Annotated in this window: 45 protein-coding genes (2 of these 45 running past the window's edge); 41 read left to right on the top strand and 4 right to left on the bottom strand. The window is 43.3% G+C overall.

Annotation, left to right across the window (positions count from 1 at the left end; genetic code table 11):
- The 5 genes in view from D1151_RS00945 to D1151_RS00925 are tightly spaced (at most 10 nt apart) and all read left to right on the top strand, a layout consistent with a single transcriptional unit that may run on beyond the window.
- Nucleotides 1–16 carry the 3' end of a DUF6680 family protein gene (locus D1151_RS00945; protein WP_161907607.1) on the top strand. Its footprint begins 488 nt before the window's first position, so the window shows 16 of its 504 coding nt (coding positions 489–504); its start codon lies beyond the left edge, outside the window; the stop codon is at nucleotides 14–16.
- Nucleotides 13–1653: a site-specific DNA-methyltransferase gene (locus D1151_RS00940; RefSeq protein WP_202620358.1), complete on the top strand. Its 1641-nt coding sequence runs from the start codon at nucleotides 13–15 to the stop codon at nucleotides 1651–1653. Before D1151_RS00945 ends, D1151_RS00940 begins: the two co-directional genes overlap by 4 nt.
- A gap of 2 nt (nucleotides 1654–1655) precedes the next feature.
- Nucleotides 1656–3842: a DEAD/DEAH box helicase family protein gene (locus D1151_RS00935; protein WP_161907606.1), complete on the top strand. Its 2187-nt coding sequence runs from the start codon at nucleotides 1656–1658 to the stop codon at nucleotides 3840–3842.
- A gap of 10 nt (nucleotides 3843–3852) precedes the next feature.
- Nucleotides 3853–4542 carry a hypothetical protein gene (locus D1151_RS00930; protein WP_160260014.1) on the top strand — a complete coding sequence of 230 codons (690 nt, stop codon included), beginning with the start codon at nucleotides 3853–3855 and terminating at the stop codon, nucleotides 4540–4542.
- Nucleotides 4539–6860, top strand: a complete 2322-nt coding sequence (locus tag D1151_RS00925; RefSeq protein ID WP_161907605.1) for a DEAD/DEAH box helicase — start codon at nucleotides 4539–4541, stop codon at nucleotides 6858–6860. Before D1151_RS00930 ends, D1151_RS00925 begins: the two co-directional genes overlap by 4 nt.
- 87 nt (nucleotides 6861–6947) lie before the next feature.
- Here D1151_RS00925 and D1151_RS00920 read toward each other — a convergent pair whose 3' ends face one another.
- The 3 genes from D1151_RS00920 to D1151_RS00910 all read right to left on the bottom strand — a co-directional run bounded on the left by D1151_RS00920 (nucleotide 6948) and on the right by D1151_RS00910 (nucleotide 8945).
- Nucleotides 6948–7325, bottom strand: a complete 378-nt coding sequence (locus D1151_RS00920) for a TnpV protein (protein ID WP_161907663.1) — start codon at nucleotides 7323–7325, stop codon at nucleotides 6948–6950.
- A 4-nt stretch (nucleotides 7326–7329) separates the two neighbouring features.
- Nucleotides 7330–7455, bottom strand: coding sequence for a hypothetical protein (locus D1151_RS16975; protein WP_306770820.1), 126 nt, complete (start codon nucleotides 7453–7455; stop codon nucleotides 7330–7332).
- A gap of 251 nt (nucleotides 7456–7706) precedes the next feature.
- Nucleotides 7707–8945, bottom strand: coding sequence for an amidohydrolase family protein (locus tag D1151_RS00910; protein ID WP_161907604.1), 1239 nt, complete (start codon nucleotides 8943–8945; stop codon nucleotides 7707–7709).
- 71 nt (nucleotides 8946–9016) lie between these two features.
- Here D1151_RS00910 and D1151_RS00905 point away from each other — a divergent pair, with 71 nt between their 5' ends.
- From D1151_RS00905 to D1151_RS00890, 4 genes are all read left to right on the top strand, one after another.
- Complete coding sequence (locus tag D1151_RS00905; protein ID WP_161907603.1) at nucleotides 9017–10486, top strand: hypothetical protein; 1470 nt, start codon at nucleotides 9017–9019, stop codon at nucleotides 10484–10486.
- Entirely contained in the window at nucleotides 10487–11683 is a 1197-nt protein-coding gene (locus D1151_RS00900; RefSeq protein ID WP_161907602.1) for a MalY/PatB family protein, read from the top strand.
- A 55-nt stretch (nucleotides 11684–11738) separates the two neighbouring features.
- Nucleotides 11739–13118 (top strand): MFS transporter, encoded by a 1380-nt coding sequence (locus D1151_RS00895; RefSeq protein ID WP_161907601.1) that lies wholly within the window; start codon nucleotides 11739–11741, stop codon nucleotides 13116–13118.
- Between the two features lie 82 nt (nucleotides 13119–13200).
- Nucleotides 13201–13464 carry a hypothetical protein gene (locus D1151_RS00890; protein ID WP_161907600.1) on the top strand — a complete coding sequence of 88 codons (264 nt, stop codon included), beginning with the start codon at nucleotides 13201–13203 and terminating at the stop codon, nucleotides 13462–13464.
- A gap of 1 nt (nucleotide 13465) precedes the next feature.
- On the opposite strand, the gene D1151_RS00885 is transcribed toward D1151_RS00890, so the two are convergent.
- Complete coding sequence (locus D1151_RS00885) at nucleotides 13466–14182, bottom strand: transcriptional regulator (RefSeq protein ID WP_161907599.1); 717 nt, start codon at nucleotides 14180–14182, stop codon at nucleotides 13466–13468.
- Nucleotides 14183–14423: 241 nt separating this feature from the next.
- On the opposite strand from D1151_RS00885, the gene D1151_RS00880 reads away from it, so the two are divergent.
- The 32 genes from D1151_RS00880 to D1151_RS00725 form a co-directional block, all read left to right on the top strand.
- Nucleotides 14424–14879, top strand: a complete 456-nt coding sequence (locus D1151_RS00880; protein WP_160200787.1) for a RidA family protein — start codon at nucleotides 14424–14426, stop codon at nucleotides 14877–14879.
- A gap of 302 nt (nucleotides 14880–15181) precedes the next feature.
- Nucleotides 15182–16432: a DNA polymerase IV gene (locus tag D1151_RS00875; RefSeq protein ID WP_161907598.1), complete on the top strand. Its 1251-nt coding sequence runs from the start codon at nucleotides 15182–15184 to the stop codon at nucleotides 16430–16432.
- Nucleotides 16429–16692 (top strand): hypothetical protein, encoded by a 264-nt coding sequence (locus D1151_RS00870; RefSeq protein ID WP_161907597.1) that lies wholly within the window; start codon nucleotides 16429–16431, stop codon nucleotides 16690–16692. Before D1151_RS00875 ends, D1151_RS00870 begins: the two co-directional genes overlap by 4 nt.
- A gap of 302 nt (nucleotides 16693–16994) precedes the next feature.
- Nucleotides 16995–17699, top strand: coding sequence for a UMP kinase (gene pyrH / locus D1151_RS00865; RefSeq protein WP_161907596.1), 705 nt, complete (start codon nucleotides 16995–16997; stop codon nucleotides 17697–17699).
- A gap of 10 nt (nucleotides 17700–17709) precedes the next feature.
- Nucleotides 17710–18255 carry a ribosome recycling factor gene (gene frr, locus D1151_RS00860; protein WP_160200791.1) on the top strand — a complete coding sequence of 182 codons (546 nt, stop codon included), beginning with the start codon at nucleotides 17710–17712 and terminating at the stop codon, nucleotides 18253–18255.
- A gap of 72 nt (nucleotides 18256–18327) precedes the next feature.
- Nucleotides 18328–19056, top strand: a complete 729-nt coding sequence (locus tag D1151_RS00855; RefSeq protein ID WP_161907595.1) for an isoprenyl transferase — start codon at nucleotides 18328–18330, stop codon at nucleotides 19054–19056.
- Nucleotides 19057–19062: 6 nt separating this feature from the next.
- Complete coding sequence (locus D1151_RS00850) at nucleotides 19063–19851, top strand: phosphatidate cytidylyltransferase (RefSeq protein WP_161907594.1); 789 nt, start codon at nucleotides 19063–19065, stop codon at nucleotides 19849–19851.
- A 44-nt stretch (nucleotides 19852–19895) separates the two neighbouring features.
- Nucleotides 19896–21026 (top strand): 1-deoxy-D-xylulose-5-phosphate reductoisomerase, encoded by a 1131-nt coding sequence (locus D1151_RS00845; protein ID WP_161907593.1) that lies wholly within the window; start codon nucleotides 19896–19898, stop codon nucleotides 21024–21026.
- A complete protein-coding gene (gene rseP / locus D1151_RS00840; RefSeq protein WP_161907592.1) occupies nucleotides 21026–22024 on the top strand; it encodes an RIP metalloprotease RseP in 999 nt (332 codons plus the stop codon). Before D1151_RS00845 ends, rseP begins: the two co-directional genes overlap by 1 nt.
- Nucleotides 22021–23073 carry a flavodoxin-dependent (E)-4-hydroxy-3-methylbut-2-enyl-diphosphate synthase gene (ispG, locus tag D1151_RS00835; RefSeq protein ID WP_161907591.1) on the top strand — a complete coding sequence of 351 codons (1053 nt, stop codon included), beginning with the start codon at nucleotides 22021–22023 and terminating at the stop codon, nucleotides 23071–23073. The genes rseP and ispG overlap by 4 nt, the downstream gene beginning before the upstream one ends.
- A complete protein-coding gene (locus D1151_RS00830; RefSeq protein WP_161907590.1) occupies nucleotides 23074–26907 on the top strand; it encodes a PolC-type DNA polymerase III in 3834 nt (1277 codons plus the stop codon).
- A 147-nt stretch (nucleotides 26908–27054) separates the two neighbouring features.
- Nucleotides 27055–29088, top strand: coding sequence for a DNRLRE domain-containing protein (locus D1151_RS00825; protein WP_161907589.1), 2034 nt, complete (start codon nucleotides 27055–27057; stop codon nucleotides 29086–29088).
- A 78-nt stretch (nucleotides 29089–29166) separates the two neighbouring features.
- On the top strand, nucleotides 29167–35676 hold the full coding sequence (locus D1151_RS00820; protein WP_161907588.1) for an RHS repeat-associated core domain-containing protein: 6510 nt from the start codon (nucleotides 29167–29169) through the stop codon (nucleotides 35674–35676).
- A gap of 11 nt (nucleotides 35677–35687) precedes the next feature.
- Nucleotides 35688–36794, top strand: coding sequence for a DUF4303 domain-containing protein (locus tag D1151_RS00815; RefSeq protein WP_161907587.1), 1107 nt, complete (start codon nucleotides 35688–35690; stop codon nucleotides 36792–36794).
- Nucleotides 36795–37130: 336 nt separating this feature from the next.
- Nucleotides 37131–38387: a nitrate/nitrite transporter gene (locus D1151_RS00810; protein ID WP_160202873.1), complete on the top strand. Its 1257-nt coding sequence runs from the start codon at nucleotides 37131–37133 to the stop codon at nucleotides 38385–38387.
- Nucleotides 38388–38522: 135 nt separating this feature from the next.
- Nucleotides 38523–40004 carry a PLP-dependent aminotransferase family protein gene (locus D1151_RS00805; RefSeq protein ID WP_161907586.1) on the top strand — a complete coding sequence of 494 codons (1482 nt, stop codon included), beginning with the start codon at nucleotides 38523–38525 and terminating at the stop codon, nucleotides 40002–40004.
- Nucleotides 40001–41278: an amidohydrolase gene (locus D1151_RS00800; RefSeq protein WP_161907585.1), complete on the top strand. Its 1278-nt coding sequence runs from the start codon at nucleotides 40001–40003 to the stop codon at nucleotides 41276–41278. The genes D1151_RS00805 and D1151_RS00800 overlap by 4 nt, the downstream gene beginning before the upstream one ends.
- A gap of 150 nt (nucleotides 41279–41428) precedes the next feature.
- Nucleotides 41429–42202 (top strand): class I SAM-dependent methyltransferase, encoded by a 774-nt coding sequence (locus D1151_RS00795; protein WP_160202870.1) that lies wholly within the window; start codon nucleotides 41429–41431, stop codon nucleotides 42200–42202.
- 193 nt (nucleotides 42203–42395) lie between these two features.
- A complete protein-coding gene (locus D1151_RS00790; protein ID WP_160202869.1) occupies nucleotides 42396–43178 on the top strand; it encodes a helix-turn-helix transcriptional regulator in 783 nt (260 codons plus the stop codon).
- A gap of 206 nt (nucleotides 43179–43384) precedes the next feature.
- Complete coding sequence (locus tag D1151_RS00785) at nucleotides 43385–44017, top strand: bifunctional 4-hydroxy-2-oxoglutarate aldolase/2-dehydro-3-deoxy-phosphogluconate aldolase (protein WP_243151101.1); 633 nt, start codon at nucleotides 43385–43387, stop codon at nucleotides 44015–44017.
- Between the two features lie 31 nt (nucleotides 44018–44048).
- Nucleotides 44049–45071 (top strand): sugar kinase, encoded by a 1023-nt coding sequence (locus D1151_RS00780; protein ID WP_160202868.1) that lies wholly within the window; start codon nucleotides 44049–44051, stop codon nucleotides 45069–45071.
- A 23-nt stretch (nucleotides 45072–45094) separates the two neighbouring features.
- Entirely contained in the window at nucleotides 45095–46276 is a 1182-nt protein-coding gene (locus D1151_RS00775) for a pyridoxal phosphate-dependent aminotransferase (protein ID WP_160202867.1), read from the top strand.
- A complete protein-coding gene (locus tag D1151_RS00770) occupies nucleotides 46273–47466 on the top strand; it encodes a M20 family metallo-hydrolase (RefSeq protein ID WP_160202866.1) in 1194 nt (397 codons plus the stop codon). The genes D1151_RS00775 and D1151_RS00770 overlap by 4 nt, the downstream gene beginning before the upstream one ends.
- Nucleotides 47463–48197 carry an aspartate/glutamate racemase family protein gene (locus D1151_RS00765; RefSeq protein ID WP_243151100.1) on the top strand — a complete coding sequence of 245 codons (735 nt, stop codon included), beginning with the start codon at nucleotides 47463–47465 and terminating at the stop codon, nucleotides 48195–48197. Before D1151_RS00770 ends, D1151_RS00765 begins: the two co-directional genes overlap by 4 nt.
- A 23-nt stretch (nucleotides 48198–48220) precedes the next feature.
- Nucleotides 48221–49624, top strand: coding sequence for a dihydropyrimidinase (hydA, locus tag D1151_RS00760; protein WP_160202865.1), 1404 nt, complete (start codon nucleotides 48221–48223; stop codon nucleotides 49622–49624).
- 72 nt (nucleotides 49625–49696) lie between these two features.
- Complete coding sequence (locus tag D1151_RS00755) at nucleotides 49697–51079, top strand: sigma-54-dependent Fis family transcriptional regulator (protein ID WP_161907584.1); 1383 nt, start codon at nucleotides 49697–49699, stop codon at nucleotides 51077–51079.
- A gap of 279 nt (nucleotides 51080–51358) precedes the next feature.
- The gene (locus tag D1151_RS00750) at nucleotides 51359–52297 is read left to right on the top strand and encodes an ABC transporter permease (protein ID WP_160202863.1); all 939 of its coding nucleotides are present in this window, start codon (nucleotides 51359–51361) and stop codon (nucleotides 52295–52297) included.
- A gap of 19 nt (nucleotides 52298–52316) precedes the next feature.
- A complete protein-coding gene (locus D1151_RS00745) occupies nucleotides 52317–53156 on the top strand; it encodes an ABC transporter permease (protein WP_160202862.1) in 840 nt (279 codons plus the stop codon).
- Nucleotides 53157–53175: 19 nt separating this feature from the next.
- Nucleotides 53176–54168, top strand: coding sequence for an ABC transporter ATP-binding protein (locus D1151_RS00740; RefSeq protein WP_160202861.1), 993 nt, complete (start codon nucleotides 53176–53178; stop codon nucleotides 54166–54168).
- On the top strand, nucleotides 54168–55136 hold the full coding sequence (locus D1151_RS00735; RefSeq protein WP_160202860.1) for an ABC transporter ATP-binding protein: 969 nt from the start codon (nucleotides 54168–54170) through the stop codon (nucleotides 55134–55136). The genes D1151_RS00740 and D1151_RS00735 overlap by 1 nt, the downstream gene beginning before the upstream one ends.
- Before the next feature lie 24 nt (nucleotides 55137–55160).
- The gene (locus D1151_RS00730; RefSeq protein WP_160202859.1) at nucleotides 55161–56618 is read left to right on the top strand and encodes an amidohydrolase family protein; all 1458 of its coding nucleotides are present in this window, start codon (nucleotides 55161–55163) and stop codon (nucleotides 56616–56618) included.
- Nucleotides 56619–56643: 25 nt separating this feature from the next.
- On the top strand, nucleotides 56644–57671 hold the 5' portion of the coding sequence (locus tag D1151_RS00725; protein WP_160202858.1) for an amidohydrolase family protein. 403 nt of this gene lie beyond the right edge of the window; the window shows 1028 of its 1431 coding nt (coding positions 1–1028); its start codon is at nucleotides 56644–56646; its stop codon lies beyond the right edge, outside the window.

Below are 57671 nucleotides of genomic sequence, written 5' to 3'. Positions count from 1 at the left end.
GGAGGGGCAGAAATGAGTACGAATATATCAAAACAAAAGCGTGAAAATTTGCTTGCTAAAATCAAAGAAATCCGAACATTTATTTCTGCTGCACCACAGGACGAGAATACGGGCAATCTTCTGTCCTACCTTTCCGACCTTGAAAAAGATGTGAAAGGCAAGAAATACGGTCTTGTATTTGAGGAACACCGTGAAGAAATTGACGAGGTGTTGGATACACATACGCCGGTACTAACCGAGGATAAAGATTTTTTCATTGACAATGGCGGACAGATGAATTTTCTCATTGAGGGAGATAATCTTGCCTCATTGCATCTACTGGAAAAGACACATAAAGGTCAAATTGATCTTATCTACATAGATCCGCCGTATAACACATTAAAGGAAGGATTTACTTATTCTGATACCTTAGTAGATAAAAATGATACTTTCAGACACTCCAAATGGCTGTCCTTTATGAAACCACGAATGACTATCGCTCGTAGTTTGCTCTGTAAAAATGGCGTTGTCTTTATCTCTTTGGATGACAACGAAGTAGCAACATTACGTATATTGTGCGATGAGATTTTTGGCTACCAAAATTTTGTTGCTAACGTAGTATGGGAAAAGAAATTTTCGCCTCAAAATGATGCAAAATGGCTTTCTGATAGCCATGACCATATTCTTGTATATGCAAAAAACAAAGAAGAATGGCATCCCAAATTACTGACTAGAACAGAAGAAATGGATAGCAGATATTCAAACCCTGATAATGATCCAAGAGGGCCGTGGACATCCAGTGATTTTACAGTCAAAACTGCTTCTGAAGCATATATGTACCCTATTGAAACGCCATCAGGTCGCATAGTTATGCCTGCTGCTAGTAGGAGTTGGGTTACTTCTGAAGAAAACTATATAAAACTTAAAAACGATAATCGTATTTGGTTCGGAAAAAAAGGAAACAATGTACCACGAATTAAAACTTTTTTGTCTGAAGTTCAACAAGGAACAGTATGTAAAACACTTTGGTATCGTACGGAAGTCGGTGATACACAAGAAGGCACCAGAGATTTGAAAACTGTATTTGGTAAAGCAGGCGTATTTACCAATCCCAAACCTATTCGATTAATTGAACGAGTTTTAGATATTGCTTCTTCTGGCGACAGTATAATTCTTGATTTCTTTGCGGGTAGTGGCACAACGGGACATGCTGTTTTAAAATACAATGAAGAACATGAAAACAGCAATCGCCGTTTTATTCTCTGTACGAGTAACGAGAGTAATATTTGCCGAGATGTCACTTATGAACGTATTAAGCGTGTGATTGACAAAGAGGGGTACGCTACAAGTCTTAAATATTATAAAGTTGACTATGTTCCGATTTCAGACCGCTTGTACTATGAATACGCAGATGTGCTTTTAAAGCATATCCGTGAGCTGGTGGAATTGGAAAACGGTGTGAATTTCACGGGAAATGCTGAAATTGGTATTGTACTAACCGAAGAAGAACTTGACGAGTTTATGGCGAATATCGAAGCCTATGGCAAGTGTTGTAAACTGTATATGGGGCATGATCTACTACCTGATGAGGAGCAGGAACAGTCCCTTGCTGATCACGGCATTGAGATCAATATTATTCCCGACTACTATTATCGGGATTTGCAGGAGGTGTAACTGTGCAACTAAAAAAATATCAGTTATCGGCTGTAAAATCGCTGTTTGAGGCGATAGATAAGCCTGTACGTGACATTATCCTGAAAAGCCCTACGGGCAGCGGTAAAACCATTATTCTCACCTATTTTATGCACCAATATGTGCAGTCCTATCGCAATACCGTGTTTGTATGGCTCACTCCCGGCAAGGGCAATTTAGAGGAACAGAGCAAGGAAAAGATGGATAAGTATATCCACGCTGCTCAGACAAAGCTGCTTTCCGATGTCATGACGGGCGGCTTTGAAGAAAACGATAACTGTTTCATCAACTGGGAAAAGCTGACGAAAAAGGGCAACAACGCCCTGAAAGACAGCGAACGCACCAGCTTCTTGGAGCATATCGAGCACGCTCTGAACGCCGGTTTGCATTTTATCGTCATTGTGGACGAAAGCCATCAGAACAACACGGTAAAGGCGGATGAAATCATTCAGTATTTTCATACGGACAAGATTATCCGTTGTTCCGCTACGCCGAAAGGCATCAAAAATGCGGAAATCATAGAAATTCCTGAAGCGGATGTTATTGCCGAGGGACTTATCAAGAAAATGCTCATCATTAATGAGGATTTTCCACAGCGTGTGGAAATGGAGAACGCCACCAACTATCTGTTGGAACAGGCGTATGCCAAGCAGCGTAAAATCCGTGCGGAGTTTCTTTCCGCCGGAAAGGACATCAATCCTTTGATCGTGGTGCAGATTCCAAACAAATCGGAGAAATTGCAGGACGATGTGGAACGATGGTTTGAAACGCAAGGCGTAACCTATGAAAACGGTCAGCTTGCGGTGTGGCTCTCTGATATGCACGAAAACTTGGAGGGCATTGAAGAAATCAATGCTCCCTCTGTTGCTGTTATTATCAAGCAGGCTGTTGCCACGGGCTGGGACTGTCCGAGAGCCTCCATCTTGGTAAAGCTTCGTGACAATATGGATGAAACCTTTGAAATTCAGACCATTGGGCGTATTCGCCGTATGCCGGAGGCACACTACTACGGTAAAGATTTGCTGGATAATTGTTATCTTTACACTTTCGATGAAAAATTCACCGCCGGTGTCAAGCTGAGCCTTGGCAAAGGAGCTTTGGAAGCAACTACCCTGTTCCTTAAAAATGAGTATAAAGGCATCACCCTGACCTCCGAACAGAGAACGATGGTGACAGATCACCGCAATCCGAAAAAGGCTCTGCTCTCTGTAGCAAAGTATTTTGAGGAAAACATCAAGACCGGCTCGAATAAGGCGGAGAACAAGACACGCTTGCAGGCGGCGGGTTTTGAATTTAGCGCCGATATTCTGCGTCACACCCTTTCGGGTGAAACTGCAACCTTGGATTTTGCTTCGGCAGATATGAATACGGTCGTCATTACCGAAAAGCTGAATACCCACGATCACGGTCATATGTACCATCAGAAGGTGGGTAAAATCGGTATGGAGATCGGAATGGAATACAGCTATATGAATACGATCATTCGTAAGCTGTTTGATCGCAATTTTACATACAGCCGTAAAATCCTCGCAATGGAGCCGAGAGAGGTCTACGCATTTGTTATCAACAATGCCGATCTGCTACGCCATACGGTGCGTGAAGCGATGGCGGCGGAACTTGAACAGCTTACTCTTGATATTAACCAAGTATCAAAGGTGTCGTTCCATATTCCGCAATCTTGCCTGTTTACCTACGACGGTACAGCAAAAACGCAGTTGGAAATGAAGAAAAATGTATATCAGGGCTACCTTTCCTCTGCGGAAGTCCGCTCTTCCTCGGAACGCAAATTCGAGAAATTCTGCGAAAAGTGCGATGCCGTGGAATGGGTATATAAAAATGGTGATAAAGGCAATGAGTATTTGTCCATCGTATATGCGGATAATTCGGACAAGCAGAAGAATTTCTATCCTGACTATATAATCAGCGTAAACGATGAAGTTTGGATTGTGGAGACCAAGGGCGGCTTTGACCGTAGCGGCAATAGCCAAGATATTGACATTTTCACGCCGAAAAAATTCGCTGTGCTGAAAGATTATTTGGAACGCTACGGCTTAAAGGGTGGCATTGTCCGCTATGATGAAAAAAGTGAAGAACTGTGCATTTGTATGGACAGCTATTCCGAGGATATTAACAGCGATAGCTGGGTTGTGCTGAGTGATATTTTGAAGTGAGGTGAAAGTCTTGAAGATAACTGACCACAAGGTGCTAACTGAGTTTTCTCCTGCAAAAGTTCAATTTTTCAGAATAGATCCTGAAGATATTTCAGCAACATTATCAGATATTTTGCGTACTCTCATGGACTTGTCTTGGCTCAGTAAATTCGATCAAGACTTTGAACAGAAAGCCTTTGCCTCCCGTGCAAAGAAAACTATTGATGATATTAAAGAAAAGTTTGACAAATGCGTTGATGACAGTATCAGCAAAGACGCCGGCGAGTATGTGGTGTCTGAATTAGCTAGAGAAACTATGGTTTCTGAACTGGACTATTTAGATATTCCTCTTGATGAGCTTGTTGGTAAGAAGCGCTCTGGAAATCCTGGGTTTGATTTTCATTCGCAGAATAAAATTACGGATACGGTTATTTTCGGTGAAGCGAAATATGTTGCTACTACAACAGCGTATTCGTCAGCATTGCCGCAAATTGTCAATTTTGTCAGAGATGGAAAAGATGTTGAGGATCTTCCTGAATTAAAACCGTTTTGCACAACATCAGCTTTGCAAAGAGCAGCCGATGGAAGAAAGGGATTTTCTGCCGCTTTTTCAGCAAAAACCACCAGTACAGACAGAATAATCGCTAATATTAAGAAACGTTCAGACTTTCAATCGTTACTTCAATACGAAGAAATCATTTTAGTGGCGGTGGACTTATGAATACTGTTTTAGAAAAGGGCAATATCATTGCCAAAATCCGAAGAGGGGAAGATTTGGAGCAGATTATCGACTATGTCAAATCTGAGATTTATCAAAACGGTCCCAATAGCTCTGTGGTTTTAGAAATAGTTTCATATTTTAAATTGTTCCAACCAGAGTTTTTCAAGAAGGACGAGCAAGAAATAATTGCCACGATGGGGCTGTTTTTCAAACAACCCAAAATTGAAAGCCTTACAGGATCAGTCTTTAAGATGTATCATCAGCAACTCAAAGACGAATTTGGCAATGACTATACGCCAATGCAGGCAGATATTCTTAAGAAGATACGAGATTTACAGTATTTCAGCTTTTCAGCACCAACAAGTACAGGGAAATCATTTGTATTTCGACATCTTATTACTGATTGTTCCAATGATGTGGTTGTCATTGTCCCTTCAAGAGCACTCATTAACGAGTACTATGACCGATTGAACAGTCTTGTAGACAGAAAGACTGTAAATGTCCTGACTTTTGTTGATAAGATTAATGCAAAACACATTCACAGAAATATTTTCATACTGACACCTGAGCGTGCAAAAGAGTTGTTCAAAAATAAAGATTGGCTAAATATTGATTTGATTCTGTTTGATGAAGCCCAGCTCAGTGATGAACACTCGGTGCGAGGTCTCTATTTTGATAGTATAGTGAGGCGAGCACTAAAGTATTTTCCTGACGCAAAATTCGTTTTTGCACATCCGTTCGTCGAAAATCCCGAAGCACAATTGCAGAAAAATGGAATTGAAATCATTGATACAACGGCAACATACAGCAATTATGAATTAAAAAATGTAGGACAGATTTTTTATACTCATGACACAACAAGCCAAAAATTCTATCATTTTGGTAGTGACCCTACAACGCTTGGAAAACGCAAGCTAGAAGCAAACTTTGATCCTATTGAGTCCGCACTGAAAAAGGGTGGTAGTGTACTGATCTATGTGCCAAAGTCGCACATTTACAATAAGCAGATATATGGTCAATTTCAGAAGTATATTTCTATGTGCCAACCAATTAATGATCCTATTGCAATAAAAATGATAGATGAGCTAAAGGAGTATATTGGTGCTTCAACAACGGATAAGTTATTTTATAACTCTGATATGCTGGAAAAACTGAGATGCGGGATTGTTGTTCATCACGGTTCAATGCCATTGACAGCCCGTTTGATATTAGAGCATTTTACGCAGCAGGGCTTCTGTAAAATCTGTTTTGCTACTTCTACTCTGGAGCAAGGAATCAATATGCCATTCGATGTGGTTTATCTTGACCGCTTCGAGGAAAGTAAAACACTTTCTGTTAAAAATCTGATTGGTAGAGCCGGTCGCTCTACTAACAAACCTGTATTTGATTTTGGTAGCGTCATTTTGCGACCAAATGCAATGAGTAGATTCCGAAAGGTGTACCGCAAGAAAAATATTCTTTCGTCAAAATCTCGATTAGATACCACAGACGATAAAATGGACAAGAAATATGAGGAGTACAAAGAAGCAATCAAAACAGGGGAATTCTCTGACGAGTATAATCTTACAAATAAAGATCTTGAGAAATTAAAGTCAGATAGTGTTACTACGGTAGTCCCTACATTGTTGGATATGATGTTTACTGATGCAGGCTTTGTGTTGCCTAATACAGTAGCAAAAGAGGTGTATGAGGATTTTCAGTGTTTATACAAGCAGTATTTAGGTCGAGAACTAACCGCAGCAGAAAAATTCGTTTTTGATTCCGCCATCAAAATAATGATCTGGAAAGTGCATGGCAAAACATTTAGTAAAATTTGTCAAGAGAGATATGCTTATGTTTCCAATGTTGCCCAACGGCGATTATGGTCACGAGCAGGTCAACAAGATCGTGCTGACAGCCTGACAGTTCGCTACATTGCAGGTTATAGTGATATCCCGAATAAAGAATTGCGTACTTTCCCCTTATTCCGTGCTGAAACAAAGGGTAAAGATGTCGATTACGACCGTATTGTCTATGATACATATGATTTCCTCGATAAACTTATAGGATTTAAGCTGAGTGATTTGTTCTATGCGATTTTTCATCAGTATTATCTTGCGTATCAAGACAATCGTGCTGAGAGGTTGGCAAAGTACATCAAATATGGAACGGAAGACTCGACTGAGATATGGATGTTACGATATGGGTTTTCTTTCGAAGAAATTGAATGGTTGAAGCCTTGTGTTGAAAGCATTGATCAAATGGAAATTAAATTTAACGAAAAAATTGAAAATCTCAGCGATGCTCAGAAAAGTAGTATTTCAAGATTTATTTTTTAAAATTGCATGGGTTTTGAGAACTTCTCACAATGTGTATTTGAACTTAACACAACGGCGGCAAGGATTTCTTCTTGCCGCCGTTCTAAGTTAGTTGTAAATTATATCGTGATTCACGATTTCTGTTGCTCTGCTTTGGATGTTATTCATTCGTGCAACCCACTTCATTTGATTATCCGAGTTGAGCCGTTCGATCACACCTTGACATTCTACCATCTGATTTATCAGTCGAAGAAACATATCTTCTGCTTGCTCGTTAATATCGGCAAGATAACTGTTCAGCTTGTCGTTTGTGAGCAAATTCATATATATTACTCTATGATTTTGCTTTAGGTAGTGGCAGTTCCGTTGTTCCCATAAACTGACAGGTCTATTTTCTTCTTCGGATGGTAAGGTAAGGCAGGGAATAAGATAATCACCTTGCTGTTCGTATGTACCGCCCATCTGTTCAAATATTGTCTTTTCTATAAACTTAAACCTCCGTTATCTTAATTCTAAATTTCTTAATCGGTGCGTGAGCAAATTTGATAATGAGTTTACTTCTCAAATTGTTCAGATTGTCGATAATAATACTGTACTCATAATCATCAATCGCCAAGTGGTATTTTGCTTTTGTATACGCTCGACCTCCTTTACACCTACGTTGTAACAGGAGGTTATCGAGATGACGAATGTGCGATTTATTTTTTGGCATAAAAAAGACAGCGTGAAAAACATTTCTGCCTTCTACGCTGTCTTTTCTCTTTTGTAACGCCCATAAAACTGTATTTCAATGGTATTTTCAAATTACTTCCCTATATGGCGTTAGCATTTGAGACGCTCCTTTTCCATTACATAGTAGTGAAGTTTTTATAAATTGTCTTTTTTCATTTCTCCATCTACCATAACCATTTTTACGTGGTCGGCATGAGTCAGACAGCTGATATCGGAAAGAGGATTGCCATCTACGATGACGATATCAGCCAGTTTTCCAGGCGTTAGACAACCGGTGCTGGCATCTTCGCAAAGGAGATGTGCGGCATTTGATGTACCTGCTTTGATGGCTTCCATCGGTGTCATGCCAGCTCTGCACATGGCAGCGAATTCTTTACCGTTCTCCAGATAAGGGCTGTTTGGGCTGTTGGAAAAATCAGTTCCCAGTGCAATACGAATTCCAGCTTTGCGTGCCATTTCAATAGTTTTGACATTTGCAGCTGCACAGGTTTTGACCTTTTTCTCCATCCATTCAGGAAGCCCGGGAATATTGGCAACACCCAAAGACACAGCGAGGGTGGTGACTAAAGTGGCATCCATTTCTTTCATCAAATCAATTTCACGCTGCGTTAAGTACACGCCGTGTTCTATGCAGGTGATACCGGAAAGCAGCGCTTGATAAGTGCCTTCATATCCGGTGCAGTGGGCACAGACATAGCTGTGATGGCGTTTTGCTTCGTCAGCAATTGCCTTTAGTTCTTCCGGGGAAAACTGAACGTCATCCAGACGGTCTGTAGGAGAAGAAACGCCTCCAGTAGCGCAGATTTTAATGAATTTTGCCCCGGCGCGGAATTGTTCTCTGACTCCCTGTACACAGTCCCACGGACCATCGACGAGTCTGGAGGTATGATCCAGGCGATTCAATTCTTCTTTTGATAAGGATGGATTCATATCCACGTGACCGGAAGTAATTCCCAGGATTTTTCCGCCGGGCATGATTTTAGGACCGCGAAGAATGCCGCGTTCCACCGCACGGGAAAGATACAGACCATTTTCGGACATATCCCGCAGAGAAGTAAAACCGGCATCCAGAAGCAGACCGCATTGATAAGCGGCGCCCAGCAATTGATCGCCAAAGATTTTGCCATCTGCAAAGTTTCCGGCGTTTTCATCGCCGAAAAGGTGAGCATGACAGTCGATAAAGCCGGGCAGGATGGTTCCAGTTCCGGCATCAAGCAAAGTTGTGCTGTTATCTGTATCAAAAGCTGCAGCATCAAAATCGGTTTCCGCACCGGCATAGACGATGCGGCTTCCTTCAACGGCAACGAGTCCGTTTTCTATAGGGGTATCGGATATACCGTCGATAAGGCGGCCTTTTAAAATGTATGAAATCATAATAATCTCCCTTCTTTATATGACTTCATCATAGCAATAAATAAACATTTTGTCAATATAGAGTTGACGAAATGAAATTCATTCTATATAATAAAGATGATACAAGAAACAATTTGATGGAGGACATGATGGACACTATAAAACAGCTATGGATAACGCTTAGACCGTATATGAGTGAAGAATATGATTTTCAGTATGCGGATGTTGAGATGACCTTGGAAAGTCCGCAGTTTGCTGCAGGCGATAAGCTGGCGGATTTATGGAAGATGGTCGCGGGGGTGCCGGGGGCACAGTTTACAGAGGAAGGTCTTTGTGCCTTTGACGATGAGGGAGCGCTTTCTCTTAGCGAAACCGTGGAAAAGGATGTTACTGGTTTTGACAAGCGAGTATGGCGCGTGAAAAGGGAAACTGCAGGTAATGTACGGTTTTCTTACCGTTTTCTGCCTAGAGATTTGACTGGCGTGGACAGATGTCATCCATATTTTGATACGATTCAGGAGAAAAATGGCGCATTGATTTCCGGTGTAACATCTCTTGCAGCAGTGGAGGAAGGAAAGTACCACATTCATTTTATCTGGGATAAATCGAAAATGCCGGAGGATGCTGATGTTGCAGCGATAAAAGGCTGCGGAAATTTTGATTATATCGGAACGCCGCAGGACTATACTTTCTCACTGTATTTGACAGGGAAAATCAAAAGAGTCAGTGATGAAAGCGGAAAGCGGAATATCTACTGGCTGGATGAAAATTTACCGGATCAGGAAAAAGTTACTAGGCAGCTGCCAACACTTCTTTCTGCAATGTGCGAGTTTTTCGGCGATGAAGACTTAGCGTACAGTGTATTTTTCCGCAAAGAGCCGTTTTCTATTTCTAATGGAGGAACCGCTTTTGACGGCGGATTCGTGTTTGGTTACAGTGATACAATGCCGCTGATTATGGAAGAGGCTCTTAACACCCTTGCCCATGAAATTGTGCATAATTGGCCGGCTCTTGACGAACCGGCAGGGAAGGGACCGTGGTATAGTGAGGGTACCGCAGAGTTTTACAGTGTAATGATTCCTCTTCGCCGTGGAATTGCAGGCTATGAGCAGGCGGCAGGCTGGATTACGGAAAAGTGTACCAATTATTACAATAACCCACATCAGTCAATGACCTGTGAAGAGGCTTACGAGAAAGCGTGGGAAGATAGCGGGATTCAGCGTGTTCCTTATGGGAGAGGTTTTATCTATCTGGCGGAGACGGATTATCTGCTCAGAAAGAAATCCGGCGGCAAGAGAAGTTTAGACGATTTGGTTTTACTAATTGTGGAACGAAGAAGAGCAGGAGAGAAGGTAACTGTTTCAGACTGGGAAGCTTTGATTGGAGAAGAACTGGGTGAAGAGGCAGTTGAACACTTTAGAAGGGTGATGGCAGGAACTGAAGTAATCGCTGCTGATGATCAGTGGTTTGACGGCAGATTTTCTTTTGAAAAAGGACGCTATGAGGATATAAAGAAAGGCGCTATTGAGGGGGCACTGATTTGGCGCAAGAAAGAGGATTAAATGATGTACGATTTTGATAGAGCAGGAGCCTATGAGGGAACGGAAAATTTGAAAGCACGCTTTAGACCGGAAGTGCTGCGTAAGCAGGGTGTTACCAGCTTTTCGGCAGCCGAAATGGATTTTTCGACAGCGCCCAGCATTAGGGAGGCAGTAAAAGCAACGGCGGAACGAGGCATTTATGGCTTTACGATTCCAACACAGCAGTATCTGGATGCGGTAAAGTGGTGGCATAAAGAGATGCGCAGCTGGGAAATTGCGGATGAATGGATTGTGCCTGCGCTGGGAACGATTTTTTCAGTTGCCACGGCTATCCGCATGACAACGAAAGAAGGCGACGGGATTATTGTACAGACGCCGGTCTATTATCGCTATGAGCAGGCGGCGACCCGAATGAAACGGAAAACGGTACATAATCCGTTGAAAATTGTAGATGGGCAGTATCAGATGGATTTTAAGGATTTAGAATCTAAAATGCAGGCACCCGAAAATAAGCTTTTGGTGCTTTGTAATGCACATAATCCTATAGGCAAGGTCTGGCCACTAGAGGACCTTCGGAAAGTAGCGGCACTGTCAGCAAAGTATCAGATGCCGGTTATCTGTGATGAGATTTTTGGTGAGATGACCTTTGAAGGACATCAGGCTAAGCCTTATGCTTCCATTGAAGAAGGACAGGCGTATGCGATTACTGTCACATCACTGGGAAAGGCTTTTAACTTCACCGGCGTCAATCATGCTCATGCGATTATTCCTGATGCAAAGCTTCGTGCACGTTACGAAGAGCAGAAATATGCGGATCATTACGGAAGTCTGGGACCTTTTGAATATGCTTCCGTTTTGGGTGCCTACTGTCCGGAAGGAAAGGCCTGGTTTACGGCTGTAAGAGATTATATTTACAAAAACGGTGTTTGGGTAAAAGAATTTTTACGAGAGCATCTGCCGCAGGCATACGTATTTCCTGTGGAGGGAACAACCGTCTGCTGGATTGACTGGTCGTTTCTTGGTATTTCAGGAAAAGAGCTCCACGATTTCTTTGAGAGAGAGGCTCTTTTTGAGGTGGAAACAGGAGAAGTTTACGGAGAAGGCTGTGAGAGGATGACAAGAATGAATCTATCCAGTTCGAGAGTGCAGATTGGGGAAGCCTTAGAAAGAGTGGCAGAAGCTTGTAGCGAATTGACAAAATGTTTTAAAAATTATTGACAATTTGTCGCAAAATGGTATAATATAGACATAAAATTGAAAGGAGATTGGCAAAATGTCAACAAACAACAACGACCGTAAATTGCCTATGAGAGTACTGATGGGGTATCCGCTTCTCAACGTGTCAGCAACATTGCAGATGCTGCTCCAGATGTACTTTCTGCTGATGTTTTTCACAAACTTTCTTGGTATCAGTGGAACAGCAGCCGGACTTATTATCATGATTGCCCGTATTTGGGACTTTATCAATGACCCTATGGTGGGAATTATTGTAGAAAAGAGCAGGAGACCGAATAAGTGCATTTTCTTCATGCGTTGTGCGCTGATTCCGGTAGGAATTTTCATGGTGCTCTGCTATTCAGCGCCGGATTTATCTTATACTATGAAGGTCGTATGGGCTGCAGTATCCTTTATAGGATTGGGAATGTCTCAGACTGTTTTCAGTATTTCTAAGGATTCTCTCAGACCAAAACTGACATCTAATGGTGCAGAACGTGCAAAGCTGAATGTCTATGACAACGTGTATAATACCATCCTTAACGCTGTTGTACCGGCAGTAACAATGCCCCTTGTCGGCTGGCTGGCAGGCTACGGCGAAGCGACAGCCTTTGCAAAACTTGCTGCAATTTATGCGGTTGTGTATGCAATTATTGGTTATGTCGGCACTTGCACAGTAAAGGGCTATGAGTATGAAGACTATGAAGAGGAGGGCAACGTCAAATCAGCTGCGCCGAGTGCGGGACAGATGATAAAAGCACTGGCAGAAAACAGACCTGCTTTGGCGGTTCTGACAATGCAGGTGGTGAAAATGCTGATTTCCTCCATTGGAGGTGCTGTCATGGTCTACTACTGTACTTACAATTTGGGAGATGTTAACGCCATGTCCTATGCTTCTGTACCGAGCACGATTGTCGGACTAGTACCGGTTCTGCTTCTGGTGCCGCTGTATAAGCGATTCGGAAATGCAGGTACAGGTTTAATTGGATGTACGCTGGCAGCTCTCAGCTTGCTTGCAGCAGTTATTACAGGTGTGCCTAGCGTCACTTTTTATATAGTCATCACCACCGTGCAGTCTCTCGGGCCTGTAATGGTAAGCGCAGTGGTACCGCAGTGTATTATGGACTGTGTTGACTATGGCGAATGGAAGACAGGGCACAAGAATACCAGCGTCATTATGAGCGCATATGGTATTGGAACAAAAATTGGATTGGCATTTGGTACTACGGTTGCCGGATTTGTACTGGATGCAGTCGGCTTTGATCCAACTGCTGCAACCCAGCCGGCAAATGTGCTTAGCGCCTTTTTCCATCTGCAGTTCACTGCACAGCTTGCAGTATATGTAGTCATGGGGCTGCTTCTGCTGTATATCTACAAAATTGAAAAGAAGCTGCCGGAGCTGAAAAAAGAGATTGAGGCTAGAAAAGCAGCACAGTAATGTGTACATAAAATGAGATTATCGTATGAATAAAAGCGGCAGCAATGTCGCTTTTATTTTTCGGATAGGAGGTTTGGAAAAGATGAATGATGCAATACGGTGGCAGGAGGCTGCTCCACAGCTGATTGCTATAGAGGAGCGTGCAGGACAGGCTCAGGCAGCGGTTACAGGAATAAGCGCGATGGAAGCGGCTGAAATTATAAAAAAGACCGCTATTGGAAGCGGACTTTCGATTCTGGTTTTTAATTCTGCCAGAGGTGTTGAGATTGTTGTTCGCGGCAGGGATGCGTATGAGTATCTTTTGCGGTTTTTAAGGGAACTGTCAGTTAGTGAATGTGTTAAGTGAACTATTTAAGAGTTTCTTCCACTTCGTGACAGTATTTATAGATTGTATAACGGGATACGTTCAGCTGCTCTGCAACGTATGTAATTGACTTCTGAAAGCTGAAAGCATTGCGCTGTATTAAAAGGGCAATGAGCTGCAGACGGTCATTTTTTTTCATAGCCTGCGGCGTTTTTCCAACGATGGACAGGCAGTCTTTGAAGATTTCTTCCAGTTGATTGTTGCTGGAGTCTTTGATGGCATCATTGAGATCGCTGCCGATGGCAACGAGACCTTCCAAGGTAGCCATAGCGCTGCCTAAAGATGTGTAGTCAAAATTAATACCCAGTGCATAGTGATAGTCTTCCCCCACATAGTTAAAAGTCGTAGACTTGATATATCTCCCATTTTTGGTAATCGCGAGGGAGTTGATGATATCAGTTTCCGGCTTAAAATGATAAGGCGCAGTATCTGTATCTTCTGCTTGAGCAGTGCGTGTTCCTACTGTCTGCAGGTGTCCTTCTGCCATGATATCATCACCGAAAATATCGGCAGTAGAGCCTACAGATCTTCCGCTGACATGACCGTTATAAATAGCGATAATAGGGTGACCCGGTATACTCATGTCGTGAATCAGTGTTTCGCAGGAGTGACCAAACATCTGTGCAAGGCCTTCTGCGGTACGGGTCATAAAATCTAAAATTTGTTCTTTGGTCTGTTTATTTTCTTTGTTTTGACTCATTGGCGATAATCCTCCCTGAAGCTAGCTTGTCTTTGACAAAACCAGTATTATTCTACCATGGTTTGTGGCAATCAGCAAGACAAATTGTAAGCAAAACCGATAGGGGAATCCTATCGATGACGTATGCAGCAGAGGATGACATGAAATTAATTGACTGTTTGTCAACTGAATATTGACAAACAAACTCCTGCGGAGTATAATCAAATTAGTAAAGACAATGATGAAAGATGAGGTGATTTTAATGATTGCAGAAAAAAGAATTGAAGAACTCGGAATAGAATTACCCTTAGCGTCTCCTCCAGGTGCAATGTACATTCCGGTAAAACAACTGGGAAATGCTCTATTTGTTGCAGGACAGGTACCTTTTGTTGATGGAAAGCTTTTAGTAAGCGGCAAGGTAGGAGATACTGTTTCTATGGAACAGGCTGAGGAGGCAGCGAGAAGATGCATTATCAATTTAATGGCAGCGCTGAAGGACTATTTGGGAGATTTGGATAAGGTGAAAAACATTACGAAAATCCAGGTGTTTGTCAATAGCAAGACAGGCTTTATGCAGCAGCATCTTGTAGCAAACGCTGCTTCGCAGCTTCTTTATGATGTTTTTGGTGAAAAGGGAAGACACGCACGAACTGCTGTGGGAACCAATCAGCTTCCTATGGATGCACCGGTAGAAATTGAGGCGATTGTAGAAGTTTAAAGAGCAAACCATGATTTTGAGGAATTGCAGACTGGGGGGAGAATTGCTGAATGTGAACTGAGGTACAAAGGCGGCAAAGGATTTCTGCAATACTAGAAATGGCAAATTTATAAGGCAGGATGTTGGTTTGACGGCAAATAACCGTTAGAGCGCATCCTGCTTTTGTTTGCGTAAAGTACAGTAGTAGGCGGGGTCTCATGAAAGCAGATTTTGGGAAAAGTTTCCTGTTGCATGGAGTCAAGGAACGTGATATAGTGAAATCACATAAAAGAACATGCGTTCTTAATAAGGAGGCGCAAGGGATGACCATTTTACATGTGGATGCCAATTCAGCATATCTCAGCTGGAGCGCTGTGAAGCTTTTGGAGCAAGGATACGGACAGGATATCAGACAGATTCCTTCTGTCATCGCAGGAGACCCGAAAGATCGTCACGGCATTATTTTAGCGAAGTCTATGGCAGCGAAAAAATACCAGATTAAAACTGGCGAGAGCCTTTTTGAGGCGTTCCGCAAATGTCCGAATCTGCAGGTATTTCCTCCGGACTATGACCTTTATCTGGCGTGCAGTGAGGCCATGTACAGTATTTTGCAGGAATATTCACCAGTGATACAGCGTTTCAGCGTAGATGAGTGCTTTGTGGAACTGGACAGGGGCAATCGGAATTGTGCACAAGCGATAGAGACCGCTTTTATCATAAGGGATCGGATTCGGACAGAATTGGGATTCACCGTCAATGTCGGAGTGGGTACTAATAAATTACTGGCGAAGATGGCAGGGGAATTAGAGAAGCCAGACAAGGTGCACACGCTTTTAAATCGCAAAGAAATTGAAGAGAAGTTATGGCCTCTTCCTGTAGGTGAACTGTTTATGGTAGGCAGGGCATCAGTGCGGAAACTCAGAAAGATTAATATCAATACTATAGGAGACCTGGCACATAGCGATAAGGCACTTTTGCGCAGCCTTTTGAAAAGCCATGGACAGCTGATCTGGGAATACGCCAATGGAATTGATCATGATAGAGTAGTGCCCAATGATCAGGTTTTGCAGAAAGGTCTCAGCAACAGCATGACACTGCCCTATGATGTGACGGATAAAGAGGAGGCGCAGCACTATATTCTGGCACTGACCGACAGAGTAACAAGCAGGCTGCGAAGGCATCGGTGCAAGGCGTCGCTGATCGGAATCAGCGTTAAGACCAATGGATTTATTCGTTATAGCCATCAGATGCAGCTGTCTTTTTTTCTGGACGACACCACTGGCATTTACGATTACTTGTGTCAGCTGTTTTCTGCGTGCTGGAAAGGAGAACCTATCCGCCAGATAGGCATTCATTTGTCTGCTTTTGTTCGCAAAGATGAGTATCAGCTGTCTATCTATGATTTGCAGCGGATTGTAGAAGATGAGAACTTAAATGCAGTGGTGGATCAGATTAGAGATCGATTTGGGCAAACAGCCATTTATCGAGGGACTTTTGTCAATACGGATATGAAGCCTTTGGAGGGCGGCGTCAATGATGGAAATTATGTGATGATGGGAGGATATAAGCTATGAAGATCGTGGCAAAACCTATAGACGTAGTCGCAGTCTTTGCAGACCACAAGAAGCCGGTTCCGTACAAATTCAAGTATTATGAGGATTCCGGCGAGCGAATCGCAGTGTCTGTGGATCGGATTCAGTGTGTGGAGGAAAGCAGGCTGGCGGGGATTCATGCTTTTATTTACACCTGTCAGTCAGAAATCTGCGGAATCGAAAAAATTTATCAGCTGAAATATATTATTGAACAATGCAGGTGGGAACTCTATAAAGTATGACGACAGAAATTTAATGGGAAAAGTCGGCAATAAAAGCGAAAAATCTGTTCACCCTTAGGGAAAGATATGTTATAATGATTCCATAATCTCAAAGCGGCGTTGCCGCAAGGAAGGAATCATTGAAGCATGACTAACGATTTTATTCTTAAAGGAGTCGTCATGCTATAATAACCTCACAGCGCAAACAAAATCGAAGATTTTGGCGCTTGAGAGAACATTGAAGCATGACTTGCGATTCTATTTTTAGAGGAGTCGTCATGTTAGAATAACCTCACAGAGCAAACAAATCAAAGGAGCATAGAATGGAACCAAAATATAAACGTGTTCTTCTGAAGATTAGTGGAGAAGCGCTTGCCGGCAGTGACAAATTCGGAATCAATGAGGCGATGACGCAGAAAGTCGCAAGACAAGTCAAGGAAATCCATGATCTCGGCGTGGAAGTTGCCATCGTTGTGGGCGGAGGCAATTTCTGGAGAGGAAGAACCAGCAAAGATATGGATCGTGCAACAGCAGATTATATGGGTATGCTGGCGACGGTAATGAACTCTTTAGCACTGCAGGATGCACTTCTTGCAGTAGGCGTCAAGGCTAAGGTGCAGACTGCAATTGAGATGAGAGAGATTGCTGAACCATATGCCAGAAGAAAAGCAATCAGTCAGCTGGAACACAAGGATATTGTTATTTTCGGTGCAGGAACAGGAAACCCGTTCTTTTCCACCGATACAGCCGCAGCTCTTCGAGCTGTGGAAATAGATGCGGATGTAATTTTACTGGCAAAGAATGTGGACGCAGTGTATTCGGACGATCCGAACACCAATCCGGATGCGGTTAAATACGATGAACTGACCCACATGGAAGTTTTGGAGAAGGACCTGAAAGTCATGGATTTGACAGCCGCAACTTTGTGCAAAGACAATCACATTGCCATTCATGTGTTCGGCATTTCTGAAGAGGGAAATGTCCTGCGCGCAGTTTATGGCGAAAAAATCGGCACGATTATCAAATAGGAGGAACCAAATGAGTAAAAGTTTAGAAGAAAGAATTGCAAAGAGTATTGCAGTTCTAAAAGAGGATTTGAACACAGTCAGAGCAGGCAGAGCAAACCCTGCATTATTAGATAAGGTATCAGTGGATTATTACGGAAGCCCGACACCGCTTAAGAATCTTTCCAATATCTCTGTACCGGATCCAAGAACCCTGATGATTGCACCTTTTGATCCAAAGTCCATCGGTGACATTGAAAAGGCAATCAATATGGCAGAAATCGGTATTACGCCGTCTAACGATGGAAAATGTATCAGACTGACCATTCCGCAGCTGACAGAAGAAAGAAGAAAAGAACTGACTAAGACTACCAAGAAAATGGGAGAAGATGCTAAAGTTGCAGTTAGAAATCTGAGAAGAGAAGCTAACGACAGCCTGAAGAAACAGCAAAAAGACGGAGAACTGACAGAGGACGATCTGAAGAAAGAACTGGACATTGTGCAGAAGACCATCGAAAAGGCTGTAAAAGACATCGATGAGGTTGTGGCAGCAAAGGACAAAGAAATTTTAGAGATCTAAAATATGAAAGAGATTTTATAAAATGCGGGGCTGTTTCATACATTGAGATAGCCCCCAAGTTATGAGGGAAACATGATAGATCAGAACAGAATTCCGGCTCACGTTGCTATCATTATGGATGGAAACGGCAGATGGGCAAAGAAGAAAGGGCTGCCTCGTTTGGCAGGACACAACGCAGGCATGCTGGCAATGAAAGAAATTGTCAAAGCATCTTCTGTACTGGGAGTAAAATATTTGACGGTTTATGCTTTTTCCACAGAAAACTGGAAGCGCTCTAAAGAAGAAGTGGGTGGTATTTTCAAACTTCTAGTTAAATACGTGGACAGTGAACTTTCCGAACTTCACGAAAATAATGTGAAAGTCAAGGTTTTGGGAGACTACAGTGTTATTCCGAAAATTGCAGTAGAAAGACTTGAAAAATCACTGGAGACGACGGCAAACAATACAGGTCTTCAGTTTAATATAGCCCTCAACTATGGAAGCAGGGCAGAAATTGTCAGAGCGGTAAGACGTATTTATGAGGACATACGCAAAGGCGCTTTAGACGAAGAAACAGAAATTACAGAGGAACTAATCAGCAGATATCTTTATACCGGTGACGAAAACGGCAATATCCCTGATCCGGATTTGATTATAAGGACTAGCGGAGAAGAGAGGCTTTCCAATTTCATGCTGTGGCAAAGCGCCTACAGCGAATTTGCCTTTACCGATGTATTCTGGCCGGATTTTTCGCCAGCAGAATACGAGAGGCTTATCGAAGCATACCAGAATCGCGATAGGAGATTCGGAGGAAGGAAGTAAGTATTTATGAAGACAAGAGTGATTTCAGGGCTCTGTATGGTGCCACTTTTAGCTGTAGTATATTTGGGGGGCTATTGGCTTGCTGCCGCATGTATTCTGGTGGGCTTGATTGGTGTCAGAGAGTTTTTTAACGGTTTTAAAGCCATGGATATTCATCCCTCAGAAAAAATTGCTTACTGTGCGATGGTGGTGCTGTATCTGATTCATGGACTGACACCCGAGCCGCAAATGTACTTGACCGGCTGGCTGGCAGCGTGCATTATGGCAAGCTCCATTTATATCTTTAAGATCGATCAGAGGAAAATTGAAGATGGAATGGCAACTATGCTTGGGATCATCTACGTAGTATTTTTCTCTTATCATGTGGTATTGGTAGACAGAAGCGGCGAATATTCTATTTTGATTTGGCTGGTGCTTTTATCAGCTTTTTGTACGGATATCTTCGCCTATTTCAGCGGATATCTCTTTGGCAAGCATAAACTCTGTCCGGTGCTGAGTCCGAAAAAAACCATCGAGGGTGCAATCGGAGGAACCTTGGGCAGTGTAATTTGCTGCGGTCTATTCGGCTATTTTGTTATACCGAGAATCTGGCTTCACTGTCTTGTAATCGGTTTGATCGGAGCCGTACTGTCACAGTGCGGTGATTTGACCGCCTCAGCATATAAGAGAAAAATGGGGATCAAGGATTATGGGAATCTAATTCCGGGACACGGTGGTATTATGGATCGCTTTGACAGCGTGCTGTTTACCGCACCGGTAGTTTATTACTACATTCAATTTATCCTTTTAGGCTAAATGAAATGCAAGGTTTCTAACCTTTTTGGGGAGTTATAGTATAGATGAAAAAAGTTACAATTTTGGGAAGTACCGGTTCTATCGGCACGCAGGCGCTGGATGTCATCGGAAGGAACCGGGAACAATTTCAAATAGAAACACTAGCCTGCGGTCAGAATACAGAGCTTCTTGAACAGCAGATTCAAAAGTTTTCTCCAAAACAGGCGGTGACTGAACTGGAACAAGATGCATGCCGTTTGGCGAAAGCCTATCCAAAGGTGGACTTTCTTTGGGGAGAAAAGGGATTGCTGGCTGCAGCGGAGGACGACAGCCAGATTCTCCTAAATTCTCTGGTGGGGATTCGCGGTCTGGTACCTACTTATCACGCCATTCAATCAGGCAAGGAAATCGCCCTTGCCAATAAAGAAACTCTGGTTGCAGGCGGTGAACTGATAATGAAAGCAGTACAGGAAAAAGGCGCTAGAATGCTTCCTGTAGACAGCGAACACAGCGCAATTTTTCAGTGTTTACAGGGCAACCAGGGAAAGAAAATCAGAAAGATTCTGCTGACTGCCTCAGGCGGACCTTTTCGCGGCTTTAGCCGTCAGCAATTGGCAGATGTTACACTAGCGCAGGCGCTTCATCATCCCAAGTGGAGTATGGGGAAAAAGATTACCATAGATTCTGCAACCATGATGAACAAAGGTCTTGAGGTCATCGAGGCAAAATGGCTCTTTGATGTGCCGCTTTCTGATATTCAGATTCTGGTTCATCCCCAGAGCATTATGCATTCGGCGGTAGAGTTTGAAGATGGTTCTGTCATTGCCCAGATGGGCTCTGCCGATATGAGGATTCCTATCAGCGTGGCGCTGGGATATCCGCAGAGGATTCCCGATGCGGGTAAACGCATTAACTTTTTCGAAGAAGGCGCAAACCTTTCCTTTGAAGAGCCAGATACAGAAGTGTTTGGCTGTATTAATCTGGCTTATGAAGCCTCAAAAGCAGGCGGCAGCTATCCAGTAGTACTCAATGCTGCCAACGAGGTTATGGTGGACAGGTTCCTGAAAGGACAGATTGCTTTTTTGGACATCGAAAAAAACATACAAAAAATACTAGATGATCACACGCCTACATATAATTTAGGGTTAAATGAGATTATAAATATTGATAAAGAAATTCGTAAAGAGGTTTTGTGATGACAGTGATTTATGCAGTGATATTGTTTGTTATGTTGATTTTCCCACACGAGCTGGGGCATTTTACTGTGGCGAAAGCAGTAGGTGTAAAAGTCAACGAGTTTGCATTTGGTATGGGACCTGCGATTTTTCAGCGGCAAAAGGGTGAGACGCTTTATTCTATCAGACTGATTCCGATCGGCGGATACTGCGCGATGGAAGGCGAGAATGAGGAATCTGAAAGCAGCAGAGCGTTTAACAACAAGCCGGTCTGGGCAAAGATTTCGGTACTCCTTGCAGGCTCTGCTATGAATGTGCTTATTGCAATTCTGGCAATGACTCTTGTGATGGGATATATTGGAACAGCAACTACTACTATCGATGAAGTTCAAACTGGTACGCCTGCCTATGAAGCAGGTCTTCTTTCCGAAGACAAGGTTTTATCGGTAAACGGTACGCCTATTGAAAAATGGAATGACATTGCTGCAGCAATCGGCAGCGGTGAAGACAGGCTTTCCATCACGGTGGAGCGGAATGGAGAAGAAAAGACTTTTGAGATGACACCGGAGAAAACGGAAGATGGCAGGTATATCATTGGCGTTACTTCCAAGGTGAGTCATAATGCGTTGGCTGCGGTATCAAACGGTGCAAAGGGAACCTGGAGTATGACAAAGGGGATGTTCTCGGCGCTGGCACAGCTGGTTTCCGGTGAAGTTTCTACAGACGAACTGTCAGGTCCAGTGGGTATTGTTTCCCTTGTCAGTGAGACAAAGAATTACGGTATGATTTATTTCGGCTATTTGGTAGCTTTGATCAGCCTGAACTTAGCACTGATGAATATGCTGCCGCTTCCAGCGCTGGACGGCGGAAGAATTATCTTCGTCATCATTCGAAAGATTACTGGAAAGATGATTAGCGACAATTTAGAAGGAAAAATTCACGGCGCAGGGATGATCCTGCTCTTCGGTTTTATGATATTCGTTACGTGGAATGACATTACGAGGTTATTTATATCATGAGAAAAAGCGTTTATTGCGGAAATATAAAAATTGGCGGCGGAGCACCGATTTCCATTCAATCCATGACCAATGTGGATTCTAGAGACGAAAGGGGATTGCTTGCGCAGATTGACAGATTGACAGCTGCAGGCTGTGAAATCGTCAGAATCGCTGTGCCCGATATGGAAGCGGCAGAGGTCTTTGGACGGGTGAAAAAACAGGTGTCCGTGCCTCTGGTTGCAGACATTCATTTCGACTATCGTCTTGCCATTGCGGCAATCGAGCAAGGCGCTGACAAGATCAGAATTAATCCCGGAAATATCGGAAGTACCGAAAGAGTTCGGGCGGTCGTAACAGCAGCAAAAGAGCGGAACGTGCCGATCAGAATCGGTGTTAATTCCGGTTCCCTTGAAAAAGATATTTTGGAGAAAAACGGCGGCGTTACGGCAGAAGGTCTGTGCGAAAGCGTCCTCAGAAATGCTGCGCTCATTGAAGATATGGGATATGACAATTTAGTGCTTTCCTTAAAATCATCTGATGTTCGGATGAACTACGAAGCGCATAAACTAGTCTTTGAGAAAACCGAGCATCCCATTCATATTGGCATTACCGAGGCAGGCACACTGAAGCGCGGCAAGGTAAAATCGGCAGTGGGGATCGGTGCGCTGCTGCTTGCTGGTATCGGTGATACGATGCGGGTTTCTTTGACAGCAGATCCTGTAGAAGAGGTAGTTTATGCCCGGGAAATATTGGAAAGCATTGGCATCAGAACGCCGCAGATTGATCTGATTTCCTGTCCGACCTGCGGCAGAACCAGAGTCGATTTGCAGAGCCTTGCAGCGCAGGTAGAAGAACGCCTTAGTGAAATTGCTGTTTCGCGTCCACTGAAGGTTGCTGTCATGGGCTGCGTCGTCAACGGTCCGGGTGAAGCCAGAGAGGCGGATTTCGGGGCGTGCGGCGGCGATGGAAAAGGTGTCATTTTTGCAAAAGGACAGGTTATTAAAACCGTAAATGAATGCGACATTGTAGATGCATTAATTGACATGATAAAGAAAAAAGCGAGTGTATAAATGAGAGCATTAATTGAACAGAACATAGATTGGGATGTCCTTTCGGGACATGACAAAAGCCAGTATACATACGAAATTACAGAAGCAGTCATCGAAAGTGAGACCGGAGTTTTAACCATTAGCCTCCGGCTCAATTTTATTATGCCCTGCCTTTCCATGGCGAAGCTTAAAGGCGTGATTCTGCATCAGATTGAGGCGCTGAAAGATGTTAAATTCAAGTATAATTACGAGAATGTGATTCTTTCTGAGGAGGAAATTATTCCGCTGTTCATTCCTCATATGATAGAAATTATCAACGGGAAATATGCGGCGATCACCAAATCTATCGAAAGCAGCAAGTTTATCTGTGAAGGAGAAAAACTGCAAATCTATGCGCTGGGCAGACTGGCAACCGAGCAGCTCAATGAAAAGGTTGCTTACCAGTTTAAGCAGCTTCTTGCTGAACACTTTGGAATTCACAAAGATGTGACCTTTGTTAACGATGAAGACAGTTACATGAAGGCTGCAGAAAGTTGGATCGAATCGGAGGAATCTGACATTAAAGCGTCCCTTGAAGAAGCAAAAAAAGCAGCGCAGATGCATAAAAGTGAGAGCGCAAAGCCTGCAGCAGGTAGTGGCTTTGGCGGTAATAATGGAAATGGCGGAGGCAATAGTGGCTTTGGCGGTCAGAACGGCGGTTTTAAACGCCGCGAGAAGGAAACACCGGCAGAAGGAAACCGGATTATGGGAAAAGATATTTTTGGTGAAGCAATTCCTATGTCCGGACTGGAGGCAGATACAGGTACAGTTATTTTAGAAGGAATCCTTTTCAAAAAAGACGCTAGACCAATCAGAAATGAGAAGAAACTGGTAACGCTGTTAATCACTGATAAGAAGACTTCTGTTTGTCTGAAGACTTTCTGCTCTAATAATAAGTGGGAAGAGATTGACAGCCTTTTGAAAAGCGGAGACTTTATTAAAGTCCGCGGTGAGACTGAATGGGATCGCTACGATAACTGCCTGACTGTAATGATTAAGGATATCAATAAGGGTAAGGTGAAAAAACGAAAGGATACTTACGAAGGCGGAAAGCGAGTGGAACTTCATGCGCATACTAAGATGAGCGCTATGGACGGATTAAACGAAGTAGCAAATCTTGTTAAAACTGCTGCTGCGTGGGGACAGCCGGCTGTGGCCATTACAGACCACGGTGTAGTGCAGAGCTTTCCAGATGCCGCAAAGACTGCAAAGAAGCTGGCAGGCGATAAAGAAAACCCTGTCGACATCAAGATTATCTACGGTATGGAGGGTTACGTCTTTGACGACAGAGACTGCCATAACGAGGACGGTTCTATTGATTATAAAAAGAATCCGACTAACCATATCATTCTGCTTGCGAAAACCCAGGAGGGCCTGAAAAATATTTACAAGTTGGTCTCTTATTCTCATCTGGAATATTTTTATAAAAGACCCAGACTTCCTAAATCAGTTATCGCAGAGCACAGAGAAGGACTTATCATCGGTTCTGCCTGCGAAGCCGGGGAGGTGTATCGTGCTATAGCAGGCGGTAAGAGCCAGGAAGAAATTGAAGAAATTGCAAGCTTTTACGATTATCTGGAAATTCAGCCGCTGATTAACAATCAGTTTATGATTGAACAGGGAATGGTTTCCGGTCAGGAAGAGCTGCGTGAACATAACAGGCAGATTGTGGCTTTGGGAGAAAAGATGGGAAAGCCGGTAGTTGCAACCACCGACGCCCACTACGATGAACCGGAGTCCGCCATCTACAGAAATATACTCCTTGCCGGCATGGGCTTTAAGGATGCTGAAAACGGGCAGGGTCTTTACATGAGAACCACCGATGAGATGATGGAAGAATTCCGTTATCTTGGTGAAGAGACGGCATACAAAGTCGTCATCGAAAATACCAATCTCATCGCAGACATGATTGACGGCAGCATTCTGCCAGTACCAAAGGGAAAATTCCCTCCGAAGATTGCCGGTGCGGAAGAAACTTTGCGGGAAACCTGCATGCAGAAGGCACACAGCATTTACGGCGAGAATATGGATACAATCATTGCTGAACGTTTGGAAAAAGAACTTTCATCTATTATTGATAACGGCTATGCGGTCATGTATGTATCGGCGCAGATGCTGGTGCACAAGTCCATGGAGGATGGTTATCTGGTCGGATCTCGAGGTTCCGTAGGGTCTTCCTTTGCGGCGACTATGGCGGGAATCACTGAGGTAAATCCTCTGGATCCTCACTATATCTGCCCGAACTGTAAGAAATTGATTTGGGGCGATATGCAGCTTTATGATTGCGGTATCGATATGCCGGAGATGGACTGCCCGGAATGCGGCACACCGATGAACAGGGACGGCTATACAATTCCATTTGCAACTTTCCTTGGATTTAACGGCGACAAAGAGCCGGATATCGACCTTAATTTTGCAGGGGAATATCAGGCGACAGCACATAAATACGTAGGTGAAATCTTTGGTGAGAAGAACGTGTTTAAGGCAGGCACTGTAGGTACTGTTGCAGAAAAAACTGCCTACGGCTATGTGATGAAATTTGCCGATCAATTCCATCGGCAGATTAATAAATTCGAGGCGGACAGGCTGACTCAGGGCTGTACTGGTGTAAAGCGAACCACTGGTCAGCATCCGGGCGGTATTATTATCGTGCCGGACGACCACGAAATTTACGAGTTCTGTCCGGTGCAGCATCCGGCAAACGATGTGAAGAGTGACATCATTACTACGCATTTTGATTATCATAAGATTGACGAGAACCTGCTGAAGCTGGATATTCTGGGGCATAATATTCCATCCATGATTCGTCAGCTGCAGGATATGACCGGAATTGACCCGATGAAAGCAGACCTTACAGATAGAAAGGTTTTATCCATTTTTAACGGCATCGAGGCGCTTAACATCAAGAATCCGGACTACAAATACACCCATGGATCCTATGCGATTCCGGAATTTGGTACTGCCTTTGTACGGCAGATGCTGGATGACACTAAGCCGGATAAGTTTGCGGATCTGGTGCGTATTTCTGGATTCTCTCACGGTACGGATGTATGGCTCAACAACGCACAGGATTATATCAGAAGCGGCACGGCAACCATGAGAGAAGTTATCTCTACTCGTGACGACATCATGAACTATCTGATTCTGAAAGGTATAGAGAATAAGACCTCCTTCCAGATTATGGAGGACGTTCGTAAAAACAGACCTCTGAAAGAAGAACAGCTGGCGGTGATGAAGGAGCATGGTGTGCCGGACTGGTATATCGATTCCTGTATTAAAATCCAGTACATGTTTCCGCGTGCCCATGCGGTAGCCTATGTTATGATGTCCTTCCGTATGGCGTGGTACAAGGTTTACTATCCGGTGGAATTCTATGCGACCCACTTTACCAGTACGGTGGCAAACTTTGACGCAGATACTATCATGAAAGGGCCACAGGCTATTTTAGACAGAATTGAGATGATTGAAGCCATGGGAAACAACGCTACTGCCAAAGAGCAGGCGGATGTTCTGGTGCTGGAAGTTGCCTATGAGATGTATTCCAGAGGCTACGAGTTTGCGCCTGCACGCCTTGGAAAATCCCATGCATTGAAGTTCTGGTCCGACGAAGGAAAGGTGCTGCTGCCCTTTGTGGCGCTGGAAGGCGTGGGGGATACTGCGGCGAAAGCTTTTGCTGATGCCTATGCCGAAAAGCCGTTTGACACCATTGAGGAAGCGGTGAATCGTTCTAAACTGAACAAAACGGCGGTGGAAGCGCTGCGTACTCATGGCGTGTTTGAAGGACTGCCGGAAACAGATCAGTTGTCACTGTTTTAAGAATTACTAAAGAATTTTCAGAAAAGCAAAAAAACACTTGCAAACAAAACCATAAATATATATAATACAAATATAACCAGAAAGCCACACCTAGACAATGTGGCTTTTTGCTTATATAGATATCGAAAAAGAAAGGAAGAGAAAGCAATGAATCAAAGAAAAACATGTAACCCAATTCAGAAAACCATTGCCATCCTACTAAGTGTTTGCCTCGTTGTAAGCGCTATTCCGGCAGCAGCCTTCGCAGATGACAGCGATCAGCAGAAGGAAAGAGCTGGCACAAGCGCAAACACAGGCAGCGAAGCAATCACCTATCTGAATCCAGAAGACGTGACAGAAGACGAAGCAATCCTTTCAGAAAGCGGAGAAGACTACACCACCTTTGACCTGGGAGGAAAGAAGCGGTACAGTATCTTCTTCACAGAAAATGTGCGATTCAAAGATGAAAATGGAGAGTTGACAGACTATGCCCCTGCATATATAGAGCTTGACAGTGCTTTCCTAGCGCAGAGCGAAGAGAAGCAGGACAGAAGCGGCTACCTATATAGAAATACTGCAGGAGATTCCTATCAGTACATACCTGAAGCGTTGTCGGAAGAGACGCCGGTTCTGCTGGAAAAAGACGACTACCAGATTACCATCGCACCGACCGAAAAAACATATAAAGATTTTTTCGGAAAAAAGGTAAAAGTAAAGAAAGAAAAAGAAAAGACTGAAGATGCCTACGGTAAGGTGAAGAAAAAGAACGTCAAAGCCACCTACAAAGACGAGACAGCCCTTGCCTACGTAGAATATATCTCCCTAAACACCGGCATTAAAGAAAATATCGTGCTGACCAAAAGACCAGCAAAAAACGAACTGCAGTTTGAAATCAGCGCGCCGGGACTTGTGGCAGAAGTATCAGAAGCTGATGGAAGCATTGGTTTTTATGATAAGAAGAGCAAGGAACTGGTTAACCAGATACTGCCTCCAAACATGAACGATGCGACAGGCGAAGCCTACAGCGAGGATTTAGCATATACCATCGAGGAAAAAGAGGACGAAACGGATACATATATCCTGACTCTAACCATCGACAAGAAATATTTGAAAGCAAAAGAACGTGAGTATCCGGTTACCATCGACCCGACTAACACCTGGGCGAATACCAGCAGCGGGGAAAGTTTGTGGGATGCTTATGTTTACAGCGGCAGTGCCTCCACTAATTACTATACCACAGCAAGACAGAGTATGCCTGTAGGCAAAGGCTCCGGCGGCACTTACAGAACCTACATCAACTTTCTCAGTCTGAAAAGTGTCATCAATGGCACCCTTGTAGACAGCGCAGAACTTTCCGTATATGAAAATGCAGACAGTTACAGCGGCAGAACGATTGAAGCATATAAGGTTACCAGCAGTTGGGACAAAAAGACCATCACATGGAATAAACAGCCGACCGTGGGCGCAACCAGAACCTCCAGTATGACAACATCTGGTGTAGATAAAAGAGCGGGACGTTTTAATCTGACCCTCTTTGCGAGAAATATTTCTACTGGTTCGAGCAATTACGGTATTATGTTACGAAATGCGCAGGAAAGCAGCACTGCATATGCGGAATTTTACGGCAGCAGATACACAAGTACCACCTATCGTCCAAAACTTTCCGTTACGTATTTTGGAGATGGTGACGGCGTTATGGATACTTGGAACTTATTAAATGATGCCTATGAAGCAGGAGAGAAAATAAATATCATATACCAAACTCCTCTATCGGGCGCTATTACAAGTATCCAGTATCGTCTTGTCAATACAGAAACAGGACAGGCGGTCAATCCGGCAGGTGCCTTTGAAACCATTGAAACAAGCCAGTCCGGCAGAAAATTTACGATGGATATACCGATTCCTGATGACATTGAAAGCGGTACATACCGTCTTGAGTTTAGAATGGACTACTACAATGGATCGAGCACAATCCATACACGAGGGCCTGTACAGATTAACGGCATACAGGATGAAGAGGCTCCAACGGTCGAATCCGCGTACATTGTAGAAAGTGTATCACCAAGCATTTCCGGATGGAGGACCAACCCGCAGCCGATGGTGCAGCTGACAGGAATCAAAGACGATATTACCACAGAATTTAAAGAAGAAAACATCACCTATGTCCTTGACTGGCCGGGCACCAATCCTGTACCAGAGTGATACAAGACGCCTGAAAGTCTGTATCTTTCCAAGTCGGGAGGCGGGTACATAGCAACCTTCTACATCGAAGAAAGCCTTGTGATACAGGGAAGATATGCTATTTATGTAAAGGTTACCGACGAGGCAGGTAATGCATGCATCAGCGAGATTCCTTACTGGTTTGACAATGAGCCGCCGACAGGACGCATTTCAGCAAAAAATCAAGGTGAAATTACAGAGACAAATGAGCTTTCCGGTATTTCGTACATTACCGGAACTCCAGACCTGGATACCGGAAGCCCGGTTGTCAGCAATATCATGAGCCTGCATCAAAAGGGAGAGAATGGCGCAGCTGGTGAAAAAGTCTGCGATATCTATGACAACGCTTCAGGCTCTACCTCCGGTGCAAATTCTAAAGCCTTTGATACAAGAAAAACAGCAAACGGTACCTATGTGCTGAAGATGAACCTAACCGATGCGGCAGGAAACAGAAAGACCATCACTAAAGAAATTACGATAGCTAACCGCATTGCAAAGCCGCAGCTTACTGCTGCCACCTCAAAGGGCGGAGAAACGATGGTGCAGTTTAACATGCCATCTTCTGTCAAAGCGATTACCGGTCTGCAGTACAAAGTAGAAGAAAAAGATGCGGACTGGACCGATATTACCGGCATTACGACACTTTCCGGCACTTTTACCGCAGTGCTTCCGGATAAAGAAGGTACATATATACTCAGCGTGCGGGCAATTGATCAGGACGGTCTGCCGGGCGAAGAGAGAACCATCAATATCAGAGTGGATAAGACTCTTCCTACAGCAGAGATTGCAGAGGCAGATCAGGGTATCATCAGAGGCAGCGCTGCAGATGAAGAATTTTCCGGCTGGAAAATATATATCAAAGAAAAATCAGCGGCAGATGAAAGCTACAGAGAGGTGCTTTCTGGTGATACAGAAAAGGAAGATGCGCTTTTCGGCGACATAGGTCTGTATAACGAAAACTATGCAGCCGGCTGGTATACCATCAAACTGGAAGTAATGGACATTGCAGGTAACGTGAAAACTGTAACCTGTGATATATATAAGGACGAGAATTGTCCAGCGCCAACAATTGTAGATCCGGCTTTTCGTATCGAAAGACCGGACGATCAAAACTATGACAGCCCGCAGATCATATTTGGCACAGATGCAGCATATATGCAGCTGACTGCAGGCTTTTTCAGAAGCTTTACTCTTTCTAGCGCCGACTGGTACATTGAGAATCAGAAAGCAGAAGAAAACAGCCAGACCAGTAGTCTAAAAACAGAAGACGGTAAGGGAAAATATGAGGAAGGAAGACCATACTGCGTCGCTGCTGTAACCCATGGACTTTTCGGCGGCGCAGCTTATAGCAGCACACTCATAGAAAATGCACGGGCGGAGAAGATTTCCTTTAATGAAAAGGGCGAAGGGCTTGTTACCATGGAAAATATGGTCAGCTTTACCTTAAGGGAATCTGAGGAAGACTGTACTTACTATGCAAAGACGACGGGGGATTTTGTAGAGATTAAAGCAGGGGAAACTGTGGAGATTCTATCTCTGTCAGACGGCTCTCTTACAAGCGAAAGTCTGACCATCAAGGCGGTCAAAGAAAACGGCATGCCATCAGAAGTTATGCTTACCCTTGACAGGCTGGAGACGGAAACCTTTGTCATAGACGGAATGGAAAACTACCGTCCAAAAGGTCTTTCTGCCAAGGATAAGATCAATTATAAGACTTATCTGAAGTGGAAGATTCCGGAAAGATTGCCGGAGGATATCAGCTACGAAATTTATCGCAGTACAGAAAAGGGCTTTGATCCTTTGCTGCAGGAGCCTTTGGCGGAAGTAAATGCAGGCTGCTTTGTTGAGCCTAACGCAGACTACGAGACCAGATTTTACTACCGGGTTCGTGCTGTTAAAAGAGATAATAAGGGAGCGGTCATCAGCTATAGTGCTTTTTCTGACGAAGCAGAAAGTACTGTGGTTGATGAGAATGAGTTCATCAAACGCCTTGGATATAAAGAATATTGGAACTATGCAGATTTTCAGATGCCTTCTGGCAGCGGCGCTATCGAAAAGAGTCAGGGGAACTTCTTCTATGAGCAGACCGACTTGACCTTGCCGAATGAACAGCTTCCTGTGGAACTTACGCGCACCTACAACAGTATGGCATCTTCAAAATCAGCTTTTGGTATCGGCTGGAACCATAATTATGATATTGAGCTTCTTTCGACAGATTACAGCGATAAACTGGAGACAGGGCAAAGGCTTGTGATGAAGGATAGTTCCGGCACGTTATTCTTCTTTACAAAGGAGCCTAACGCAAGCGGCGAGTATATTTCATCCATGGGAAAATACCTGACACTTCGCAAGTTTTCCGGCGAGGAAGGAAAGATTACCATAAAGCTTCCGGATAAGAGTACTGGGTCACAGGATGGCAAAGTAGAAAAGACGATAGAAGCAGCTTACCTTGTAGAAACTAAGGAGAATCTCAGCTACTATTTTAGTGCATCCGGGCAGCTTGTATATATGGAAGAGCCGAATGGAAATTTCCTTCTCTTTACCTATGATCTTTATACAGGGCTTGTCAAAAGCGTCATGACAAGCAATAATCTGGAAATGACTTTTGTATATAACGATAAGGCAGGTACTGACCCTGCAACAGTCAAGAAAGTCATCATGCCTGACGGAAGCGGTATGGCATATACTTATGCAGATGGTCGTCTTTCCAAGGCGACAAAGCTGGGAACAGGCGGAGAAATCGGCGCAAGCTTTACCTATGGGTATGACGGAAATGGAAACTTAAAAATCATGACAGATGCTGCAGGAAATGTCTATCAGATAGAGGCAGACAGAGATGGCAGCGTAAAGGAAGCAGTCTATCCAGACGGAGAAAGTCTTTTGTTTACTCGCAGTAAAGGCGCAGAAGGCATGGAACAGACTGTAACTGCCGTGAAAAAAGATGGCTTTACATTGAGCGAAGAAACAGCTGCCTTTGACGTGGCATCGGGAAACTGTCTGGAGGTAGTCGACGGAAATGGTCTCGTCACGGCATATTCCTATCGCGATGAAATGCTGGCAAAGACCACAGAGCAGGTTACTTATGAGGTAATTGGTGAAGAAACAGGTCTTGTAACAGAGCAGATTGATACTTATGTGACGACTACAGAATACGATGATACCTTAAATGTGACAGAAGAAGCCACAGAAATCAGTCAGTGGGAGGAACTGGTTGAGTATGAATACGACAATACTGGAGAATTTGATGAAGATTTTCCAAGTCGTGAAATCACAAGGCGAGGCAGTACTGTCACAGGCGATTTCACCTATCTCTATGACATCTTTGGAAATCTGACTTCACAGTTTGACAATATTACAGGAGTCCGTACAGACTATGACTACTATACAGAAGAAGACGGAGATATTGATGATTTCCTTTATGGAGAAATCGAATCTGAGACAGAAAGTATCAACGGCGTTGTGACCAGTACTGTGACTTATTCATACACCTATGACAGTGCGGGTAATAAGACGGAGACTACTACGGAAACCGTAGGCGATACCGTTACAGTGACCGTTACGAAATATGACCTGATGGGCAGAGAGCTGGAAAGCACCGTTACTGTTTGCGGCGTATTGAAGTCTATGGGCTTTTATACCTATGACAGTTTTGGCAGAGTGACAAGGGCTACAGAGCAGGAAGGCAGCCGTATCACCACGGTTGTAACCAGCTATACAGCAAACGATGCGGTAAGCAGCCAGACGACTACTACAACAGAGAATGGAAAGTCACAGACAGAGAGCGTAAGCTATACCTATGACAATATGAATCGCGTTGCAAACACTGTGACAACCACTGGAGGCAAGCAGAGAAGTGAGTCTACGTCTATCCATTATGGCTCCATTGATAAAAACGCAGCCCTTGGGGATACAGAGAAAGTTTATGCTAAGATTACGACTACAGTTTCTGGAAGTCAGGTGAGCAAAACTTTTACAGACGGAAGTGGTAATGTCCTTCGTCAGGATAGCCAAGGTATTTCCACCTACTACACCTACGATAAGTCAGGAAATTGCCTGAGTCAGGTCACTTTAGGGGAAGGGCAGACCATGGCGGATACTGCCATCACTGCGTATCTCTATGATGCCAGAGGCAATCAGATACGAACCATTCGTGATGCAGACTACGACAGAGAAGCGAAGGGATGCAGACCTGGAGAATTCTCAATTCAAAGTAAGACGTTTTATAACGATCAGGATCAGGCAGTAAGAGTCGACCATAGTTCCTTTTTTAATTCAGACACGATGGCTTATGACATAGAGGGCAGACTGACGGAGTTCGTACAAGATGCGAACGTATCTGCCGTGAAAACCTCAGTCAGTTATGCAGACCCAACGGAGGGAAATGAAGCCTCTTCGGTTACGATTACCATGGCAAACGGTACGAAGAGCAGAACTGTTACAAATCTTTCCGGGCAGGTTATCAGCGAATCCACCATCGGAAATGCCGCTGATGGAGAAATTACGAAGACCTATGGATATGCTGAGGATGGAACCCTTTCCAAAGAGACGGATGCTGCAGGAAACTACAGGACTTACGAGTATGACAGTCTGGACAGGGAAATTGCAATCAATTATTTTGATGCAGCAGGTGCGCAGACACTGCGGACAGAGTTTTCTTATGATACTGGCGGTAACGTATCAGAGATGAAGGATTATGCTTTTGAGAGCGGAAGCAAAACCCTTTACAGATGGACGGAAACAAGGTATGATGAAAGTGGAAACCTGATCAGCGAGGCGGAGGTTTCTTGTGAGGGTGCACAGCCAAGTGAAGGACAGCTTGAAGCAAGGAGGATTACTTATGCTTATGACAATGATGACCGCCTTGTACGGGTAAGCTATCCGTCCGGATTTGACAGTCAGGTAGAGGCACTGGAATATGCCTATGATGATTACGGCAGACTCTCTGAGATTACGGCGGTTACGAGCACAGGCCGCGCAGTGCTTCGTGAATACACACACAACGTCCGTGGGCAGATTGAAACGATTAAGGACAACAGAGAGGCTCTCGGTGGCACCGGCTATGCATTGAAGACTTATGGGTATGATAAGCTGGATCGAAATACATCTATCACAGTAACTGACAGTGAGCGGGACGGAGAGGCTGAAAAATATATTTATACCTATAATTATGATGACCAGATTGTAGAAGAAGTAAGGAAAAATGTTTATTCTACGGAAACAGATAAGCAGATAAATGAGAGAAGATACTATGAGTACGATAATCTAGGTCGAATGGTATTGGGAAATGGCATTCGATATACCTATGACACTGTAGGTAACTGCTTGACTGAAACTGAGAAAGGAATAACGACTACAAGCACCTATAACAGCTTAAATCAGTTGATTACAAAAGGAAGTGCTGTTTATAGCTATGATGCTAACGGAAATCAAATTAAAGAAGTAGACGGCAATGCGGTTAAGGATTTTTCCTATGATGCGGATAATCGTCTGGATACGGTGACCTATACAGAAAATGGTGCGGAAGTCTTCCGGCAGGAGAATCTGTATAACGGTCAGGGTCAGCGTATTGCCAAGTATGAGCAGGTACAGGGCAAGGATTCCGAAGAGACGCACTATGCTTATGGATGCGGCAGTGTAGTCTTTACTGACGGCAGTGTAGGGAAGAAGTCTCTGAATCTTCTAGGTGATGCCGGAAATATCATTGCTGCTGAGCGGGATGCTGAAACTGGTAAGGATTATTACTTCTACAACAAGGATATCCGTGCCAGCACGACTAGTATTTTGGACAGCAGCGGAAACTGTGCAAACTCTTATGAATGCAGTGATTTTGGCGAGACGACTGTCCACGGGGATTTGTATAACGAAATCTGCTATACCGGAGGAATTTATGATGCGAGCACGGGGCTTTATTACCTGAATGCCAGGTATTATGACCCGGCGGATAAAAGGTTCTTGACGGAGGATACGTACAGGGGTAGTGAGAATGACCCGAACACGCTGCATTTGTATGCGTATTGTGCGAATAACCCGGTGAATTACGTTGATCCGAGTGGGCATTTTGGAATATTCTTTATCCCGTGGATTGCAAAAGGAGCGGCAATTGTAATAGGTGGCATTACTCTAACCTATCTTACAACTACAAAAGAGTTTCAGGAGGCGTGGGGAAGAGCTATTAGAGGTATTGAGAATACTTTAAGCGGAGCCTCCGAGTATGTGAAGTCAAAGGCGAAGTCTCTATCAAAAGCAATTGGGAAAAGCTTTTCTAAAGCAAAGAGAAAATATAAAGATAAGTATGAAGAACACCATATTGTTGCAAGAACAAAGACAAGAGCAAAACCAGCAAGAGATATCTTGAATAAGGTAGGAATAAAGATTGAGAATCCAATAAATAAAATAAAAATAAAAAAAGGGCTTCATAAAAGGCTTCACCGAAATGATTATTTTGATATAGTGAACTCGATGATTCAATCGGCATACGATAAGAAAGGCAACAAAAAAAGAAAAGTTGAAAATGCATTAAAGAATCTAAGAGCGTTTATCACTGCATTGGATAAGGCAGCACCATTTTAAAGGGATTTGGTATGAATAAGAAAAAAGAATATATAGATTTGGCGAATCAACTGATTCGCCAAATCCTCACAGATGAAAATATAGAAAAAATGGAAAACTGCATAAAAAGGAAAGAAGTGTTTCGAGTAGAGTATTCCAAAGGTGGTCAGAGTTTATCTCGTGGATATTATTGCCCTAGCTTATTAGAAGAAATTTTTGTTACTAATATTTCGAGAGGTAGGATATTAAAAATAAAACCAAAGACGACTCCTGATTATATTTATTATTTTAATGATAAGAATTTAGTGTTAGTTGAAAATCTTGTTTTATCTTCCTTTGAGTGGATTGGCAGAAAAGATAATATTGAATACTCAATAAATAGAGGAAGCCCGACAAACATTACAGTTTCTATATATGAAAAAGAACACATGAAAAAGAATATTTTTCTGACAGCGTATAATAAGAGTTCGTTTGATTTTGCTTTTGAAGAATACGAATACGATAATACAGACAAAATGTTTTGTGCAACACGCAAAGAAGTAGCAGCTTATTGGAATTTGTTTTCTGAAGAAACATTTCGATTTGAATTTTTTTATGATAGAACAGGGAACTTACTAAAATGTATGATGAACGACGTTAGTGAGGTACGTGTTCCTCCAGTGATAAGGAGTTTAATTACGGGAAAACAGAAAACTGTGAAGAAACCGTTATGTAAAACAGATATTTCCAAAGCCTTGAAAAACACAGTAACTTCATGGAAAAATGAAAATATTTACGCAATCTCGGTATTTATAAATCATAGCGGAGATGAAGTGACGGATTTTGCTATCAGTTTTAATACAGAAGAACATCAAGTTGGTGAGGAAAGATGGAACTATGCCTTTTGGAATCAGGAAGAAAAAGATTTGATGTATCTTTTGGAAGAAAGAGAGACTGACTGGAAGAAACTTCTGGAACTAACTTCATCTGCAGTACGAAAATTACAAGAAGATGGATTCTTTAAAAAGGTCTTTGGTAAGGATATTGCGGTTATTATCCACGGATATGAATATGAGGACATAGAATTGGAAGCAACCAGAAACGCAAATCCCAATGGACAGGCAGAAGAGTTTTTTGATGCATTGAAGAATTACCTTTGAAGAAAGAAAAAGATAGAACAACTCTTAATAAATCTTAATTTTTTCAACACAATAGCGATAACTTTTTTTCACAGAATCGTCACATTCTCTTGCTATACTGAGAATGTCAAAAGGAGATAGGGTTACAGATTATTTCTTTTGAACGTTCTTTCTTAATTAATATCGCAGCCAAAAGGCTCTACCTAAAAGGTGGAGCCTTTTGGTGTGTTTTTGCATTTTGGACTAGTCCAAAATGCTTTTTTTAATTTTTTGGTACTTTATATTGAGTCTTTTTTTCGTATAATAAAAAAAGATATTATAACTATTTTAAAAATTTTCTAAAAAGGAGAAAGAAAAATGAGCGGAGAAAGTAAGCTTAAAAAGCATATGTTTCACCTGGTGATTATCACCATCGCAGGCGCTATGATTTATGGTATGCCATATTTCAGATCATATTTCTATGACGCCTATCTGGAAACATATCATTTAAACAACACGCAGATGGGTACTTTCGGTTCCATGTTTGGTATTTTTGGAATGATTTCCTATTTATTCGGCGGTGTTGTTGCCGACATGGTTTCCACCAGGAAGCTGATGTCAGTATCTTTGATTTTGACTGGACTTGGTGGAATTTTGCACCTGCTGAATCCTAACTACGTAATGCTGCTGGGTATTTACGCATTATGGGGATTCACTTCCTTGTTCGCATTCTGGCCATCCCTTCTGAAGAGTCTTCGTGAGATTTCCAACGAAAACGAACAGAGTAAAGCATACGGATTTATGGACGGTGGAAGAGGTCTGGTATATGCAGTTGACGGTATTGCGATTGTTTCTATCTTTGGATATTTCAGCAAAAAAGCAGGCGACGCCGCAGGACTTAATGGTGTAATTGTATATTATTCTGCAATTGCAATCGCACTTGGCATACTGCTGTTCTTCATCATGAAAGAAAATAAACCGGATACAACAGAAAAAGTTGGTGAACAGAAAGAAAAAATCAGCCTTGCACAGGTAAAAGAAGTTATCAAGATGCCAGCTGTATGGATTCTGTCTGCAATCCTCTGCTGTACTTATGTAATGAACATTGCATTCTACTATTTTACACCGTATGCAACTTCCAGATTTGGAATGGTGGCAACAGCAGGTGCATTTGTTACAATCGCTGCACAGTATGTAAGACCTATCGCTGCATTTGGCGGTGGCGCTATTGCTGACAAACTGGGAAGATCCAAGGTTATGTATGTTACGTTCTCTATGATGGCTCTGGGTACACTTTTGATGGTGGTTATGGGCAATATGAGTTCTACTTTATTCATCGTGCTTTGTATCATGATTTATGCAGGTATGTACGGTGGTTACATCATGGTATTCTCCATGATGGATGAAGGTGGTGTGCCTATCAGAGTTGCAGGTACTGCAATCGGTTTAGTATGTACACTGGGCTATTTGCCGGAAGTTATCGTTCCGTTCTGCTCCGGTAAGATTCTGGATACTTTCGGAGAAAGCGGTTATCGTTATCTGTTCATTGCAATCGTAGCTATTATGATTGTTGGTATCCTGATGCTAACTGTTTGGGACAGATATGTAAAAAAACTGAGAGCCCAAAACGCATAACCTCTTGCATAATTCGGCGCAGAAGTTTAAAATAATATAAACGACGAATGGAGAAGGATTTTTGCGCAGAAACCCGCGTGAAAAGCCTTTTTACACAAAAAAAGGGATTGCTTTAGCAGAATAGGATGTGATAGGGTGAAGCTAAAGATCGATAAGGGCAGCAGCATACCGATTTATAAGCAAATCGCACGAGAAATCGAGAAGAAGATTTTATGGGAAGAACTTCCATCAGGCTATAAACTTCCTGCGGAGCGGCGTTTGGCAGAAGAAATCGGCGTCCATCGAAATACTATCATCAAGGCATATGATGTGCTTATTGCTAAGGAACTGTGTGTGGTGTCCAGGGAAAAACCTAAGGGCTACTTTGTCAAGGTTCCGCAGGAAAGCCAGGAGTTTGGAAAGCGTTTTTTTCCTTTAGAAAAAGCTTTTCGCTACGAGTTTCGCAAAGCTGAGAAGCGGTTTAACGACATTTACTGGAAGTCTGAGCCCGATGAGCAGATCCCTTTTGGCGGTTTGATTATGGACAGAAGGTTAAATCCTGTGCAGGGGATGGAGCATGTGGTTTCCAGAATTTTTGACAGCAGTAAGGTTGCCAGCACGAAGGAGTTTCTGCAGGAGACAGAGAGACTTCGAGAAAACGTCAGAAAGCTTTTGACCAATCAGAACATCTATGTGACTACAAAAAATATCCAAATCTTTGCAGAGAGCAATCAAACAATCACTTATCTGATGATTATGTATCTGCGAGAAGGCGACTGTATTGTGGCAGAGGCGCCTATGGTGCCGGACAATTACAGCATTTTTTATAATCGAGGTATTGAAGTTATCACGATTCCTATGGACGAGGACGGCATGAAGATGGATCTTTTGGAGGAGGCTCTCAGAGAGCGGAAGCCGAAGTTCATCTATACGCAGCCAAACTATCACAATCCGACAGGAATTACCATGTCTCTTGCCAAGCGCCAGACATTGCTTCGCCTTGCAAATACCTATAATGTGCCGGTTATTGAAGAAGATTATCAGAAAGATTTTGTTTATAGCGATCATCAAATTCCAAGTCTTTATGCCTTAGATGCAAATAAAATGGTCATCTATGTAGATACTTTTACGCTGACCTTTCCGTATATGATGAAAATCGGCTATGCAGTGGGACCGCCGGACTTGATGTATATGATGGGGTATGCTCTTAGCGTGGACGAGACTACTATCGGAGGAATCAGTCAATATTTTCTCAACGAGTATATCGAATCGGGTGAGTTTGAAAAGCATATCAGGTGTGTACAGCAGGTTTACAGTGCCAGGCTTAATCTTCTTTGTGAGGAGCTTGATAAGATTAGTGCCAAAGGTATTACTTATAAGAAGCCTAAAGGCGGGCTGCTTTTGTGGTGCACTTTGGAGAACGGTATAAATGAAAGAGAACTTTTTAGAATTGCTGAAGAAAAAGGTGTTCTAATAACACCCGGCTGGGTGTTTTATGATAACAGTCACAGTAGGAAAGGGCATATTAGGTTGTGTTTTTCTAATGTGACAGATGAGCAGATCAGGCGAGGCGTTGCACTGCTGGGGCAGGCCTTGGATGAATGCAAAAGAGTAAAAGATAGGAGAAGAGAAGAATGAATCAATTTGTTGAGTACAGAAGAGAATTCCATCATTATCCGGAAATCGGCTGGAGAGAAATCAGAACCAGTGCCAGAATTGCTGAAATTCTGGAGAAGGAAGGCTACAAATGCCTGATGGGAACCGATGTAATCAATGTCGATACTGTTGGCTTTGAAATGCTTTCTGATGAAGAGAAAAAGGCGGAAATGGAAAGAGCCGTTGCGCAGGGTGCAAAACCGGAATACGTAGAAAGAACGGAAGGCTATCCAGGTGTCATCGCAGAACTGGACACCGGAAAAGAAGGTCCTGTGACCGCATTTCGTTTCGATATAGACTGTTTGCCTTATGAAGAACCGCAGAAAGAAGGCTTCAGACCATTTGATGAGGGGTATATTTCCTGCAACAAAGACTGCGTCCACGCTTGCGGTCACGATGCACACACAGCTATCGGTATCGGTCTTGCATGGGAACTGATGAAGAGAAAAGACCAGCTGAAAGGGAAAATGCGTATCATTTTCCAGCCGGCAGAAGAACGCTACAACGGTGCACAGTCCATCGTCGACAAAGGCCATCTGGACGATGCGATGAACTTTATTTCTGTACACATGGCGCTGACTGCAGAGGGATGGCCGCTGCCATCCAATACCATCGCCTGCGGCTGCAAGGACTTCTTAAGTGACGATCAGATTGATGTTACTTTCCACGGTACAGCGGCACACCCGTGCGGCGCTTCTCAGAACGGAAAGAACGCTCTTCTGGCAGCCTGCACAGCGGCACTGAATCTCCACGCAATCGCGCCCCACGAAGAGGGACTTTGCAGAGTCAATGTAGGCATCCTCAACGCAGGTGTTGTAGTAAATACCATCGCGCCTAACGCGTTTATGAGCATTGAGTACAGAGGACAGACCAGAACTATCGCTGCTTATGCCCGCAAAAGAGTGTTTGACATTCTGGATGGTGCTGCAAAGGCGTACGATATGGAATACACCTATGAGGACTTCGGTGAAATTCCGGCAGCCCAGAGCAGTGACGCCATGATGGAAGTCATCGAAAGAGCTGCGAAGAAAGTGCCTTGGTTTGAAAAAATCCACTTTGAGGGAAACGTTGGCGGAACTGACGATGCTTCTGTCATGATTAACAAGGTACAGGATAACGGCGGTATCGCTACCTACGTAGGAATCGGCTGTGACACTACCCAGACGCTTCACAGTCCGGAGTTTGACCTTGACGAAGATTCCATTCCTGCAGCCATCGAAATGCTGGTGCATGCAGTGGAAGAACTGAATATGTAATGATACAGATGTAGAAGATGTAAAGGCTGCGCTTTGGGAAAACCCGGCGCAGCCTTTTTAAAATTCTTTCCGTTATCTATTCCGTTTACAGTTTTGATTTGGTATACTAAAGAGGTCATAATATAATAAAGAAACGGAAATTCTGATTAAATGAAAGACAGTGAAAACATTTTCTTATATGCAAAAACTGATGCGGATGCTGCGGTTATCCGTGATATAGAGGAGCGGCTGGGCGTTGAAGCAGTGCGGGAGCAGGAAGGGGAACCTTTGGATATTGCACCTGCGTACCTGCAAATAGACCGGGACGGTCTGTCACTGATCGAAAACGGTCATGGGCTGCGCGGTGATTTCAGAAAGCTGCAGCCACGGCTCAAACCAAACAATTTGAACGGAGAGCTTTTAGTAAAAGCAGCCAGGTTTAAAGGCGCAAAGGACGGAGAAATGCTGAGCGCAGTGGATGCAACCGCAGGCTTGGGAGAGGATGCATTTCTGCTTGCAGGAGCAGGATTTCAAGTGAATCTCTATGAACGAAATCCGGTGATTGCGGCGCTTCTTTATGATGTGCTGCGCCGAGGCCTTGCAGAGCCTGCGCTGGAGCAGGTTATAAGCCGGATGCAGCTGCACAGCGAGGACAGTATTAAAGCGTTGGAAGAACAGACAGTACATCCGGATGTCGTGGTTCTTGACCCTATGTTTCCAAAGAGACAGAAAAGCGGCCTCATTAAGAAGAAGTTTCAGCTGCTGCAGCAGCTGGAGCAGCCCTGCGCTGAAGAGGATGCACTGCTTCAGGCAGCGATTTCCTGCGGCCCACGCAGAATCGTGATTAAAAGGCCGCTGAAAGGCCCGTATCTGGCAGGCGTAAAGCCGAGCTACTCAATTAAGGGAAAATCCGTCAGGTATGACTGTATCGTCCTGACGCGGTAAGCTGGGCATGCGGAGTTGTGCAGACTGATTGTTTTTACTAAAAACTCTTGAAATTTATATGCGGTAAATGGTATGATGATAAAGCTTGAATCTGACTATGGGAGAATCAGGAGATTAACTATATAGAAAACGAATGTGCTTTTCTGCAAAAACAAAACTGCGGAAAACATGCATACAAAGAGGAGGACTCTTCATGGCTTTTTTACAGGAAAGTGAATGGATGTTTTTAAATGAAATTGCATATAATGTGTCTTTTATTTATTCTTTTGATGAAATGCGAAGAACAGCGCTAAAATGGCTTCATATGCTGGTGGGATTTGACGGCGGCGTATTCGCTTTGGTAGAGGAAGAACAGATAAAGAACAGTATTTCATATGGGCTGGATGAAAAAGAAACAGAGATTTTTGAAAAGACTGCAGGAGAAGGTAATCCTCTTCAGTGGCTGCAGATCAGCGGACGCAGTGCAGCCTGGGTGCAAAGCGAGCTTCTGTCCGATGAGGCTATGGAAAAGTCTGATTTTTATCAAAAATTTTATTTGCCGCAGCAATTTCGATATGCCATGGGTATGAACATTGTTTTTCGCGAAGAAGTGGTAGGTATGATTACTTTTTATAGAAAAAGAGAAAGTGGAGATTTTACCAAACGAGAACTCTTTATTATGGACCAGCTTCAAAAACATCTGGCTTACCGGCTGTATTATGAGGCAAAGAAAGGAGATACCCGTTATTTCTTTGCCAAAGGCTATCATGAGCGTATCAGTAAAGAATTTGGCCTTACAGGCAGAGAGTCCGAACTGCTTGATTACGCAGTAAAAGGATACAGCAATGAACGCATTGCGGATTTGATGCATATCAGTGTAAATACCGTCAAAAAGCATTTGCACAGCCTCTATGAAAAAATGCACGTAAAAAATCGAGTACAGTTACTCCAAAGTCTGCCGCTATCTACAGACAAAATTAATTTTGATGAATTATAAGCGCTTATATGAGTGGTTATTCTGAAATGAAAAACAGAATAACCATTTTTTAATGCAAAAAATTATTACTTTGGATACTTTTTTTATCTAAAAGTACTATTAAAATCAAAAAACTATCCAAAAAAATCAAACGAGTGCGCGATTTTACCTGTGTATCGGAATTGGTATAGTAAAGGTAGAAATCTGTGGAAAGGATGAGTTTGGATATGAGAGAACACTTACAAAAAGCCGGTATCATACCGGTTATCAAGCTGGAAGAAACTGAAAAAGCAGCACGTCTGGCGCAGGCATTGCGAGAGGGAGGCATTAATTGTGCAGAAGTTACTTTCAGAGCGCAGGGTGCAGAGAATGCTATTGAAGCAATGCTGTCGGCATATCCGGATATGCTTGTTGGAGCAGGTACGGTGCTGACTGTGCAAGAAGCGGAAAGAGCTGCTGCTGCCGGTGCTAAATTTATTGTCAGTCCCGGTTTTGATGAGAAAATTGTTGATTTTGCACTGGAGAGAGGAATATTTCCGCTGCCCGGCTGTGTGACGCCGACTGAAATCCAGATGGCGCTGAGGCAGGGCCTTTCTGTTGTAAAGTTTTTTCCGGCAGTTCAGTTTGGCGGAATTAAAACAATCTCTGCTTTGGCAGGACCTTTTAGCTCTATCCGGTTTGTGCCTACAGGAGGTGTGTCCTTGAATAATCTTGAAGAGTATTTACAGGAGAAAAGTATTATTGCATGCGGAGGTTCGTTTATGGTAAAAGAACAGCTTCTAAAAGAAAGTAATTGGGATGCAGTAACAGAGCTAAGTAAGAATGCAATGGAAATTGTGAATCGCGTAAGACAAAGATAGATAATCGGATGACAATGATTGGAGGTAAAACATGAAGAAAATTGTAACATTTGGTGAAATCATGCTGAGACTGGCGCCTAAAGGCTATCTTAGATTTATGCAGGAACCTGAGTTTCAGGCAACTTTTGGAGGGGGAGAAGCTAATGTGGCTGTTTCTCTGGCAAACTATGGATTAAATGCAGCATTTGTGACTAAACTACCTGATAATCCAATTGGACGAGCAGCTGTAAAGGAACTTCGCAGGCATTGTGTAGATGTAAGCTGTATAAAAAAAGGTGGGAACCGGGTTGGTATCTATTACTTGGAAAAGGGCGCGTCACAAAGACCGTCAAAAGTAGTTTATGATAGAGCACACTCTGCGATTGCAGAAGCAGAAAGGGAAGATTTTGACTGGAATGAAATATTCAGGGACACTGAATGGTTTCATTTTACCGGAATTACTCCGGCGCTTTCATCTAATACAGCTGCAATCTGTCTGGATGCAGTAAAGGCTGCAAAGGAAAGAAATATTACCGTCAGCTGTGACTTGAATTTTCGTAAGAATTTGTGGACCAGTGAAAGAGCAGGAGAGGTCATGGGTCAGCTTATGAAGTATGTTGACGTATGTATTGCCAATGAAGAAGACGCCGAAAAGGTCTTCGGTATTGCGGCAGCATCTTCTGATATTGCAGGCGGCAGACTGAATCATGACGGTTACAGAGACGTTGCGAAGCAGCTGGCAGATCGTTTCGGATGCAAATATGTAGCAATCACCTTGCGAACCAGTATTTCTGCCAGCGATAACAGATGGGCAGCAATGCTGTATAATGGTGAATCTGCAATGTTTTCCAGAGAATACCCGGTTCATATTGTTGATCGGGTAGGAGGCGGCGACAGTTTTGGCGGAGGTTTAATCTATGGACTGTATACCGGTATGTCTGATAGGGAGGCACTGGAATTTGCAGTAGCTGCCTCATGTCTGAAACATACTGTAGAGGGAGATTTTAATCTGGTATCTGTAGAAGAAGTTCTGGCATTGGCAGCAGGTGATGGATCGGGAAGAGTGCAAAGATAACAGATAAAAAGGAGATATAGCTTATGAACATGATATCAGATAATACTAAGTCAATCCAATATTCCAAAATCAGAAAAATGTTTAATAAAGCATTGGAGTATGAAAATCCCATTAGTTTTACTATCGGCGAGCCGGACTTTACGGCATCGGAAAACATTGTTGCTGCCGGCTGCAGGGCTATGCAGGAAGGAAAAAGCAAGTATTCAGAGAATGCAGGAATTCTGCCGCTCCGTAAAGCAGTCAGCGCATATTTAAAAGCAGAGCTGGGTTTGGATTACAATCCGGTCAGTGAAATTACCATGACACCCGGCGCTATGGCGGCATTATATCAGGGGCTGAAGGTTATCCTGAATCCGGGAGACGAAGTCATTGTAATAGAACCCTGCTGGACTAACTATTTACAGCAGATTCTCATGTGCGGCGGCGTTCCTGTCAGTGTCTGTGCAGATATGGAAAATGGATTTTCCCTTGATATAGAGGCGGTCAAAGCAGCGATTAGCGAAAAAACAAAAGCAGTTATTATTAATTCACCTTGCAATCCAACGGGTACAGTACTTGAAAAATCCGTTTTGGAAGAACTGGCTGCTTTAGCCGTAACGCACGATCTTCTGGTCATCAGTGACGAGGTGTATAAGCACATTGTTTTTGATGACGTAAAGTTTACCAGTATTGCCGCTCTTCCCGGAATGCAAAACCGCACCCTTGTGATTGATAGTTTTTCAAAGACTTTTGCGATGACGGGATTTCGTGTGGGATATGCGGCAGGTCCTGCAGAGATTATTGCGAATATCACCAAGCTGCAGGAGAACATCAGTGCCTGTGTTGCGATGCCGAGCCAGTACGCTGCTGTGGAAGCCCTTACAGGAAGCCGCGAGCATCTGAACTATATGGTAAAGTGCTATAAAGAGCGCAGAGACTATTTAGCCGGACGTCTTTCGACTATGCCGATGGTTCATTATGAACCATCCAAAGGAACATTTTATGCGTTTGTGTCAATTAAAGATACGGGCCTTTCCAGCAGTGAATTCGCAGAAAAACTGCTGGAAGATAAGCAGGTTGTTGTTGTTCCGGGTGATGCTTTTGGAAATTATGGAGAAGGATATATTCGTATTTCGTTTGCTACATCTATGGAACAGATTACAAAAGGAATGGATGCATTGGAAATATTTCTCAATGAACTTGCAGAGGCGGGTGAAAACCAATGAGCGTCAGGATAGAACGTTTAATGGAAGATTTGAAAAAACTGGGCAGTATTGGATTTGTACCGGGAAAAGGTGCAAATCGCATGGCCTACAGTAAAAATTTCTATGAGGGAAGGGATTTTGTCAGAAAAAAAATGGAAGAGGCAGGACTGATGACCTGTATTGATGCTGTGGGAAATCTGACCGGAGTTCTTCCTTCCTCAACAGGCAGGTGCAAACAGAAGATTGCCATGGGCTCACATATTGATACTGTGCCAAATGGAGGTATTTACGATGGAGCTTTAGGTGTTCTGGGCGCTGTTGAGGCGGTACGGGTTCTAAGGGAAGAAGGATGGAAGAACGATCATCCGATAGAAATAATAGCATTTAATGAAGAAGAGGGAAATGTGGTTGGCGGAACTTTTGGCAGCAAAGCATTTGCCGGAGCACCTTTAGAGGAATCCATGATAAAGCCGATGGCGGAGCGGCATATTTCCAGGGAGGATTTTGCCAGCTGCAAACGTAATAAGAATGATTATTTGGTTTATTTGGAATATCATATTGAGCAGGGTGGAATCCTGGAGTCTGAGGGAAAAACCATTGGAATTGCCGAAGGTATTTTTGGTATTCTGCGTTATAAGGCCACAGTAAGGGGTGATGCGAATCATGCCGGGAGCACACCTATGAGACTTAGAAATGATGCTATGGAAAAGACCTGCCGGATTATTACCGACTTAATGGACAGCGTGCGGGAAACCGGAAATACCATGGTGTGTACAGTAGGTACTATGAGTGTAACTCCCGGCGCTGTCAATGTGATTCCGGGTGAGACACAGTTTATCATCGAGCTCCGCGACAAGTCGATGAACCGGATGTATGATGTCATCAAGCAGCTTCTGGCAAGGTGGAAGGATAAAGGACTATCAGTAGAAGAGTTTATTAAACAACCGGAAACCGTTTGCAGTCCGCAGCTCTGCGAAATTGTTGAGAAAGCTGCAGAGGAGCTCGATTATTCGTCTATGAGAATGTATAGCGGCGCAGGTCATGATCTGATTAATATGAGTTTTCTGGTACCTTCTGCACTGATTTTTATTCCGAGCAGAAACGGAATCAGTCACCGATTTGACGAATACTCAGATCCGGATCATATCAGAGATGGTGCTGAGGTTCTTTTGAGAACATTACAGAAAATAGATAGGGGGGCATTTGAATGAAGATTAAATTAATTAATCCCAATACAACACAGTCAATGACGGACAGTATTTACAATATGGCAGTAAGATATGCGGATGCAGACACGGAAATCACGGCAGTAAGCCCATTAACAGGGCCTGACAGCATCGAGTGTTATGTTGATGAGTATCTGGCGGTTCCCGGAGTAATTCAGGAAGTAATAAAAGGAGATAAAGAAGAAAATGCAGATGCATTTATTATTGCCTGCTTTGGTGATCCGGGTCTTGCTGCAGCCAGAGAAGTGACAGAAAAACCTGTCCTGGGGATATGTGAGTCTGCAATTACTACAGCGAAGTTTATTGCTCCGTATTTTAGTGTGGTGTCTGTACTGGATCGTTCACGGAAGGTAACAGAGGATGTTGTTAAGGCTTATGGCGCTGAAAGCTTTTGCAGGTCTATCAGAACCACAGGGCTTTCTGTATTGGAATTCGGAAAAAATCCTGAGAAAGGCCTTAAGGCTTTAGCAGAGCAAGGCAGAAGAGCAGTTGAGGAAGATGGCGCAGAGTGTATTCTTTTAGGATGCGCCGGCTTTGTGGATTTTGTCGACAGGCTGCGCGAGGAATTGGGTGTGCCTGTGCTGGATGGAGTGATGCCTGCAGTAAAACTGGCGGAGGCACTGGTCAAAATGAACGTAAAGACCAGTAAAGCAAATACATGGAAAGCGCCGGAGGTAAAAGAAATTAAAGGATTTAATGGGATTGTGGATTTATAAGAACATTGAAAGGACATGAGCATATGAGAACTTTGATTAAAAACGGTACAATTGTTACAGACAGAAATGAATTCATCGGTGAGGTTTTGATTGAAGATGAAAAAATAATCGCCATAGGTCAAAATCTTAATACGAGCGCAGATAAGATTATTGATGCAAAAGATAAGCTGGTAATGCCCGGAGGAGTAGACCAGCACACGCATTTTTCTGCGCTTTGCAATGTAGGCGACAGAGACACAGCAGGTTATGAGACAACGGATTCGGCTATCGTGGGAGGTACAACCACGATTATAGATTTTGCTCCACAGGATCCGGACACAGGGCTGCTTGATTCTATCGACTATCGGATTAATGTCCGCGCAAAAAATAAGGCCTGCGTGGATTTTTCCCTTCATGCAATGGTGACTTATCTTATGGACAGCATTTTTGATGAAATTGATGAATTCCCGGAGAGAGGAATTTCCAATATCAAAATCTTTATGGCTTACAATGGTTCACCTCTTCATGTTGATGATGGATCTTATTATCGTATTTTGGAAAAGGCAAAGAAGGTAGGTGCAACTGTCTTTGTTCATGCTGAAAATGGTGAAATTCTGGACTTTTTGAGAAATGAATGTGTAAAAAAAGGACAGTTGACACCGAAGTATCACTACGTTTCAAGACCGCCGTTTACTGAAGCGGAGGGTGTACGCAGGGCGGCTTATTTAGCAGGAAAAGTGGGAACCCCTTTATATATCGCACATGTAACCTGTCGTGAAGCGCTGGATGAAATTGTGGAAGCAAAGGGAAAAGGAATCAATATTAACGGTGAAACCTGTACACACTATCTGACTACTACAAAAGAGGCACTTGAGAATCCTGATTTTAATGAGGCTGCAAAGTATGTCTGCTCACCGGCGCTTCGCGATCAGGAAGATATCGATGCGCTATGGGAAGCTTTGAACAGTGGTCTGCTCACCGGTATTTCTTCGGATCACTGCGGTATTGATGTAGCAGAGTTGAAACAAGCCGGCAGAGAAGACTTTACACAGATTCCAAACGGTTCACCGGGAGCAGGAGATCGTTTCTCTATGATTTGGACTTATGGTGTAGAAACCGGAAAAATATCGAGACAAAAATTTGTGGAACTGATAGCCACCGGACCGGCAAAGATTAACGGAATTTTTCCGCAAAAAGGGACTTTGGAGGTTGGATCTGATGCAGATATTGTTATATTTGACCCGGCATGGACAGGTGAGGTACATCTGGCAGACAATCCTAATGGGGTGGATTACAATCTTTATGAAGGAAGAAAGCAGATCGGCAAGGTAGAAACTGTGCTGCTTCGCGGCAGGATTGCAGTGGAGAATGGAAAATTTGTCGGAGAGTACGGAATGGGACATTTTATTCCTGCAAAAATGTATGCCGGATGCTATACAGGTATTTAGTTTAAAATGTGATTTCGTATTATCTGTTTTTATGATAGAATGAAAATAACATTTTGAGACGAGGTGTCCGGCATGTCAGACTTGAATATCGAAAAGATATTAAATATTTACAACTATTTCGACGGAATTATGGTTACGGATGAAAAAGGCGTTATCAAATATTACACTAATTTCAGAACAGACGTGTACAGCCTGCAGATGGAGCAGATTGTAGGAAAAACGATTTTGGAAATTCATCCGGACTTAGCCGAGGAGGACAGTACAATTATGCAGGTGCTGAAGACAGGGCAGCCCATCTATGACAGGGTGGAGCACCTGACTACAGGACATGGAGATTGCGTTACAAACATCTGCAGTACGCTGCCCATTATGCAGGGCGGCAAGATTGTAGGCGCTATTGATTTTTCCAGGAGTATTGACGATGGTCGTGACAAGAATATTCAGCGTCGATACATTAACCTGCCAAAAATGGAAAAGCAATCGGATGTTCTGTATCATCTTGATGATATAGTTACTGCCTCGCAGAAGGTAAATGAAATAAAGAAGCAGATTCCTATGATTGCCAATACAGATTCCGCTGTGATGATCTATGGAGAAACCGGTACTGGAAAAGAGATGATTGCACAGAGTATTCATACTTCCGGGGTGAGGTGTGCGCATCGCTTTATTTCGCAGAATTGTGCTGCAATCCCGTCGAATTTGCTGGAGGGTATTTTGTTTGGTACGGTAAAAGGCAGTTTTACCGGAGCGGAGGATAAAGCCGGTCTTTTTGAACTTGCGGACGGCGGCACATTGTTTTTTGACGAAGTTAACTCAATGGAAGTCAGTATGCAGGCCAAAATTTTAAAAGCGATTGAGGAGAAACGCGTAAGACGTATCGGAGACGATAAGATGATTCCGTTTGATGTTAAAATTATCAGTGCTGTAAATAAAAATCCTATGGATTGTATTAAAGCAGGGCTTTTACGACAGGACTTGTTTTATCGGCTCAGTACAGTACTGATAGAAATTCCCACACTTCGAAACCGTCTTGCTGATATTCCGATTATGACCAATTACTTTATCAATCAGAATAACAGAAAGATGAATAAGGAGGTGATTGGAGTAAGTGATGATGTAATGGAACTGTTTTGTCAGTATCCTTGGCCGGGCAATGTGCGGGAACTGAAAAATGTGGTTGAGGGAGCTTTTAATGTACTTAGCTCCCGTGAAATCAAAATGGAAAACTTACCGCTTTATTTGACAACGCATTATGAAGATGAAAAGTCCATCATGATGAATTATGAGGACAGCCTGAGTTTAACAGAAAGGGTCGAGGAATATGAAAAACGTCTGATTGTCCGGGCTATTGACTCAACTAAGAATATTTCTTTAGCGGCCAATAAGCTGAAAATTTCAAAACAGGCTTTAAATTATAAACTATTGAAATATGGACTGAAGCAAAAGAAAAAATAGAGGAAAATTAAAGTTTCGAAAACCGTAAGATTGCAGCACTTTGATTGCAGCTTACGGTTTTTTATTTGTCAAATAAGAGAATTATCAGACAAATACGGTAAAGAATAAAAATATTTTTACTCAAAATGTAAAAATATATAAGAAAATTTTTGAATAAATCGTCATGAATATTGAAATTAGCGGAAGTATCATTTTGGCACGGTCATTGCAAAATATATGAGAAAAGAGTTTAAGAATGAAACGAAAAAGACGAGTAAAGATGAGAAAGAAGGAGAGAAGATGAAGAAATATTTAGTCAAGCGTCTGATTCAATTGCCGATTATTATTTTGGGCGTAATAATTGTTACATTTTTAATTGTACAATTCACTCCGGGAGATCCTGCTGTGAAACTTGCAGGAAGTTCTGCGCGCGTAGAAGATATAGAGGCGATCAGGGAGCAGCTCGGTTTAAATAAACCGTTATGGGAGCAGTTTGTTGATTACTTTACAAATGTGCTTCACGGTGATTTTGGACGATCCTTCTTGAGAAAGACCGAAATTAGTAAGGACCTTATGTCTGCGCTGGTAAACACAATATATTTAATTGTATTTGCCAGAATCTGGTCTGTTGCAGCGGCAATTCCCCTCGGTATTATCGCAGCTTTGAAACAGAATACATGGATCGATAAAGCCTGTATGGGACTGACATTAGCGGGTGTATCCATTCCACAATTCTGGCTTGGACTTATGCTGATGAAAATCTTCTGTCTGCAGATGGGACTGTTTCCGTTCTCCGGAATGGGTAATTCTTTTTTCAGTCTGGATGGCATGATGCACGCCTTTTTACCGGCGCTGATGCTGGGGCTGCCGCAGATGGCTTCTATATCCAGATTGACACGTTCGGAAATGCTGGAGGTTATGCGGCAGGATTATATCAGAACAGCTAAGGCGAAAGGACTGCGTTATAAATCTATTGTAATCAAGCACGCACTTAAAAATGCATCTCTTCCTTTGATTACAGTCATCGGGACGCAAACAGGCTATATGCTCAGCGGCTCTGTGGTAATTGAAAGTATTTTTGCATGGCCGGGACTTGGCAGATACTCTATTACTGCAATTATTGGAAATGATTATCCGGTCATTCAGGCAAGCATTCTGCTCTTTGCGATTATGTTTCTGGTCGTAAATCTGATTGTGGATTTGACCTACAGTGCTGTTGATCCGAGAATCAAATATTAAGGTGGTGAATAATTTGGAAATGTTAAATAACAGTCCGAAATGGATGATGCTGCGAAAGTGTTTTCACAATAAAAGTGTAACCATAGGCGCCGTTATTTTATTAATTATGATTTCAATTGCTGTTTTGGCACCGGTGCTTGCACCGAATGATCCATACTTAACGGATGGTTCAATGGCTCTGAAGGGACCGATGGAAGGGTATCCTTTTGGGACTGACGAACTGGGAAGATGTCTGTTGAGCCGGATGCTGTACGGAGCCAGAATAACGATTCCATATAGTTTGATGTCTCTGGCAGTAGCTGTTCTGGTAGGTGTTCCTCTTGGATTGATTTCCGGATTTTATAAGCATCTCGATAATCCATTGATGCGGTTTATGGACATCCTTATGGCATTTCCGGGAATGCTTCTTGCAATCGCTATCGTTGCCACATTAGGACAGGGTCTGGGTAATGTAACGATTGCTGTAGGTCTGGGATCTATGCCGGCCTATGCCAGACTGATACGCGGACTGGTTCTGTCTCTGAAAGAGATGCCTTATATTGAAGCCTCCATCTCTGCAGGCGGTTCAGATTTGAGAATTCTGGCAAAGCATATTCTCCCGAACTGCATTCCTACAATTGTGGTCTATTCGATGCTGGAAATGGCGTGGATTATAATGTCTATTTCTACTTTGAGCTTTCTGGGAATCGGGGCTACGCCTCCAATTCCAGAATGGGGCGCATTGATTAGTGCCGGCAAGGACTATATCAGCTCTTCACCGCATATATCGGGATTTCCGGTTATCTTCATCTTTATCACAGTAACCGGATTTAACTTGCTGGGTGATGGGCTGCGCGATGTCCTGGACCCTCGTATGTAGAAAAGAAAAGGAGTCAGAGATGAGTAAAAATGATAACTTAATTGAAGTGAATCACCTTTCTGTCACTTTCTATAACGGTAAAGATGAAAATCATGCTGTTCAGGATGTTACATTTAGAATAAAAAAAGGTGAGGTCCTTGGAATTGTAGGTGAATCGGGCAGCGGCAAAAGTGTGTCTGCTATGTCCATTATGCAGCTGATTCCATATCCTCCGGGAAAAATTACGGGAGGAGAAATCATTTTTAAAGGCGAAAACCTTTTGGATAAAACTGAAGAAGAAATGATGAAAATCAGAGGCAATCAGATTTCTGTAATTTTTCAGGAGCCGATGACTTCATTTAATCCACTGTATACGATCGGTTCGCAGATTGAAGAAGCGATTGTACTGCATCAAAAAAAGTCCAGGAAAGAAGCTGAACAAATGGCAATTGACCTGCTTCGTGAAGTGGGAATTTCTTTTCCGGAAAAGAGGGTAAAGGAATATCCGCATCAGATGTCAGGAGGTATGCTGCAGCGGGCGATGATTGCTATGGCACTGTCGTGTAATCCGCAGCTTCTCATTGCAGATGAACCGACTACTGCACTGGACGTAACAATACAGGCACAGATTTTAGATTTAATTCGCAAACTGCAGTCCGAAAGAGAAATGTCTATTATGATGATTACACATGATTTGGGCGTAATAGCGGAAGTTGCAAAATATGTAGTGGTAATGTATGCGGGCCGAGTTGTCGAAGAGGCGACCGTGGAAAGTCTGTTTGAAAAACCGCTGCATCCTTATACGAAAGGTTTGATGAAGTCCATTCCAAAAATAGGAAATCATGAGAAATTGTATATGATACCTTTTAAAAGCGGTGCCAATAAAATAAAAACAGGATGCAGGTTCTGTCCGCGATGCGAATATGCTATGGATATTTGCAGTGAAAAGGAACCTGAGCTTTTCGAAATCGATAATGGCAGGAAGATCAGATGCTGGCTGCATATTGCAGAAAAAAAGGCAGGTGAAGCATAATGGAAAAAGAAATACTGTTATCTATCAGGGATATAAAAAAGTGGTTTGCGATTGATGATAAGCTGATTGGCAAACCAACATCCTTTGTAAAAGCTGTTGACGGCGTTTCGTTTGATGTTTATAAAGGAGAAGTGCTGGGACTGGTGGGTGAAAGCGGATGCGGAAAGACCACTATCAGCCGGTCAATCTTAGGTCTGACGCAGCCGACCTCCGGCAGTATTGTTTTTGAAGGCAAAGAGCTGATGGGAATGAAAAAAAAGGAACTTCGTAAGATGCGCAGTGATTTGCAGATTGTATTTCAAGATCCCTACTCCTCTTTAAGCCCAAGAATGCGTATTGCTGAAACTATAGCAGAACCTATGGAAATACAGAAAAGGGGAACCCGAAAAGAAAGAAGACAGAGAGTAGAAGAACTGCTGGAGATTGTCGGGCTGGAAAAAGGATTTGCTGATCGCTATCCACATGAGTTTTCGGGCGGTCAGAGACAGCGTATCGGAATTGCCCGCGTTCTGGCAGCTGATCCGAAATTTATGATTTGCGATGAACCGGTTTCCGCACTGGATGTTTCGGTTCGTTCGCAGATTCTCAATCTTCTGTTGCAATTGAAAGAAGATTTTGGGCTGACAATGTTATTTATTTCCCATGATTTATCAGTGGTGGAATATATTTGCGACCGGATTATCGTGATGTATTTGGGGAAGGTTATGGAAATCGCGAAAAGAGATGATTTGTATAAGAATCCCGCACATCCGTATACACAGGCATTGCTTTCTGCAATACCGATTCCGGATCCTACGGTGAAGAAGGAGAGAATTCTTTTGGAGGGAGATACGCCGAGTCCTGTCGATCCGCCGGTAGGCTGCAGATTTTGCACCAGATGCGCCAATGCAAAGGAAATTTGCAAAACGCAGGAACCTGTACTGAAGGAAATTGAAGATGGTCATCTGGCTGCATGTCATTTCGTTTAGAACATATTGCAGGAGGTGGTGTGCTTGAACAAAGAAAGTGTTTTTTTAAAAGCCAAATATATCATTATTTGGGATGGAAAACAGCATCGTCAGTTGGAAGACGGTTATCTGGAGATAAGGGGAAATGAGATTGTAGATTTTCATAGAAAACTTGCAGAAGGTACCCCTTATGAGGATTTGGGAAATTCAGCGATTATCCCGGGCTTTATTAATCTTCACTGTCACCCTTCGGAGGTATATGGGGGCAGAAGTTACAAAGAGGATCAGGGGAACGCTAACTTTTATGATTCGACTTTGTATGATTATGCCGGTTTGGTATCCTTTGGTGAGGAGTGTGCGGAAATACAGGCAAAATTAAATATAGCCGAGATTTTGAAGAGCGGGTGTACCACATCTCTGATTTTCGGGGGACCGGAGTCCGAACTAGAGGCAGAAACAGCAGAACAGACAGGAATTCGAGCCTATATAGGATGGGGTGTCAGGGCAGGAGACGCAAAAGAGGAAATCAGTATATGGGATTCTCCTGACGGTCACAGCCTTACATTTTCTTTTGATGAGGCGAGCGGTATGCAGCGTCTGCGGGAGGCAGTGGATTTTGCTAAAAACCTTGAAGGTTCGGGCAGCGGCCGAATTAAAGGTTTGCTTGCACCGACACAGACTATGACCTGTACAGAGGAAATGCTCCGTCAGGTACGCAAAGAAGCGGACAAACATGGTATTGGCATAACGATTCACGGCAGTGAAGATTTTATAGAGTTTGAAACTTCCATTCGTCATAGAGGGAAAACCCCGGTAGAAGTAATGCACGAAACAGGACTGCTTGGTGAGGATTTGGTTATTGCACACTGCTGCTGTATTACAGGGCATTCCCAGATTTACATGAGAGGAAGGGATTTACAGCTGCTCGGTCAGGCGGGTGCAACAGTGGCGCATTGTCCAATCGTTCTTGCAAGGGAGGGAGACACTTTAGAAACTTTCGAGCGTTATCAGCAGGCAGGCGTTAATATGGGAATCGGAACAGATACTTTTCCGTCGGATTTTATTCAGGAAATGCGAATGGCAGCAATTATGGGTAAGATAACGGGACGAAGTACCTTCGCAGCAAGTGCAAAGGATATCTTTTATGCAGCTACTGTTAACGGGGCACACGCACTGGGGAGAAAGGATTTAGGAAAGCTGGCTCCGGGCTGTAAAGCGGATTTTTCAGTTATCAGTTTAGATTCCATTGAGATGAGCCCCGTTCGAGATGTGGTGAAAAATCTGATATACAGTGCTACAAGGCATTCAGTACAGCATGTGTATGTAGATGGACAGCGCATTGTAGAAAATGGGAAAGTGAAAGGAATTGACGAAAAAGCTTTGTGTGGTCAATTACAGGAATTTGCTGAAGCGGGATGGAAAAAAGCTGAAAAAAAGGATATTCGGCATCGCGGAATTGATGTATTGTCTCCGCTTTCATTTTCTAAGATTAACCTTGATTAAAAATGAGGAGGAACGTGAAAATACTATGAAATTTTTTAAAGCTAAGTACATTGTTGTATGGAAAAACGACAGTCATCGCATTTTGGAAAACGGTTATCTGGCTGTAGACGGAAAACGGATTTCCGGTTATATGTCAGAACTTCCGGAAGGTGCACAGTGTGAAGATTTGGGGAATGCGGCAATCATACCGGGTTTTGTAAATCTGCATACGCATCCGTCAGAAGTATTCAGCATCAAGAGTTACATAGAAGACTGCGGAAACCCTAATTTCTTTGAATCGACATTAATGGATTATCCGTTTCCGGCTCTGGGAAAACGAGGCGCGGAGATTCAGACAACTTTAAATCTTGTCGAACTCATCAAAAGCGGCTGCACGACGTCTTTGATTTATGGAGGGCCTTATTCCGGACTGGAAGCAGAAACAGCAGGCCAAATGGGACTTCGTGCCTATGTCGGAGCAGGAATTCGGGCAGGTGACCGAATGGAGGCAGACAGTGTGTGGCATTCACCTGATGGTCATTCAGTCACTTACGACTTTAATGAGAAAAGCGGCTTTGAGAGAATTCGGGAAGCAGAAGTCCTTGTGAAGGATTATGACGGAGCCTATGATAACAGAATTCATATTATGATGGGCCCGACGCAGTCCATGACCTGTACACCTGCAATGCTGAAGGAAACTCGTAATACTGCTGACAGGCTGGGTGTTGGCATCACCATTCATGTTGCTGAGGATCTTGCAGAAGTGGAAGGATGTATCAGACTTTATGGGAAAACACCGGTGGAGCTATTGTATGATACGGGCATGCTGGGTGAGGATGTAGTACTGGCACATTGTGTATTTATATCCGGACACAGTCAGGTGTTTATTCGGGATGACAGAGATCTGAATTTATTGGGCCGGACTAAGAGCAATGTAGCACACAGCCCTACTCCATTTATCAGAGTAGGAACGAATCTTGAGTCTTTTGCGAAATACTCGGATGCAGGTGTTAATGTTGGTATGGGAACAGATACATTCCCATCGGACATGGTGCAGGAGATGCGTCTTGCTGC

It is taken from the genome of Emergencia sp. 1XD21-10, assembly GCF_009936045.1.
Classification (GTDB): Bacteria; Bacillota; Clostridia; order Peptostreptococcales; family Anaerovoracaceae; genus Senimuribacter; species Senimuribacter intestinalis.
This window is presented reverse-complemented; position numbering and strand designations above follow the sequence as displayed.

Excerpts from the sequence above, each read along its gene's own strand:
- D1151_RS00925 (WP_161907605.1), top strand. The coding sequence starts at position 4,539 with ATGAATACTGTTTTAGAAAAGGGCAATATCATTGCCAAAATCCGAAGA.
- D1151_RS00895 (WP_161907601.1), top strand. The coding sequence starts at position 11,739 with ATGTCAACAAACAACAACGACCGTAAATTGCCTATGAGAGTACTGATG.
- D1151_RS00845 (WP_161907593.1), top strand. The coding sequence starts at position 19,896 with ATGAAAAAAGTTACAATTTTGGGAAGTACCGGTTCTATCGGCACGCAG.
- D1151_RS00740 (WP_160202861.1), top strand. The coding sequence starts at position 53,176 with ATGAGTAAAAATGATAACTTAATTGAAGTGAATCACCTTTCTGTCACT.
- D1151_RS00780 (WP_160202868.1), top strand. The coding sequence starts at position 44,049 with ATGAAGAAAATTGTAACATTTGGTGAAATCATGCTGAGACTGGCGCCT.
- D1151_RS00880 (WP_160200787.1), top strand. The coding sequence starts at position 14,424 with ATGATTGCAGAAAAAAGAATTGAAGAACTCGGAATAGAATTACCCTTA.
- D1151_RS00940 (WP_202620358.1), top strand. The coding sequence starts at position 13 with ATGAGTACGAATATATCAAAACAAAAGCGTGAAAATTTGCTTGCTAAA.
- D1151_RS00750 (WP_160202863.1), top strand. The coding sequence starts at position 51,359 with ATGAAGAAATATTTAGTCAAGCGTCTGATTCAATTGCCGATTATTATT.
- ispG (WP_161907591.1), top strand. The coding sequence starts at position 22,021 with ATGAGAAAAAGCGTTTATTGCGGAAATATAAAAATTGGCGGCGGAGCA.
- D1151_RS00770 (WP_160202866.1), top strand. The coding sequence starts at position 46,273 with ATGAGCGTCAGGATAGAACGTTTAATGGAAGATTTGAAAAAACTGGGC.
- D1151_RS00905 (WP_161907603.1), top strand. The coding sequence starts at position 9,017 with ATGAAATTCATTCTATATAATAAAGATGATACAAGAAACAATTTGATG.
- D1151_RS00800 (WP_161907585.1), top strand. The coding sequence starts at position 40,001 with ATGAATCAATTTGTTGAGTACAGAAGAGAATTCCATCATTATCCGGAA.
- D1151_RS00755 (WP_161907584.1), top strand. The coding sequence starts at position 49,697 with ATGTCAGACTTGAATATCGAAAAGATATTAAATATTTACAACTATTTC.
- D1151_RS00910 (WP_161907604.1), bottom strand. The coding sequence starts at position 8,945 with ATGATTTCATACATTTTAAAAGGCCGCCTTATCGACGGTATATCCGAT.
- D1151_RS00790 (WP_160202869.1), top strand. The coding sequence starts at position 42,396 with ATGGCTTTTTTACAGGAAAGTGAATGGATGTTTTTAAATGAAATTGCA.
- D1151_RS00870 (WP_161907597.1), top strand. The coding sequence starts at position 16,429 with ATGAAGATCGTGGCAAAACCTATAGACGTAGTCGCAGTCTTTGCAGAC.
- D1151_RS00815 (WP_161907587.1), top strand. The coding sequence starts at position 35,688 with ATGAATAAGAAAAAAGAATATATAGATTTGGCGAATCAACTGATTCGC.
- D1151_RS00900 (WP_161907602.1), top strand. The coding sequence starts at position 10,487 with ATGATGTACGATTTTGATAGAGCAGGAGCCTATGAGGGAACGGAAAAT.
- frr (WP_160200791.1), top strand. The coding sequence starts at position 17,710 with ATGAGTAAAAGTTTAGAAGAAAGAATTGCAAAGAGTATTGCAGTTCTA.
- D1151_RS00765 (WP_243151100.1), top strand. The coding sequence starts at position 47,463 with ATGAAGATTAAATTAATTAATCCCAATACAACACAGTCAATGACGGAC.
- hydA (WP_160202865.1), top strand. The coding sequence starts at position 48,221 with ATGAGAACTTTGATTAAAAACGGTACAATTGTTACAGACAGAAATGAA.
- D1151_RS00855 (WP_161907595.1), top strand. The coding sequence starts at position 18,328 with ATGATAGATCAGAACAGAATTCCGGCTCACGTTGCTATCATTATGGAT.
- D1151_RS00825 (WP_161907589.1), top strand. The coding sequence starts at position 27,055 with ATGAATCAAAGAAAAACATGTAACCCAATTCAGAAAACCATTGCCATC.
- D1151_RS00775 (WP_160202867.1), top strand. The coding sequence starts at position 45,095 with ATGAACATGATATCAGATAATACTAAGTCAATCCAATATTCCAAAATC.
- D1151_RS00735 (WP_160202860.1), top strand. The coding sequence starts at position 54,168 with ATGGAAAAAGAAATACTGTTATCTATCAGGGATATAAAAAAGTGGTTT.
- D1151_RS00850 (WP_161907594.1), top strand. The coding sequence starts at position 19,063 with ATGAAGACAAGAGTGATTTCAGGGCTCTGTATGGTGCCACTTTTAGCT.
- D1151_RS00810 (WP_160202873.1), top strand. The coding sequence starts at position 37,131 with ATGAGCGGAGAAAGTAAGCTTAAAAAGCATATGTTTCACCTGGTGATT.
- rseP (WP_161907592.1), top strand. The coding sequence starts at position 21,026 with ATGACAGTGATTTATGCAGTGATATTGTTTGTTATGTTGATTTTCCCA.
- D1151_RS00885 (WP_161907599.1), bottom strand. The coding sequence starts at position 14,182 with ATGAGTCAAAACAAAGAAAATAAACAGACCAAAGAACAAATTTTAGAT.
- D1151_RS00830 (WP_161907590.1), top strand. The coding sequence starts at position 23,074 with ATGAGAGCATTAATTGAACAGAACATAGATTGGGATGTCCTTTCGGGA.
- D1151_RS00745 (WP_160202862.1), top strand. The coding sequence starts at position 52,317 with ATGTTAAATAACAGTCCGAAATGGATGATGCTGCGAAAGTGTTTTCAC.
- pyrH (WP_161907596.1), top strand. The coding sequence starts at position 16,995 with ATGGAACCAAAATATAAACGTGTTCTTCTGAAGATTAGTGGAGAAGCG.
- D1151_RS00785 (WP_243151101.1), top strand. The coding sequence starts at position 43,385 with ATGAGAGAACACTTACAAAAAGCCGGTATCATACCGGTTATCAAGCTG.
- D1151_RS00795 (WP_160202870.1), top strand. The coding sequence starts at position 41,429 with ATGAAAGACAGTGAAAACATTTTCTTATATGCAAAAACTGATGCGGAT.
- D1151_RS00875 (WP_161907598.1), top strand. The coding sequence starts at position 15,182 with ATGACCATTTTACATGTGGATGCCAATTCAGCATATCTCAGCTGGAGC.
- D1151_RS00890 (WP_161907600.1), top strand. The coding sequence starts at position 13,201 with ATGAATGATGCAATACGGTGGCAGGAGGCTGCTCCACAGCTGATTGCT.